Origin of the sequence: Oceanicoccus sp. KOV_DT_Chl (genome assembly GCF_900120175.1) — a bacterium.
In the GTDB taxonomy this organism is placed as follows: domain Bacteria; phylum Pseudomonadota; class Gammaproteobacteria; order Pseudomonadales; family Dasaniaceae; genus Oceanicoccus.
In genome coordinates, this window is record NZ_FQLF01000002.1 from 57672 (window position 1) to 115342 (window position 57671).

Genomic DNA, 57671 nt, shown 5'->3' on the forward strand with positions numbered 1-57671 from the left:
CATCAGTGCAAACTTATCCCGAGCAGACTTCGCGCGGGTAAAACTCGCCATAATATTCTCGCTGTCCTTAGTTTCGATCGCACTGCGCAATATCGACAACTGCGCTGAAAATAAATCTATCGTCTTTAAAATTGCATCACTATTAGCTAAAGCGATATCTTTCCACATGGTGGGGTCACTGGAAGCGATACGGGTAAAATCGCGAAAGCCTCCCGCCGCAAAGCGAAAAATATTTTGCTGCTCAGGACTCCCGGCAAGTGCATCTACCAAAGTGTAAGCTAACACATGAGGTAAGTGACTGGTGGCGGCCAGCACTTCATCATGCTCTGCCACTGGCATCTCCACCACTTCAGCGCCGGTTAATTCCCACATCGCCTTAATCGCCTGCAAGGCTCGAGGATTGGTTTCATCGGTGGGGGTAAGGATCACCCGATGATTCACATACAAATCGGCTTTTGCTGCTTCAACGCCACTTTTTTCAGAACCTGCAATCGGATGACCCAATACCAAATTAGCCGGGACTTTTCCGAACGCTTGCTTGGCTGCGGTGAGCAAATTGCCTTTAACACTAGCAACGTCAGTAATAATAACCTGGTCATTCACTAATGGAGCCAGCTGCTTAATCATATCGGCTGCAATCAGCGTAGGGGTTGCTACCACGATCACATCGGCACCCGCTATAGCCTCAGTTAAATCCAGGCTATAGCGATCAATTAACCCCAACTCTAAACCTTTAGCCAAGGACGCTTCACGACGCCCCCAAGCTACAATTTCGCCATCAAAGCCACGTGTTTTTAATGCTTTTGCTAGTGAGCCACCAATCAGGCCCAGCGCTAAAATTGTGATCCGTTGAATTTTCATCTATAACACTTTTTCCAAGGCGGAGAGAAACGCTGCATTTTCTTGCTGCAAACCAATCGAAACCCGCAAGTGATTAGGCATTTCATAAACACCCACCGGGCGAACAATCACCCCTTGTTTTAATAAATCCTGATAAAGCTTGCCAGTGTCTGTTTTAAATTCTACCGCCAGAAAATTGCCCGCCGATGGAATAAAGCGCAAACCCAATGCCTTCACACCCGAAGTCAGCTGTTGCATACCTTCGCGGTTAACCTGCCGACCCCGTTCCAGATAATCGCTATCGGCCAGCACTGCTGTTGCCGCAGCCAGTGCCAGCGAATTTACATTAAAAGGCGCTCTAACACGATTCAACACATCGGTAATTTCTGCAGATGCCACAGCGTATCCCACTCTTAACGCTGCCAAGCCATAGGCTTTGGAAAAAGTCCGTGTCACCACTAAATTGGGATAATACTTGAGCAGCGCAATACCATCGGTGCCATCGTCAGCACTATTGGTGTATTCAAAATAAGCTTCATCCAACACCACAATAACGTTAGTCGGTACCTTATCCAAAAAGTCTACTATGGCAGCTTCACTTAACAGGGTACCGGTCGGATTATTAGGATTGGCGATAAATACTACGCGGGTATCATCTGCAATGGCATCCACCATGGCATTTAAATCGTGGCCCCAGTCTTTGGCTTTAGTGACAATGGCACGAGCACCGCAGGCTTTTACTGCCAATGGATAAACGACAAAAGCATGCTGGGAGAAGACGGCTGATTTACCAGGTTCAAGATACGCGCGGGCAATTAAGTCCAGCACATCATTGGAACCATTGCCCAACGTAATTTGCTGACTGGCCACCGCCAGCCGATCTGCCAGCGCCGCTTTTAATTCAAAACCATTGCTATCGGGGTAACGCACAATATCAGCTGCTGCTTTTCCAATGGCAGCTAACACCTTGGCGCTGGGCCCCAGAGGATTTTCATTGCTGGCTAGTTTTACAATATGCTCAAGCCCCAGCTCGCGCTGCAACTCTTCGATAGGCTTACCCGCCTGATAGGCGCTTAAACCCTGTACCCCTTGATTGGCCAACGCGATGTAGTCGCAGCTCACTCAGCACTCTCCGTCTAATAACCCAGAACAAAAGCTGGGCATTGTAAACGAATCTCACGATAAGAACGAGAGCGACTAACAAGACAAGGAACGACCCTTCACACAACTCAGGTTCCAACTACCGTACTTCAAACTCCGCCAAATCTGGTTGCTGCGTCCAGCGCCAGAAATCCAATATTTTCCATGGCGACAGCAGTGTGGCATGTCCTTTCGAGTTCTGATAAAAACTGCGCTTAATGGATGGATGCTCCCACACCATGGTAGCGTGTATTTCTCGCAAGCGACGATTATAGTCATCGCACACCGACTGCTTGCATTCAATCGAGCTACTCCCCGACTCCAGCACCGCCTTCAAGCATCCCATGATATAGCGCATTTCGCACTCTGAGTTTTGGATCAAACTGCCACCGAAGGCCAAATTCGTGCCTGGCCCAAAGAGACAAAAGAAATTAGGGAAGTTAGGCACCGTGATACCGAGATACGCCTCAGCGTCTTCCCCCCACTGCTGCTGTAAAGAAACACCATTTTTGCCGGTAATCTCCATTGGCCACAAAAACTGATTACCTTTAAAACCCGAGGCGTAGATGATTACATCGACATCGTATTGATCACCGCTCTCGGTAATCAGGCCCTGTGCATTCACCGTAGCTACTGCCTCGTTAACCAGGTCTACATTGTCCCGCTTCAGAGCTGCCAGCCAACTGCCATTGTCCTGAAGCGTTCGCTTCCCCAGCGGGGCATAGTCGGGAATTACCTTGGCCAATAAGTCCTCATCATCACCAACCTGCGCGGCAATATATTGGGTAAACGTATCGCGGATAATATCGTTTATCTCATTGATAGAGCGGTCCTGATTAGGCCATTCAGGGTCAACGGTAATTGTTGGCCAGGCGCCATCACAAGCAGGCCAGAAAATTAAAAATCGAAACCAGCGTGCGTAATAGGGCAAATGCTTTAGACACCATTTTTTTCCTTCGCCTACTGCATCATGGTAACTGGGATTTTCAAACATCCAGGGCGGCGTTCGTTGAAACACAGTCAAATGCTCAACGTCTTTGGCTATCTCCGGCACCAACTGGAACGCACTGGCACCGCTCCCAAGCACTGCCACTTTCTTACCGCTTAAATCCACATCATGACGCCACTGCGCAGAATGAAATGACGGCCCCGCAAACGTATCCATGCCGGCAATATCAGGAAAATTGGGTCGATTAAGCTGCCCTACTGCACTAATCACCGCCGCCGCATCCAACATTTCAGTACTGCCATCCTGTAACCGGATGGTGATCGACCAGCGCTGACTACTGTCGCTATAACGCGCTGAAACTACCTCGGTATTAAATCGAAAATGCTTCAACACACCGTATTTTTCTGCGCAATTTTGAAAATAGGTCTGCAATTCCGGTTGTCGTGAAAAAAATTGACTCCACTCGTGCCCCGGTTCAAATGAGTAGCAATAAAAATGGTTACCGACATCGACCCGCGCACCGGGATACGTGTTTTCATACCAGGTACCGCCAACCGCCGGGTTTTTTTCAATAACCGTATAAGGGATACCCGCCTCCTCTAGCCGAATTGCAGCCAATACACCTGACATACCTCCACCAATAACCACTACCGGAAATTGCTGCTTACACTCGACTGTTGCATTGATGTTAACTTCACGCCGATCCTCGCCATCCAACTCCAACTCTTCCAACAACATCGGAACGTATTCTTCAGCAACGTCCTCTACCACCAAAAATTTCATCATTTCATGAATAGTGGCTTTACTCGGTGGTGGCGGTAGCTGACAGCCACCATCACGGTACGCTTTAATAACTTCTAATGCCTGGGCCCGAACAGCAGTTTGATCCTCTGGTGACATAAACCCCTGAAATTCATTTAAATACACACCGGCGGGCCTTAAACTTCCCTGCAAAATACTGGCATCGCCAGTCATATGAATCATGGTCAACAACAACGTCGGGACACTGGCTTCAGACAGTGCTGCCTCGATAGTGGCATCATCATCGGTGAATGGAATTCCGGCAGGGTTAACTTTTTGACTCATGGCTAATTTTCCTGTTAACAGCGCTTGTATAGTGTATTTTTAATGAGCGCTCATAGTAGCCAATCTACTCTCAGAAAGAGATTATATTTTCTTAATACAGCATTAAGGAAAATGGTAAGCCGATATAAATGGCAACATAAGAAATGAAAATACAACAATTGCACTCTTGGGATGTGACCCTAACCGAGGCTAAAGCCATCCAAAATGAACTGGCAGCCAAGATTAGTTTGCACGATGATGTGAATCAGCTGCGTTTTGTAGCCGGCACTGATATCGGTTTTGAAGATAATTTTGGCGTCACCCGGGCAGCAGTGGTGGTTTTAACTTTTCCGGAACTGGAAATAGTTGAATACCAGATAGCCAAACGGCCAACGATAATGCCTTATATTCCAGGATATTTATCTTTTCGTGAATGCCCCGCACTCCTTGATGCCATGGAAAAATTACAACAATCACCTAATATTATCCTCTGTGACGGTCAGGGCATTGCTCACCCTCGCCGACTGGGTATTGCCAGCCATTTAGGACTTATAACCGGCCTCCCGACTATTGGCGTTGGTAAAAGCCGGCTGATCGGAAAACATCATGCGGTAGGACGTAGCAAGGGAGATTGGCAACCGCTTATCGATAAAGGCCAAACCATTGGTGCGGCGCTGTGCAGTCGCGACAAAACGCTGCCCATCTATATTTCTGCAGGAAATAACATTTGTTTAGCGACCGCTATTGACGTAGTACTGGCGTGCTGTAAACAATATAAACTGCCAGAAACGACACGCTGGGCGGACGCTATAGCATCAAATAAAAAATGCTTCCGCGATTATTTAAAAAATAACTAACGGTACACATAGGGCGTAATAACGCAGATTTTAATTAGCAGAGGATAAATCTTTAGCTGCAGCAATAGCCCTTGTCAACTCTGCCTCCGACACGGGTGCAAATTTACCAAAACCGAACTGAGCCAAAAAATAACTAATTCCTGGTTCGGGATCATCCGTTAATAAACGGCGTTTCATTAACTCGAGCCGGGAGTCATTAACACACTCACCTGCATACAGGTAAAGACCTGAAGACGTACCCAATTTTCCTATCGACTTTAGTCGCTGTTGAAAAGAAATCTGTAATGAGTGGAACGCCGTGCTAGATATAAAAATGGCATCGTATCGGTTTTGAAACAAACCCACGAATAAGTCAATCGGACTTACTAACGAGGAATATTCAACATTAGTTAATATTCCTAGCTTCTTAAGCGCATTGGCACCCATCAACTGACCAGTAGAATCTAACACCGCAGCAACTTTTTTGTCCGTAAGCTGATCGATGCTTGCGAGCTTTGAATCCTTTTTAGTGTAAATCATCACATCGACACCCGGAATATTAGCAACAACTCTAAGCTTCGGGTTTTCCTGCGTACGCATGAGCATTGACTGGGGAATAAAACTCAAATCTGCGCGATTAGTTTTTAAGGCTTCGAGTGACGATGCCCAGCTATCGACAAATAACACCTCGCTACTTGAAGGCGCTGCTAAAACACTCACAAAAGGATCTAACACTAACAGATAGTCATCACTCCGTTTAATTGCAGAAGCAACAAAGCGCAGCCCACTCTCACACTCATTACTGAATGTGACCGAAGAAAATATCAGCAAGCAAGATAATACAATGGAAGGGACGAAAGCAGGTTTCAGCATTGAACAAAAAAACGGATATTAGTTATTAGATGACCCAAGTTTAAACACATATCCCCGGAAAAGGTAGAAAATACTAGTAATGAACCCGGAGGAAACTTGTAGAAAACACTAAGCACAGTTAACTAATTTTTTTAAAGCGCATTGTCCGGGTTGCCTATTACCGACAGCACTTTTATCAGTCGATGTCGACTTAACACACGAGGCATTAGCATCATCATTCTATTAACCCAGCCGGTAATGACGATCGACTTCTTGCGCTTATCCAAAGCGCTTAAAGCTTCCTGAACAACCTGTTCCGTGGTTTGTATTAGCATCTCAGGCAACGTTTGACCATCTGACTCGCCACCCGTCGCGCGTAAAATAAACGCCGTTTTCGTCACACCGGGGCATAAACCCATCACATAAACGCCTCTTCCCTTATGCTCATCCCATAAACATTCTGACAATGCAGAAATAAATGCCTTACTGGCGCTGTACATAGGCTGAGCCGGAGTCGGCAAATAAGAAACCACTGATGCTAAATTAATTAATGCATCACCAGTCTGCGCTTGCCTTAAAAATGTATGCGCCAAGGTCATTACCGCCGTACAATTAACATTGAGAATATCTTGCTGCACCGATAAATCCGATTGATAAAACGGCTCCAACACGCTGTAGCCCGCGTTATTGATCAACAGCTGAACATGCTGTGCCGCCATCAACTTAACAACAGCCTCAACACCTTCTGCTCGCCCTAAATCCGCCACACAATATTGATGACTGCTACCAGGCAATTCATCAACCACTGCTTGTAACTGCTGCTGCCTTCGCGCCACGGCAATAATGTTATAGCCTCGAGCTGCTAACTGTTTCGCAAACTCCAGGCCAATCCCGGAAGTCGCCCCAGTGACCAATGCATATTGATTCTTCACTTACTCACCACTTATTACTAATAAGATTAACCATTGCCATTTATTTCAGCGGCTGTTTCTGCTCGTACCCGTTGCACCAATAACCAAATACCACCTATCGCCGCAGCAGGGCTTAATACCGACCACTGTAAATTTAAGCCCACCCATTTCAGCCAAAAACCCCAGCTACCATCCGCTAAATTTCTAAAATCTACTAGAATTTCACCTAAATAAATCACTGAGGTATTGCCATAAAAAGCGCCCCAGTTGGCAAGAATAGCCATCCCCAACGCAGTTTTATAATGGCGACCTTTCGACAGCCAATACGCCGCGAGAATTTCGAAGAAGCCACTGTGCGCTAGTAATGCCTCATGCGCCAACTGTGCTTCATGCGGGCGCATATAACGAGTATCAGCAACGGAATATAACCACCAGGGCCATAACAATAACTCATCCGGTTTTAGCTCTGCTCCCAATGGATAAAGATACGCAGTTTTCATGTATACCGCTGGCAACTCCCAACCCAACTGGGCACCACCACTGGTAATTAACCACACGACTAAAAACTCATGCCACTTGGCGGTCCATGTGCGCTGTTCTCCTTTATTATCCACAAAGGCAAATAGTGCTGCCCAGTAGCCAATAAACAAACTGATAGAAACATATTTATCTGCAGGCATCGGATTAATGATGCCCAATAAAATTAAGCTCCAGGCGATACAAAAAGCACCAGGGATCATTATCCCGGAAGCAATATAAGCGCGACGACGAATATTAACGCCCTGCGAATTAACGGGAGCCCAATCCAATAACGAGGGCATGCTGGATAGTGTTGTTTGGCTATTCATTGGGAATAACTCCTTTAATTGTTGTCATACTGCAGCCTTGGCTATGCACAAGTTAATACTGAATTAAACCTTGCAATACCTTAATCAATGTTTAGATGGACATTTTTGACCGGCATGCTAATCTGACAGCTATGTCAGCTTATTGTCAAGTAATGAAAATGAATTATTGGTTAACAGAATCCACTGAAAACGCACAATAAAATCTAAGCTCATGATTTAACTATGAATAAACCAACAACAAATAGACGCTCACAACCCCCAGCTAAAGCTGCAAAAAAAATTCGTCCGGGGCTGGGTGAGCAACAAAACAACATTACCGGCGCTGCTATCGATTTATTCAGCGAGCGCGGAGTGAATGCAGTGTCTGTTTCCGATATCTGTAAGAAGGCAGGTATTTCCAGAGACACCTATTACCGCTGCTTTACCGATAAAGAAACACTTATCAACAAGCTCTATCAAACAGCGGTTAACGATCATATTGAACATGTACTTAATGGTTGGGATCTGGATTACAGTAATGAAGCATGGCTGGCACAAGCCTGTGACACTACTATTGATGCGATTTTGCAACAGCACAAAGTAGCACAATTTTTATTTGTTGAATCAGCGCTACCTAATTCCTACGCGCAACAGGTTATTCAACATGCTTATAATAAAACGGCAAAACGAATGCAGCGGTGGTGCACCGAAAAACACGGGGAAACATTATCTAAAGAATTATTGATTGCCTTATTAGTTGCGGCGCAATGGCTGGTACACGATGCCATCAACAAAGGGATGAGTAAACGGCAAGTCAATCAGGCGAAAGCAGCCACTAAACAACTTTTCTTTGCCACCTTTGCCAGTTTGGAACACGACAAGGAAGGTAACTAACTCAGGACTCACCCCAGTCCGATAAGGTTTTATAATTCTGCCGCCATCAATGCATCGCCGATTATCGTGTTGCCATCCAAACTTTTTACTTTGCGCCCGGTTTGGTGAACAATATTTCGGCTATAAACCACTTGCCCTATATGCGCTCCGGTACACAGAGCCAAAGCCGCTTCTGCCATCATTTCCAGCGGCTCCACCATGTCCGGCCGACGCTCGGCAATATCACGAATATATGCTGCTCCCGGCGTCATCACAATATTATTAGGCGCCATCGCATTAATAAAAATATTATCGTTGGCTAATTCATGTGCCAAGGCTTCGGTATAGCGATTCAGCGCGGCTTTAGTAGCGCCATAGGCACCAATAGCATGAGCGGCCATGGGAGAATCAGGATAGGGAGGCTCCGGCTGCTCGGCCGTGCGGCTGCTAATATTCAAGATCCAACCTTGTCCTTGTTGCTTCATGCCTGCCAGCGCTTGCTGACTTAACTCAATAGGGACATTGACATTTAAATCAAACATAAAATTACGCTGCTTGGTGGTCACCATACTCGGCGGCAACATTTTTGAACCGGCCGCATTGTTAACCAAAATAGTCACAGGCCCAAATAAGTCATTCGCCCGCGCCAGCAAATCGGAGCGCGCTTGGGTATCGGTTAAATCGCAAACCATTGCTGCAGACTTTCCTCCCGCCGCAACAATAGCAGCCACCGTTTGCTCTAACGTACCTTCCAAGTCACCATGCTGATCTAAACACGAAGCGACTGCAATAACAGCAGCACCCTCAGCGGCAAATCGATAGGCTATAGCGCGCCCTATACCTCGACTGGCGCCAGTAATTAACGCCACCTTGCCGGTTAACTCACCCATATCCTCTCCTTCTCGTTAGTTGATATAACATAATTATTGGTTAACTATTTGCCGCAACCACTTCGCTAATTAATGTGCGGATTTGCTGGCGCGGATAATCCAGTACCGACTGGGTGTTATCGTCTATTTCATAACTCACTGTTACGCCGGCCCCGGCAAACATAATGGCATTGGGCAGCATAGGATGATCATCATCTTTCACCTCAAGTTCACAGGGGTTACCTGCCGCCGCACACCACATTTCCAGATACTCTTTCCAGCTAATGTTTTCATCGCCAATCAAATACGCCTTACCGGATTCGCCGCGTTTCAAGGCATTCAGTACCGCAACAGCAATAGCTTTTGAACTGATATGATTGGTGCCACCGCGCGGTGAAAACAACGGTAGCTCCGGGATATTACCTTTCACATACTGCACCATGGCGGCCAGATGCGGCACCTCTAACCCCTCAATATAACCAAGCACAAACGGGGCATTCAAACTGCACACCCTAAAGCTATCCGTGGATAAAGCTCTAACGCGCTCATCAGTATGATGCCTAGAGGTTACATAGGGACACTCGCCAATTTTTTCCGGCGCCACCTGCGGGTAAAATGTTCCAATGTAAACTGCTGACTGAATACCCGCATCGCGCGACCACTTAAAAAATCGTGGCACCGCCTCATCATTAGCCGCTCGATAAAAATCCTCAGCAGTGACTGAGCCATCGTAGGGTAAGTTGCGAATATCTGCCGCTGCTGAAAACACCAGCCAATCAAAACCCTGTAACTGCCCCTGACTGAAGTCATCATGGATATAATCTCCCGCTAAAAAATCAAGTGCGGCAAGGGATGGCGCTACCGGTTTTTTTCGCGCCATAATAGTCACGTTATGCCCCTGACTGTGTAGATACAAGGCCGCGTCACCACCAATTAATCCTGAACCACCGACTACTAATACTTTCATAATTCTTTCCTGTTATTTGTTTCAATTAGTATCAACCGACTTAATACTGACGATAACGTCTCTGCACATGCTTGTGACGCATTAACATCGTTGCGGCCCGCTGTTCAGCAGCGACTTTTCCGGCATGGGGAAAGTGCTCTGTGATTTCATCGAAGCTGATTTTTTTCACCGTTAAACTGGGCCATAACTCTTTTACGGGTTGTTCAGTATAGGTCCAGCGCATGCTCATATAGCCGTGAGGTAAGCCAGTAGTATCTATCCAATTAGCCACACCAGGGTCACGATGTGCCACGACCCAACGGTAAACATCATCGCCAGTTGATTCCATTAAAAAACTATTCAGGTTGGACTGATAGCTTTCAAAATCCAAAGACTCTCCCCATAAATTTGCCAGATGAAACCCCATAAAAGCGGGCTCAATCGGCACTTTAGATTCCAGCACCAGGGCTTCATCGTCTGCTAACAAATACACACCACCAGCATATATATTGGTACTTTGACCGCCGCCAGTCGCTATACCCAAGGCGTTAGGCGGGTTCATATCATTAGTGGGCATAAATGGCTTGGCATCGGGATCACCGCTATTAATTCCTCCCGCGACTTTGCCGTAAGTTTCCAGCGTAATGGTATTAAACGCATTCCAAAAATGCACATGGTTGCGCGCTACCTTACCGACCTTATCCATCATTGCCATCGCGCCTTTAGTATCCAATGGCGGCCGCGGTTCACGCTCAGCACCAATGCGCAGTATTTCCAAATCCAGCAAGTCTTCATTTTCCCAATCATGAAACAATTCACGGCAAGTCAAAAAGCAACCGACAAACTCCTTGCCGCGGCTTTCCTTTTTGCTCAACATAAAATTACCGTGGTAGTCCTCCGGCTTTTCCGGGGCAATCAAAATTTCAAAACAACCCTCTTCATCCACTGCTATTGCGGAACTATCCAGAGTACTGGTATTAATTCTTGTGCCGGGTTTCATTTCTGATAACTGGCCACTATCGCCGGCATATCCACTGGACAATTCAAAGATGACATATTGCGGCGCTTTTCTACCCGCTACCGCAGGTTCCCCACGCCAGTGACGACTATCTGCGGCTTTACCCCGCAGCCAATAACGGTGATTGCCGTCTATCTCTGCGGTTAAATACACCGCATCGGCATTATCAATAGTAGAGCGATTCATCGGCTGAATCGCGCGCCGAAAACGCGGGTATAACGGATCCCCTAAAGCGCGCTCAATGCCATTTAAAATAAACCCCAAGACATAACGATAGCCTTCAGCCAAATTTCTATCATTGGCTGGCACCGGGAACAATTCCGGCTGGTCGATGGCGTCGCGCGCCTGCTGAAACATGGCAATCATATTATCGAAAGACGCTTTGAGTTCAGCTTTGCTTTGTTCTATTGATCCAGTCTCTATTGATGCAGTCATAATCTATTATTCCTCGTCAACGGTTTCGTGTTCGCGGGGCCACTGATAAATCGGGTAGAACTCCGCCAATTCCTGCTCTATTAATTGTTCATCCAAATCGTATTCACCCAGACTGTATTCAAATTTGGAGTGGTGGGATTTTTCTTTTTCTGCCTGCGCTGTTAAATAGCGATCAAAACTTGCAGACAGTTCAATATTGAGCGCGGCATAGACCGATTCAACACAGCTCTTCGGGTCACTGGTTAGCTGTCGGTAATCCACCACACACTGTGGTGTTTGCGGATGATCTGCCAATACTTTACGTGGCAACTTAAAGGTGTCAAAGGAGATCGCTTGCAAAGCATCCAGTGATAACTGGTATTGCGCTTTGCTCCAACGCTTGCCCTTCCAGGTACTTTCAACCAATTTTAATACTGAGGGTATACACTGTTTAGGGTCACGCATCATGACCACAATACGGGCATCGGGAAAGGTTTCGATAATAGACTCCACCCAACCGCTCATTACCGGGTTTTTACTCAAATGGATCTTATCACCGCCATTTAATAACAGCTGACGTTTAACGAGTTCTTTATAGTGCCGCAACCAGCGCTGGCGTTTATGTAGCATTTGATCGACATGAAAAATATCCAACTTGTCCATTAGCGGAATATCCAGCGACCACTGCTGGGTCACAAAAGCGGCTTGCATGGCAAACTGGTCTTCCTCAGAATTCCATAAACTCATGTGATGCATATGTCGGTAAGGCCCGAAAGTTTTATTATCCCAACGCACTAGCGCGCGCTTAATCGGCCCGCCCAGTAACTGCTGATCTATCCACCCCAGACCACGAATAATTTTCTTTTGTAGCAGTGACGGGAAAAACATTTCCCAGTACAAAAAGTAACTAAACTTATCGCCATCGGCCGTCATCAAGCGGTGCATCAATGTCGTGCCACTGCGCGCATGCCCCACAATAAATACCGGCTGCCGAACTTGCTGCCGCCACAGCGCGGGAAAGAGTACATAGTCCAATAAAAAACACAGACTATTAATCACCAACAGCACGGGCGTAATCACCAGTAAACGCAGCAGCATGTTATTTCTGCCACGCCATCCTTTTAAACCCCAAACATGGCGCACTACTTGCCAGTAATAATCAAAATCAAAATACATCTAACGCTTTTCACCTTTTTTGGGTCGGGGCTGATAACATAACCACTGTATCAAGCTACCACAACTGGCATTTATATGTTTACTTATAAATATAACCAATTGATTTAAAAGAACTTTTACAATAACCCCAAGCAACATTCCATAATACTTATATTTTTGCATCATGAGCCTGAATAACAACAAAACCACCCCCCCAAACCACGCAAAACACCCAAACAATCTCGCTCGCAATTGTTGGTAGATGCCATCCATGAAGCGTGCTTAAAAATATTGCATGAAGAAGGGCACGCGACATTAACCACCCAGCGTATCGCCGATGTCGCTGGCATCAACATCGCCTCACTCTATCAATACTTCCCTAATAAAGAAGCAGTGCTAGCTAGCATCTACGAGCAGGAAGTTAGCCAGAGCGCCGAGCAAACACGGCGCCGCTTTACTGAATTGGCACAACTATCCCAGGACTCTTTAGAAAAAACCCTTGCTGCCATTATTGATATTGAAACCACACAACTCAGTAAACTCTACCAAATGAGCCCTGCTTTTTATCTCGCCTATAAAGAAAGTTTTGATATCCACCAACGACTGGATGACTTGACCCAATCATTAGCCAACCCCTCCTGGTCGGAATGGTTTCCGCAGTTTTTGAAGAGCCATAGTCAACGCCTACGGGACGGAGATTTGGAAACCATCAGCTTTATTGCCCGTGCCAGCTTGGCAGGAAATTTACAACAGGCCATAAAGGAACAACCGGAGCGACTCAACGACGAGACTTTTAAGCAGGAATTACTAACCCTACTGCTCAGCTATTTACTCAAGCCTGCAAACTAACTTCCCTTACCCGAAAAACCTGGCACTACGCTGCGACATCATGTCGCATCCCCTCATCAATTCCCGCTCTATATAATGCGACCACTTTTCATCAGGGCCTGGCCCTATAACGTTTACCTCAAGGGGCAGCATGCGTCATTACCTACTTCCAACCTTGCTATTCACATCTATTGCTATTCCAAGCGCTTTAGCTGAGTCAAAATCTGCAAACATTTCAAAACTGGAAACAGTTGTTGTGACGGCTACCCGGGAAGCGCGTCGTAAAATGGATATCCCCGAATCCATCCAATCCTTTGATCGCGAAACGATTGATGCCGTTTCCCCCTCACACCCCAGTGAGATCTTAAATCGCGCTGCCGGTGTGCACGTGAACAACCTCGGTGGCGAAGGCCATATGACCTCTATTCGTCAACCGATTACCACTCGTGGCGTTTATCTTTACCTGGAAGACGGTGTACCGATTCGCCCTACCGGTTTTTTCAACCACAACTCATTATATGAAGTGAATATCCCCCAAAGCGGGCAGCTGGAAGTCACCAAGGGCCCAGGACCAGCACTCTACGGCAGCGATGCCATTGGCGGCATCATTAACTCTATTAGCCGCATACCACCGTCAGAAACTGAAGTTATGCTTAACCTTGAAGCTGGGTCAGACGATTGGAAACGCGCCCTGCTATCAGCCGGCACTACACAGGGCAAACACGGTTTTGTCATTAATTTGAATGTTACTGATAACAAAGGCTATAGCGACGAAGCCGATTACAGCCGCGAATCCATTACCGGCCGCTGGGATGTTGCTGTTAATGAAAAACTCGCCATTAAAACCCTGTTTTCCTACACCGAAGTAGATCAAAGCGGCGTATCCAGCCTTGAGGAATTTGACTACAAAAATGATGACGCCAAAAACACATTCCACGGCGATACCGCTTTCCGTGAAGTAGAAGCCCTACGAGTGTCTTCTGAGTTTTCCTGGGAATTAAATGACAAAGAACTGCTCACGTTAACTCCTTACCTGCGTGATAACACTATGACAATGTCGCCCTCATGGATGGTGACCTATGATCCCAACGAAAGAGAAAGCAGCTTTCAATCCTACGGTTTACTGACCAAGTACCGTATTAACACCAGCGATAAAACCCTGTGGATTTTAGGCCTGGATGTTGATTACACACCGTCCGAGTATCAAGAAGGTGCCATCGACCACACTCAAGTCGGCGATATTTATACGGGCTATAGCCCGCTAGGTAATAGCAACTACGACTATGATGCCGAGCAAACCTCAATCTCACCCTATGTTCACCTTGAAGTTCAGCTAACCGAAAAACTAGTGGCTTCACTGGGTGTTCGCTACGATAACTTCGACATTAATTACGAAGACAATCTGGACAACACCACCCCTAGCAGAGTCTTTATCCCGCAACTTGGCCGACCCGTTAGCCATTTGCGCCCCGAAGACCAAAAGACGACCTTTGAAGAATTTAGCCCCAAGTTAGGCCTTGTGTATCAAGCCAATGATAACCACGCTGCCTACATTAACTACCGTCAGGCATTTTCTATTCCTTCTGTCGGCACACTATTCCGTTCGGGCAGCACCTTGAATACTGACGAGCTTGAACCGATAACTTCCGACAGCTACGAAATTGGCGTACGCGGTGAAGCTACTTCCTGGTTATTTTATGAAGTTGCGGTTTATCTGATGCAAATTGAAGACGATATTGTCAGTGTAGTAAACGGTTTTGAACGCAATGTTTATAACGCTGGAGAAACTGAACACAAGGGAATTGAAATCAGTTTAAGCGGCGCGATTACCGAAGAGTTCAGCTACGCTCTGGCACTGACTATAACCGAGCAGCAATATGAAAAATTCTCCTACACCTGCTGTTTTCCATCTACAAACGTTGACGTGAGTGGCAACGATATAGCTTTGGCACCAGAGACCATTGGTAACTTTACTCTGGCCTATGTTCCTTCAGCCCTACCTGCACTGCGTATAGAAATTGAATGGGAGCATTTAGGTGAGTACTACACCGACAACAGCAATACAGAAAAATACGACGGTCATGACTTGTATAACCTGCGCGCCAATTATCAAATCACCGACGCTTTTGAATTGTATGCTCGCGTTCAAAATATCAGTGATGAATTGTACTCAACCTATACCTCCAATCAGGTCGGCGACCCGGACATCAGTTATCGTCCTGGCCAGCCTCGATCAATCTACGGCGGTTTCAGGTACACGTTTTAACTCAATCATAGCTCCCAATGATGGCTCTCGATCATAACTACAGGTACGCGCAATGCTAAATGGTGTTAAGGCCCAAACGATTCGTATTTCTAGAAACTTGCATATAAGTCTGGCTTGGCTGGCCATTGTTGCGCTGAGCCTGTTTATTATCTCAGCGCTGACTCATCCAATTATGGTATGGACCGGACCGCAATCAAGCAAACACTTTCCACCCAGCACTACTATTTCAAATCAAAATATTGCCACCATCGTTAAGCTCACCCAACACCTCAGCCAGCAATCATCTAACAAGCAACCGCTGGGTATTGGTAAAATTGTCCCTACCGAACTAGGTCCTTTGCTGCAAATCACCCGTAACAATCTGCAACCAAGAGACTACTACCCCATTGACGCAACAGCAGAGAAAATTACCGACTTTGATTACCGACAAGCGGTTTGGTTAGCCCAGTATTACACCGGACAAACTGCAGATATCACCGCCGTCACTTTTATCGATACGTTTTCCATGCAATACCCTTCCGTTAACCGCTTATTACCGGTCTACAAAGTGGAATACGATACCGCCGATCATCTAACCGTATTTGTGCACACTGAAACCAATGCCTTGGCAGCCATCAATAATGATTGGAAAAATGCGCTGCAAACTACATTTCAATTGCTGCACACCTGGTCATGGTTAAACGACTACCCGATACTGCGTATCACTATTGTCGCCACGCTATTGATTAGCCTGCTAACGGTTAGCCTTGGTGGCAGTGTCATGTTGCTGCTTATCAAACGCCGCCAGTTTAAACAGCGCTCACAGTCCATACATAGGAAATTGGCATGGATACTAGCATTACCGTTTATTGGCTTAATCATCAGCGCGCTTTATCACTTATTGCAAAGCGAATACGGTGAAGCGCGGATTGGTATGCATTTAGTCGATACAATGCCGCCGGCAACGCTGGCTAACATTAACCCTGCGCCGCAATTTGATCTCGACGAGGTTATGCTTAACAGCCTGACTTTAATCCCTCATCAGGGCAATTTATTATTACGCGCCAGCGTAGCTAACCAGCAAGGCAGTGTCACTTTTGCGCCACATCAACATCATAATAATGATGCTGATACTGACAACAGCATCAGAAATCAACGCTTTGCAGGCAAAGCGGTCGAACGTAATGCCATCATTCTCGATCTGACCAAAGGGACACATACCGCCATCAATGACGAGCAACTCATCACCGAAAAAGCCATGAGCTATATCGGTGTCAGCAACGCTGACGATCTTGAATTGAAGCTACTCACCCATTTCGGACCGAGCTATGATTTCCGTAACAAGCGGCTACCTGTCTGGCAAATTACTGTCAATAACGCCAACGGCGATCGCTTCTTTATTGATCCAGCCACGGGGATGCTGATCGAACACATGCAGAACCCGCAGCGGTATGAGCAGCTGTCATTCTCGATGATGCATAAATGGAATTTCCTGATCCCCTTAATTGGCCGTGAAGCCAAGGACGGCTTAGTGATTGCATTCCTACTCTCGCTGGCGGCACTGGCTTACTTAGGCATAAAACTCAAAACCAAACGCTAGCGATACAATAGCCACACAAATAATAGTACCTATTCAGCGCCGCTTGCTGTAAGCTGCGCGCCTGCCAGTTCGGCACCTCTCATTTTTTCCAAACACCAGCAAGAGACACTCTATGAGTTTTGACTCACTCGGCCTATCGGCCCCCATCCTTAAAGCCATTAAAGAACAGGGTTATACAACCCCTCCCCCATTCAAGCGCAGGCAATACCCGCCGTCTTGGCTGGCAACGATGTAATGGCAGCCGCGCAAACCGGCACCGGCAAAACTGCCGGCTTCACTTTACCCATTCTTGAAATGCTTCTAAAAGGTGAACCCGCCAAAGCCAACCAAGCCCGCGTCTTAGTATTAACACCTACCCGTGAATTAGCAGCGCAAGTAGCTGAAAGCGTCGAAACCTACGGTAAGTATTTACCCTTGCGCTCAGCGGTAGTATTTGGCGGGGTAAAAATTAATCCTCAAATGATCAAACTGCGCAGAGGGGTTGATGTTCTTGTCGCCACTCCGGGTCGTCTGTTAGATCTGTACAATCAAAACGCGGTTAATTTCAAACAACTGGAAATGTTAGTTCTGGATGAAGCCGACCGTATGCTGGATATGGGCTTTATCCGCGACATCAAAAAAATATTAGCGGTACTACCCAAGCAACGCCAAAACCTATTATTTTCTGCCACCTTTTCTGACGATATCCGCGACCTGGCCAAAGGGCTGGTCAACAATCCGATAGAAATTTCTGTTACCCCGCCTAACTCAACCGTTAAAAGCGTGGTGCAACTTATTCATCCGGTAGACAAAAATCAAAAAGCCAAACTGCTGATTCATTTAATCAAAGAACAACAGTGGTCACAGGTTTTAGTTTTCAGCCGCACCAAGCACGGCGCCAATAAACTTACCAAGCAATTGGAAGAGCGCGGTATTTCAGCAGCAGCGATACACGGTAATAAAAGTCAGGGAGCACGCACCCGCGCGCTGGCTGAATTTAAAAGCAATGAAATTCAGGTATTGGTAGCTACCGATATTGCAGCCCGCGGCCTGGATATCGACCAGCTTCCACAGGTGGTTAATTTCGACTTGCCTAATATTCCTGAAGATTATGTCCACCGTATTGGCCGCACCGGCCGTGCAGGTGCTACTGGTCATGCGATATCACTAGTGACTAATGATGAATTCCAACATTTGTCAGACATTGAACAGCTCACTCAGGAAATCATTGAACGGGAAATTGTCAGCGGTTTTGAGCCGGTCAATGCTTTACCTGTGTCGCGACTGCGGCCACCAAAAACCAAACGCCCGAAAAAATCTAAAACCGGACACAGTGATGGCCAGCGCTCAGCAGACAATGCCCGCGGCCACAAACCTACCGGCAAAAACAAAAGACACTTCGGTGCTAACAGCAACACCGCTAACAGCGACGGCAAACCGGCACAACAACGCAGACGCCCCAATAAAAGCACGGCCAACACTGCAAATGCCAATCGGGGGAACAACCCCAAAGCCGGCGGTGGCCAACGCCAGGTTAATGGCAACCGTTAGTAGATAAAGCCCTATGAAAAAAATTGCCGTGTTTGTTGATGTACAAAATATTTACTACACCACCCGGCAAGCCTATCAGCGGCAATTTAATTATCGCGCTTTCTGGCAAAAGATCAGCCAGCAAGGCGTGATTGTTACCGCCAACGCTTACGCCATTCATCGTGGCGACGACCAGCAACTTAAATTTCAAAATGCGCTGAAACAGATTGGCTTTACCGTCAAACTCAAGCCCTATATACAGCGTAGCGATGGTTCTGCCAAGGGTGATTGGGATGTAGGTATCGCCATTGATGTGCTGGATGTAGCCAAAAAAGTTGATACTGTGATTTTACTTTCTGGCGATGGTGACTTTGATTTATTGCTGGAAAAAATTAAACGGGATGATAACGTCACTACGGAGGTTTATGGCGTACCGCAGCTGACCGCCAATACTTTAATTGATTCTGCTAATGTCTATCACCCGATTGATGAAAAGTTTTTGCTATAACGACTGACCATACACTTAGGTGTAAGAAAATTTATCTGTAGTCTGCACATAAAGTTTCCTGTATTGCTAGCCACAACCAAGAGTAAAAGCAAAACATAAATCTAGCTACAGATACTCAGCCAACCTTTGAATCAACACAATTAGCAGCGCCCTTAATTATTTTTTTGCAGTATCGAGTTTAGCGTTTCTATCAAATCTTTGTTGCTCAACGCCGTTACATGACCATCATTAAAACCATAAATACGTTGAGCTTCGCGCTGCAATGAATAAGATAATTGACTATCCAACGGCACCACCCCATCTGACCCATCACCGCCACCATACGAAAATATCAGCTGGTAGGGGATATTGGCCGGCCATTTCCAAACGTGTAAATCTTTAACAAAAGCACTGTCGGCTGCGACATCAATCCAGGAGGGAACAATTATGGGAGAGGTTTTTACGCCCATCGCTGCACTTTCCATCCCGTGTAACGGACTATTGATAGTAACCACCAAACTCAACTGGGCCGGACGTTTTTTGCTCGCATATTTTTTAACAAAAGAGCGAGTCACTAAACCGCCCATACTATGAGCAACAACGTGAAATTCTTTAAAATGATAATCAGCCTCCAGCCTAGCGACAGCATTAATAAGATAATCGCTAACAATATCCAGCCTCAGACCGCTAGGGTAATAAAGTACCCACGGCTGAAATTTATTTCTATCCAAACCCGCGACAATATCGGTAAAGTTAGTCGGCGCTCCATTAATACCGTGCACGAATATAATCGGTGTTTTGGTTTTACTGTAAGGTTCAAGAAAAAACAATCCACCACCAACCTGCTCAAGAAAGTCGAGAGGCTTCCACATGCCCATACTAAGATTGGCTTCAGCAAAAACAGGGTCGTTCAGTGAGATTGGCTTGCCGATATTGGCATAGGGCGCGCCGGTGATATCAACTACGTCGCGACCGTAGGCTTTATTTAGTCGTGAGGAGACAACCAAAGTTGGTACACTGTGCTGCGACTGCTCAGTGATGTCATAGCGCAGGGGAAGACCATTATCATCCTGCACGATGGCTGCTGGCTCATCTTGCTGATATTTGCCATCACTATTCGCATCAATAAAGGCGCCGACATAGAATTTACCTGTTAGGGTACTAAGGGCGTATCGACCTTCCTGATCCGTCAGGACTTCTTCTCTCCATCCGATCTGCAAGTCTAATTCCTCCAGCAGCACTGCGTACACAGGGCCACTGACGCCGGACTTGTTTACAATTTCACCAGTAAGCTGGCTAAGCGTTTTTTGTATCGAGTCGAGCTGTACTTTGGTGTCGTAGAGTGAACACCCCGAGGTAAAAATCAGCACGGCAGCAGTTAACCATATAAGCAAAAGCCGCTGAGGTGATAGGGCTGATTGAGAATGATTGGTTGGTATAAAGCTCGGCTGATTAGTCATACATTATTTCTCTTAAAATTATCGCTTAATACGATTGCAATCAGACAAACTAGCATCGTGATTGCTATATATTGGGACGATTCGTTGTGTAAACGCACTTGAACTACTCATCATGAAAACAGCTCAACCCAATAACGTGATGACTTCAAACATGAATACGCACCCGAAAATTGTAGTTATATCACTGTTGGATACTACCACCACCAAACACCTCCCGCCAAGACGCCAACCAAAACAGCGGCTTATCTTTTGCTTACGATAGATCGTTTAGCACCGGATTCTCACTATTATAGCGAGCACTATGCCGCAATGAGTTCGAGGCTACCGACCAAAGCGCCGAACAAACAACGACACATCGAGCAGATCTAACACCCTGGCAGCTGCTCATACAAGAAACGGTATTTATGAGTGTTTTCGAAAAGGGAAAAGGTGTTATCAGGCATCTATACTCAACAACACTTAAAGTTTAGTAGCGTTCGACGCGTGGAACATTCTGGTAAAATTAGGACCGCCGGGTTGGTCGTTCTTCTGCTAGCTATTAAAGCAAGTATAACGTGGTTGATTGTACGACATATCGCAATAGCTACCTCGCGCCAGCTCAACACACTATAACTATAAATCCAATATGTGAGCAGTACCTTCAAGGTCTTCTACACTGGCTTGTAATAATTGAAATTTATTCCAGGCCACACGTACCACATCCTTATCTGCCAAGCGCACCTTGCCTTTAACCGGTTGATCGTTGATAAAGCAACCATTGGTACTACCAAGGTCCTGTAAAAAAATATCTACGGCTCCATCCAGATACTGACTTTTTTCCACCGTAATTACAGCATGTTCACCGCTCACCGCGGTGTCATTGATTTGAATACTACTTTCGGGTCTGCGCCCGATAGTGGTTTTGGGTCTATCCAAAGGAAATTTACTAACCACTACATCATCAATCACTTGCGCTAAATAGGCCATAATCTATTACTCCTAACACTTATTACTGGTACCCAATTTAAAAATCTTTTTTAATCGCTGTGTGTAACGCCTGTGCCATCAATGCCGCTGACTGATACCGTTTTTTTGGATCACGCGCCATCGCCTTATTAACAATGCGTACGGCGCTGGCCGGTAATTCAGACCTGATATCACGCACGGATTGATAACGCTTATTCAAAATGTGATAAGCCAGGTTAGCTATACTATCGCCAGTGAAAGGCACTTCGCCGGTTAATAGTTGATAGAGAGTCACGCCCAAACTATAGATATCTGACACCCCTTCCACTTTTATTCCTTTCAGTTGCTCGGGCGACATATACACCGGGCTACCTAAAATATCGCCCGTCTTAGTTCTTGAGTCATCGATAATTCGTGCAATACCAAAATCGGCAACCTTAACGATTTTTTCCTGGCGGTTATACAGTAAGTTACCGGGTTTGATATCACGATGGACAATGTTTTGGCGATGCGCATAATCCAGCGCTTCAGCGACTTGAGCAATAATGCGATACACATCTGCTACCGGTAATAACGTGTCAGGTTTATTAAAACAATCCAAAGACTGGCCGCTGACAAAGTCCATCGCGATAAAGGACAAATCAGGCTCTTCGCCTACGTCGTGTATCGCCACAATATTGGGGTGAGATAAACGCCCTGCTGCTTCAGCCTCGCGAAAAAATCGCGCTTTGATATCGTGCAGGTCTGCCTCTGGAAACAAACTATAACTCAGCGTTTTTACCGCAACCTGGCGGGAGATTTTAGGATCTCTACCTAGATAAACGATACCCATCGCGCCACGACCTAACTCGCGCTCTATTTCATAACGGCCCAAGGTCGTTGCAATCGATAGATCGGGAGTTGTGGCTAAAGACTGAGTGGCCGCATACGGGTCAACTGCTTGCACATTCGGCTGAGTAATAGCTCGCGCGCGCTTGGCAACATCTTTATATTTTTTCGCAAAGCCCATTAACCATTGATAGGTCGTTGACGCTTCATCATACAAGCGACGCTGCTCCTGTAGCTGAGCCAACTTATAGCCGACTTCTGCTAAATCACCAGAGGGCTTACAGCGCTGTAAATATTCAAACGCTGCCCCTAACTGCCCCTGATGCATACTTTGCCGGGACAATTCAATCAATGCCATATCGCGTTCAGCGGTTAACCGCCCCCAGCAATGCTGCCGCCAAAAAATCAAAATCAATAGCGGTGCCATCACCAACAAAAATTGTAAGGGGACACCGAAGGGAAACCAAAGGTTTTCCTTCATCAACACCAACACCTGGATAACCGTAATGAGTAATGCAAGTAAGAATGTAAGTAATATAGAGGGAATAACCTGAAGGCGGGGTAACACCAACACCATGAAAATTATGACGACGGTCCACACCAACTGTTCAACCGCCGGATACCACGTAATTTGTAGCGAGAGCTGGGTTGAGGTTTGGGCAGCATGCGCACCGCCAGCAAAGCTTTGCAATACCAAATCCAGCCAGGCGATATCGGCAGGCAGTGCGGGAATATACATCAGCAATAAACCCAACAGCAGCACTAACACTGGCAAGCTGAGCAATTGTGAATGGAAGGCTTTAAGCGTAGTCATCAAGAGGTACAGTAAAACTCTTTTAGTAACATCACTACACTATAAGGCATGGGCTAGGCATTGAGCGTAAAACGCGCTAGAACTGTGAGCTGCTACGCAATTATTTTGGCAGTCTGACCCTTGTCCCGGAAACAGTTCACAACAAGCCCTGCTGACAGACCTAACCCTGTCCCAATCAACCCCGGTAATCAGAATAAGTATTGCCGACACCCGGCTTTTCATAGAAGATTGCGCGGCAGAAACACACTAACAGCAACCACCCAACAAATACCCGGAGATTAATTTTCGATGTCAGCTCCATCGGCCCAATTACCAGACCACATGCCTGACCCACATTCAAATTCAGCCGCCTCACTACTGCAAAAGATAGAACGTAGTCAGCTGTTTCAATCCAGCGTTATTTTTATTATCGTCTTGTCCGCTATTGCCATAGGCGCTAAAACCTATGACTTGCCGCCGCTATTTAGCCAATTGCTTTCTGCGCTGGATTTCGCCATTACCTTATTCTTTCTAGCTGAAATTCTATTGCGGTTCAGTGCCCATCCAAACCGCAAACGCTTTCTGGCAGATGGTTGGAATCTATTCGATACCTTAATTGTTATCGGCAGCCTACTACCCATCGGCAATTCAGAGGCTATTTTAATTGGTCGTTTACTGCGGGTGTTCCGGGTTCTCAGGTTGGTTTCGGCAATACCGGAGCTACGCTCGCTCATTAACGCACTACTTAAAGCCATTCCACAAATGGGCTATATCGCCCTACTGATGTTTATTATTTTTTATATTTACGCCGCCATCGGTTCGCTGTTTTTTACTGATATAAATCAGGACCTATGGGGTGATGTCTCTATCTCCATGCTGACCTTATTTCGAATAGCTACCTTCGAAGACTGGACCGACGTCATGTATGAAACCATGACGGTATACCCCTTGAGCTGGGTTTTCTATCTCAGCTTTATTTTCCTTACTGCCTTTGTATTTTTGAACATGATGGTAGGTGCCATCCTTGATGTGATGACGGCAGAACATAACAGCGAAACAGAAGCGCAAGCACATCTGGAGCGGGAAAATATGGCACTGAAAATTGACCAGATACAAAGCCAAATTAGCGACATCCAGCAGCTATTACGCGAACAAACTAAAAAGCCTTAAGCAGTCACTCTAAACGCCGGTATAATTCATATTTCAGCAGCGGAGCTTAATCATTTTAGAAGGTTTATTCCTAAATAGTTTGATAAAACGGAGTGTAAATATCAGTGAACAACTGTTTGGGACGAAGCTGGAAACTGCGTTCATTAATACGAGCATTCATAATTCGGTCTATACGGAATACCCGGGATGACAACCGAAGGTGATCCCAGGCTATGATGTACCATATAGGCCAATTCAGCAGTATATACTGTGCTTCAATCACACGAAGGGTTCGCTCCCCTGCCTCGGATTGATATTCGATCTCCAGGCAATTCCGCTGTAAAAATGATTGCGCTATGCTTTCGGAAATGCGCGGTGCGGGTGCCGTGTAATGAGACATTAGATTTGCATTTGCATTGTCGCCAATCATTATCCGTTTACGGATATTACTGACAGCGCTCCGCTGTTTTTGAGGGAAGGCCTGGAAAAGCTTCTGCTTAATAGCTTTCAGATTGCTAGTGAGCAATGGTGATTGCAGGGACTCCATAATCGCTATTGAGAGTATCAATTCAACAACCTCCTGATGGTTTAAATTCAGGCGTTCAATTCCCCATCTACCACTTAGACGAACACCTCCCCCGCGCCCCCTGTCCGACTCAATGGGATAACCGGCACGCCTAAGCTCCGCCAGTTCACGCATCAAGGTACGTTGGCTGATGCCAAGGTTCTCGCGTAAGTCCGAGGTCTTCCAGTGCTCCTCAGATCGAAGCAGGCCAATGAGGCGGTTACGCCGCTCAGTACGTTGTTCAAAACTGGTATCTATCATCAATTTAATATGCCATATAACGGCATAAATAACTATATGCTTCATATCCATGGAGAATATTCCACACTAATTGGAAGTTACCCATAGCGATCAATACATCTTTCTACTTCGCCATAGGGCTACGAGGAACTATAAACATGAAGCATTATTTCAATCCAATAAGCAGAGGCATTACCACTGACTGGATGCTCAAAGAACTCGGGGCTCAGCACCAACAAATCATCATCGACTTTACCGTTGACGATAATAATCTGTCGGCCCTTCGAAAAATCAACCCTATGGAAAAATTACCTGTGCTTGTGGATGGCGGAGTAGTGGTCACGGAAGTGGCTGCTATCTGTGCATACCTCGCTGACAAGTTTCCGGAAAAGGGGCTTGCACCTGAAATAGGCTCTATTGAACGTGCGGCCTATTATCGTTATCTGTTTATCGCAGGTAACACAATTGAGCCGGCACTCTCACTCGCAGCTGCAGGAATAGAGCACCCCGATCCCAAGTCGGCAGGATGGGGAGACTTGCCTCGCGTATTGTCAACGGTAGAAGCCATGACTCCCGAAACTGGCTGGGCGCTTGGCGAAAAATTTACCGCTGCCGACGTTGTTTTTGGCGGTTTGTTGGACTTCTCAATGGTTTCGAATTTGATCGATGCATCGCCTAAGGTTGCCGCCTATGTAGCGCGCATCCGGGAACGGCCGTTTTATCGGGAGACGCATGGAGCACTCATCAAAGTAATTGGAGAAGAGTAGTAACTATTATCAGATAACATGACACATACATTGCTGCGGCTGAATAGATGTAACCATAACCAAGCAGCTCAGTGGTGGGATAAATACAGTTGTAGGGGTAAGCGTTACAAAATCAGATATCCACGTTTGGCGCATATCAACAGCTTTAGATTTTAAATCTTATAGGTGAACGGTCTGCTTTCAGATTGAGAGCGAATCTTTTATTTAGGTGAAGCTGAAATTTACTATTGACGAAATGTGCCAATTAGAGACGTTGGTACGAGGTCGGATAGAAATAATACTTGCCATGGCACAGTGCGGGGTCGGACCCACTTTTGTGCTGTTTACAAAAGTGGCTCTGACCCCTGACAGAAACCGTTGGCACAATTTCCCTAAATGAAACCTTTTTCAGGTCACTCCGATTTATCAACGTGCCATTCTGGCAGATACTTCGAAACAACATCGTGCCAACGGTTTCTAACGGGGGAGCAAAATTTTACAAACAACGTAAAATTATTGGTCCGACCCCGGATCGTGCCGCGATGAGATAGTCCGATATTAGCTATGTGCCGCCATGTCAGTAGCGGGTCACCTAGCGACCAGAAGCCCAAGAAACCACATTCTTCGCTAACGTGCAAAGCGGACTAAAAAGCGATTCAATGATTGAAGAAAGCAGACATGTTTTAACACACGTCCACCTTGTAATTAATATTGCTCTATAAATTTGTGTCGGAGAGATTTAATTTTTAAATCCCTCCGACACAAATGGCATCCTGAAATTAAAAAAACCTGTTCGCTTTTTCGTTAACCGAAACCAGAATGTTAATCTAGGCATTATTGACCTAAAAACAGCTGTTGCAACATGATCTGATCAGAAATAGTCAGCAGGCCATCGGGGTGGACATCTGCTCTATCAAATGTGTCCTGATCAGTTATCACCGGCATTCCTAAAAAATGTTTTTGCAAGATGAGTAAATCGCTAATGGTGATCTCGCCGTCGTTATTGATGTCACCTAATAACAGTACCATTTCAAATTCATTAGGGTTAGTGCCCACTAATATTTCTTCTAGGTTAGTATTTCCATCATTATCATTGTCAAAGTTTGCATCGATGGCATCTAAGGGGTCTAAACCATAGAACGTTTCAATGTTATTACCCATTCCATCGTTATCAGAGTCTTGTTGTTCAGCGTAATCATCTGGGAAATCATCACAAACATCGCCCGTATCATCTCCATCGCTATCTTGCTGATTAAGGTTAGCAACAAGAGGACAGTTATCGACGGTGTCGCCAACGCCGTCTGAGTCACTGTCGAGTGCTTCAAATGGGTCGCTAATAAAAGCGTCACAAGCATCACCAACCCCATCTCCATCTGTGTCATCCTGGCTTAAATTATCAACTGTAGGGCAGTTATCAAGGCTATACAGGATGTTGTCACCATCTGGGTCTAAATCTAGTTTCCATAACTCTGTGCCATAGCGATTTTCGCTAGCTAAGAAATAGAGTATATTACCAATGGCTGTAATATTTGAAATGGAGGCACTACCATTTGGTACTAGATCGGTTACCTTCTCGGTAGTTTCGCTGGAACCTCGTGAAGCCCATAATTCACTTGAATTGCTACCATCTCCAGCCGAGAAAAATAGGTGGCTGCCAACACTTGCAAAATTATCTGGGTTGCCGCTACTTGATCCAGGAAAAATATCAACGGCCAACTCGGTACCGGCATCGGTGCCGTCACTTTTCCAAAGCTCGTAACCCCTGGTACCATCATAGGCATTGAAATAAACGGTGCCACCGACCTCTATAAAATCAGAAGGGCTAGAGCTAGAATTTGGATTTATATCTTTAATCATCATTGTGCCGGCCACAGTACCATCGGTTTTCCAGGGTTCGGTACTATGAGTGCCATCGGAAGCACTAAACCATAATTCTCCATTAATTTCAGTAAACCACGCAGGAAAGCTACCACCGGAACCAGGATTCAAGTCAGTTAGCACATTAGTACCCGGTTCTGTGCCATCACTTACCCATAGCTCGTAACCATTACTACCATCATTTGCATAAAAATATAGATTGCCATTATATGCTGTAAGATTTCGTGCGTAGGCGTCGGCGGAGCCTAGTCGAATATCTTTAACCAGCACTGTCGATGCGTCAGACCCATTGGATTTCCACAATTCAAACCCGGTGCTTGGTTGTCGTGCCACAAAAAATAGCGTGCCATTTACATTGGTAAAGCTTTCTGGGTAGGACGATGAAGGGTGGATATCTTTAACTTTATAGGTTCCCGTTGTCGTGCCGTCTGTTGCCCAAAGTTCAAAATCTGTATTGCTGCTGCGCGCTTGAAAATAAACGCGGTTGTCAGAATAGGTTAGATCGGCATCTGAGTTCATTCCGCTGTTGCCGCCAGGATAAATATCTTTGACCATGACAGTCCCAGCATCGGTGCCGTCTGTCTTCCAAAGTTCGCGGTTATTAACCGGATCGACGGCGGTAAACAGTAGCTCACCATTTAGTACAGCGAAGTCATCAGGCGAGGAACCATCGGAACCTGGAAAAATATCGGAAACTTGACTTGTTACTCCTGTGAGTAAATCGGTTTTCCACAGTTCACTGCCGTCATCATCAGCAGCGGTAAAAAATAAATTATTACCAACAAGCATCAAATTCGACGGTGAGCTTGAGGCGGTTGATGTATTGATATTGGCTATTAACTCCGTACCGCCTGCGGTGCCATCACTGCGCCATAGTTCAGAACCAATACCAGTATCATCATCAGCAGCAAACTGTAGTTCATTACCTACTACAGATAAATGCGTTAGATACGATGCATCATCGCCCGTAAAAGTAATGATTTTCTGGATGTTTGTGAGAGTACCGTCGCTGCTCCAAAGTTCCTTTCCTGTGTTTTCGTTATCAGAGAAAAAATATATCTTTCCATTGAAGGCAACCATTTCTCTGATATAGGCATGAGTGGAACCCGCGTTTATCTCAAGCATACTTGTGGTGCCGGTACTTGGATTGTGCACCCAAAGCTCTTCGCCATTGAGATTATTATTGGCGGTAAAAAAAAGAAGATTATCGACTTTAGTGAATAGTTTTGGGAATGATGAACTACTGCCACTGTTGATATTTCTGACAATGCTAGTACCCGATTCAGTGCCATCGCTTTTCCAAAGCTCTACACCTTGTAGTCCATCACTCGCACTGAAATAAATAGCATCGCCTACCACCGTTAAATAACTCGGTGAACTGTACCCCGTACCTTGTCTTATATTTTTAACTAATGCTGTTCCGGCTTCTGTGCCGTCCGAGCTCCATAGCTCAGCACCACTCGAGGCTTCCACAGCATAAAAATAAAGTTTGCCATTAAATGAAATCATATAGTTAGGGTTAGAGGATACGGCCCCAGTATTAATGTCACTCACCATGACAGTACCTGCCGGGGTACCATCAGTTTTCCAGAGCTCTCTTCCGTTGGTTCCATCATCAGCACTGAAATAGACCTCACTACCCATCACAGCTAAATTGCTGGGTGAACTGGATGATGGACCGGGGTTGATATCCTTAAGCATGTACGTTTCTGCTCCTGTACCGTCAGATACCCAAAGTTCATAGCCTTCGTCGGTCGTTTGTCTTCTATGGATTACCTTATCCCCAAGCACCGTCAAGTTGTAGCCGTAGGTGGAACCATGATCATCGATTTCTTTGACCATGCGTGTTCCAGCAGCTGTGCCATTAGTTATCCAAAGTTCAGCACCAACTTCGTCTGTATATGCTCTAAAAAAGACCAGATTACCAACAACCGTTAAATGACTTGGCCCAGAGCTCTGGCTGCCCGGGCGAATATCTTTAATTAAAACCGTGCCTTCATCAGTACCATCAGTACGCCAAAGTTCGTTGCCGCGGTGATCCTCTGCCGCGAAGATGGTATATCCATTAAGAGGCACCATGTAATAAGGGGCAGACCCAAACTCTTCTGTATTAATATCGCTAATAATTTTCGGTTCAGGCCAACCAGCGATAGAGGGAGAAGACATTACGAGTGAAATGAATAATGCCAAATAGGGCGCGCAAATCCTAAGCGATCGCATATAAAACCTCGGAGGTAGAAGATTGGAACGAGGGCCGAGCTGAAAAAATGCGACATATCTCAGATTGAGTGCCACCTTGGCCCATTTGCTCCATTACTATTGTTATTCACATTTTAATTTTAGCTTTTTATAGTAGGTTATGGGTGTTATAAAAATGTGAAAATTAACGAGTGTAGGCGAAACAAACGCCTTATTCGTGGCCACTCTACCCTATCCATCCGGAGTAGGACGAAATCACGGAGACAAATCACGGGACAGGCACTCAAAATCGAAATCACGGGACAGGCACTCAAAATTGACAACACAATAACACTGCTTTAACGTCAGTGCACTTCTCTCGTAAAAGGAATTACGATGACTTTACCTCGACGAACACTAGTCTGTGTCGATGACACGCCCTTCTATCACATTACTTCCCGCTGTGTGCGCCGCTCGTTTCTGTGTGGTGTTGATCATGCCACCGGCACGGATTACTCCCATCGCAGGCTTTTTATCGAGCAGCGTATTCATTTACTCAGTTCGATTTTTGCCATTGATATCGCCGCCTATGCAGTGATGTCCAATCACTTGCACTTGGTCCTTAAGCTTTCGCCTGAAGTCATTGATAAATGGACTGATCGGGAAGTTGTCGACCGCTGGACCAGTTTGTTCAAAGGCCCTTTGCTGATTCAAAAGTACGGCAAGGGCGGGCTGCTCGATACCGCGGAGCAGCAGGCGGTGAATGACATCATCGACACCTACCGCCGGCGACTGGCAGATCTCGGCTGGTTTATGAAATGCCTCAATGAGCCGATTGCCCGCATGGCTAACCGGGAAGATGGTTGTACCGGGCACTTCTGGGAAGCCCGTTACCGTTCGCAAGCCTTATTAACGGAAGAAGCCCTGCTGAGTTGTATGGCCTATGTGGATCTCAATCCAGTACGCGCAGCAACGGCTACGTCCCCGGAACAATCTGAACACACCAGTATTAAAGAACGTATCAGGCCGTCATTGCATTTGGCCGACGCCATCACGACGCTGGTCCAAACCCACCAACTCAACCATTTTAATGTCACGCTCAAACCCTTATTGGCATTTGAGGGGAATGTCACTCTCAATGAACAGCAGGGAATTCACTTCAGTCTTTATGATTATCTGGAATTAGTCGATTTCACTGGCAGGGTAGTTCACGATGACAAACGGGGGGCTATTGCGCCACAGCTCCCGCTTATTCTCCAACGATTAGGTATTAATCGTAACACCTGGCTGAATAATGCAACGGCCTTCGAGCAGATTCATCACAAACGCTTCGCTAAAAAACGGCAGTGCGTTAAACACGCCGCTTAATTATTCAACGAACCGCCTCCAATGTTGATGAGCGATTAACGTTCTGGGTTAGCTGAGCTTAAAAAACGGGATTACCGTTTGTTTCTGGGATTTTTTAGACGTACCCGATATTTACTACAATGATCAGAAAAATAAATTACGGCCTAAGAAAATTAACTTCGTGTTTTCTTAGCAGTGCCTGTCCAGACTAAGTGTTCAGTCCAGACTAAGTGCTATTGGAGAAGAGTAGTAACTATTATCAGATAACATGACACATACATTGCTGCGGCTGAATAGATGTAACCATAACCAAGCAGCTCAGTGGTGGGATAAATACAGTTGTAGGGGTAAGCGTTACAAAATCAGATATCCACGTTTGGCGCATATCAACAGCTTTAGATTTTAAATCTTATAGGTGAACGGTCTGCTTTCAGATTGAGAGCGAATCTTTTATTTAGGTGAAACTAAAATTTAAGTTTGACGAAATGTGCCAATTAGAGACGTTGGTACGAGGTCGGATAGAAATAATACTTGCCATGGCACAGTGCGGGGTCGGACCCACTTTTGTGCTGTTTACAAAAGTGGGTCCGACCCCTGACAGAAACCGTTGGCACGATTTCCCTAAATGAAACCTTTTTCAGGTCACTCCGATTTATCAACGTGCCATTCTGGCAGATACTTCGAAACAACATCGTGCCAACGGTTTCTAACGGGGGTCAGAGCAAAATTTTACAAACAACGTAAAATTATTGGTCCGACCCCACATCATGCCGCGATAAGATCGACCCTATCCAATTTCCTGCCAGCTGGAATGCGCACGTAATTACTCGGGCCTGCAATGGGTCACAAACGCGCAAAGCGTTTGGACCGAGCCGAAGGCGAAGCCCGCAGGGCCTTAACAGCCCTCAGGCTGTTAAGGGTCAAAAGCCAGCAATTGGCCCATGCCTCTTCCGCCTTTGATATCGGACATTATTTATCTTACTTGTAACCCAACTTGGAGGAAGACAGTTGCTGATGACCTGCCAGATCAAATCTGATCCATTACAATTTAGTGCACTTAATAACTAAGCAGCCACCGTCCTTCCATTAAATGTCATATCAAACCCGCCTTAATATAATCGGCCAATACCTGCACCGCCGTATTTTTTTCCTGTTCGCGATATTGCAAGCTGATCCCCACCTCCCCCAATTTGGGTAGCTGCGGAGAATCGATAATCGACAAATCCGCCGGTACTGTCGAACGCGCTAGCACGGTAATCCCCAGACCTTCATCAATGACTGCCTGAATCCCTGTTAAGTCAGGAATGGTATAAATAATGCGACAACTACGCTTTAGCTGTCCTAATTTATGTAGTGCCCGCTGCCGATATATACAGCCGCTGGGTGCAGCTACCAACGGCAGAGTCTCTTGCAAGTGGGCGCGCGAGCCAACACCGCTCACCCACACCAATTCATCCGTTTTAATAAAATGCCGAATCGAGCGCTGCTGCTGCGCAGTCACTTTATCGTGCAGCGCCAATACTAAATCGTAGTCATGGCGCTGCTCCTCTGATAATAAATTACGGCTCAAATCGCAGGTCACTTCCAGGCTAACATCCGGGTAAGCCTTGGCAAAACGACTAACAATTTTCGGTAATAGCGTCACCGCAAATTCGCTGGGAATACCAAACCGAATGCGACCACTGACAGGGGGGGTGGCAAAAAAACCAACAGCCTCATCATTTAGAGATAAAATTTGCCGGGCGTAACTCAGCAGTGAATCACCCGCGGGTGTTAATGCCAGCTTGCTGCTGGCACGATCCAACAGCGGCCGGTCCAGCAACAACTCCAGTTTTTTTATCTGCTGACTGATAGCTGGCTGGGTACGGCCCAGCTTTTCCGCCGCCGCAGTAAAGCCGCCCTCTTCATTAATCACCACAAACGATCGCAACATTTCAATGGGTAAATTCTTCATTCCTACTTATCCCCTCGCATCCCGCATCTCGCATCCCGCATCTCGCATCTCTCGCATTGAAAAAACCATAACAAATTCTAATAGCTTGATAATAAATATTAATTTCTGTTATGCCAACCCCGGCGCTATCATAGCGTCCACTTTAGCCACCAGCAACGGAGTCACCATGTCCGACCAACGCCTGTTAACCACCCCGCTGAATGACCTGCACCTCAAGCTGGGTGCCAAAATGGTCCCATTTGCTGGCTACAATATGCCCGTTCAATACCCCCTCGGTGTACTTAAAGAGCATCTGCATACCCGTGAACAGGCCGGGTTGTTTGACGTATCGCATATGGGCCAACTCACCATCAAAGGTGCGGGTATCGCACAGGCTCTGGAAACGCTGATCCCTGTCGATATTGCAGCCCTTGGCCAGTTCAAGCAGACCTACGGCGTACTCACTAATGAACAAGGCGGGATTCTCGACGACCTGATCATTACCCGCTGGGCCGAGGATGAATTCTTTTTGGTGGTTAACGCCGGCTGCAAACAACAGGACATTGCCCATTTGCAGCAGCATCTACCTGGCTTTGAATTCAATATCATGGACCAACACGCACTGCTGGCACTGCAAGGCCCCCAGGCCCGTGCGGTGATGGATCAATTAGCCCCCGCCGCCAGCGAACTGCGCTTTATGAATGGCTGCTTTGCCAATATCAACCTCAATGGCGAGGCCATTAACTGCTTTATTACCTGCTCCGGATATACCGGTGAAGACGGTTACGAAATTTCTGTGCCAGCAGCACACGCAACCACTCTGGCTGAAAAATTATTGGCCTTTGATGCTGTGGAAGCGATTGGACTGGGTGCCAGAGATTCGTTACGACTGGAAGTGGGCCTGTGTTTATACGGCCACGACATGAATGAAACGATCAGCCCTATTGAAGCTGGCCTGCTTTGGTCAATCAGTAAATCCCGCCGCAGCGGCGGCGAAAAAGCCGGCGGTTTTCTTGGTGCAGACGCTATCTTCACGCAAATCAGCAAAGGCACCAGTCGCAAACGTGTTGGCTTAAAAATCGATGGCCGCGCGCCGGTACGTGAAGGTGCAGAACTGGTCAACGCAGAGGGTGAAGTCATTGGTAAAGTCTGCAGCGGCGGTTTCGGTCCTACCTTGGGCGGCCCTGTGGCCATGGGTTATGTACCCACTGAATTAAGTGCGGTCGGCAGCAAAATGTTTGCCCTACTGCGCAACAAACAAATACCGGTAGAAGTGGTGAAGATGCCCTTTGTACCGCAAAACTACGTCAGGTAATTAACGAGTACAGCATTCACTAACCTGATTAACACCAAATTTATTTGCCGCTCAAGCAATATTGAGCCGATAGCCCGGAGACCACCATGCTAAACAACCAAGCATCACTGACCGAACTCGAAGCCAACGACCAGTTTATTCAACGGCACATCGGCCCCGATCAACAGCAACAACAGCAGATGCTCCATTTGCTCGGCGTTAACTCACTCGATGAATTAATTGACTCTACCGTCCCCGCTAAAATTTTGCGCCAGCAGCCGATGGATTTACCCGCACCGCAAACCGAAGCAGCAGCACTGGCACAACTCAAAGCCATAGTCCAGCAAAACAAAGTGATGACAAACTATATCGGCCAGGGTTATTACAACACCCTGATCCCTAACGTCATTCTGCGCAACGTGCTGGAAAATCCCGGCTGGTACACCGCCTACACCCCTTACCAACCGGAAATTGCTCAAGGTCGTCTGGAAGGCCTACTGAATTATCAACAAATGGTGATGGATTTAACCGGCATGGAACTAGCCAATGCCTCCATGCTGGATGAAGGTACCGCTGCTGCCGAAGCCATGGCGTTACTAAAACGCGTCAACAAAAAAAATCGCAGCAATGTTTTTTTTATCGCCGACGACACCCATCCGCAAACCATCGCCGTAGTAAAAACCCGCGCGGTGACTTATGGCTTTGAGGTTATTGTCGGCAAAGCTGCAGAGCTGACTGCGCAACCGGTGTTTGGCGCGTTACTGCAATACCCTGGCAGCCATGGCGACATCACTGACATTGAAGAATTAATTAATCAGGCCCACCAGCAGGACACATTAGTAGTCATCGCCGCTGACTTGATGAGTTTGGTATTACTGAAAACCCCGGGTGAATGTGGTGCTGATGCGGTGGTCGGCAACAGCCAGCGTTTCGGTGTACCCATGGGATTTGGTGGGCCACACGCGGCTTTCTTTGCCACTCAGGATAAATACAAACGCTCCACTCCTGGCCGTATCATTGGTGTGTCTATCGACCGTCACGGCAATCAAGCCTTACGTATGGCGATGCAAACCCGCGAGCAACATATCCGCCGTGAAAAAGCCACTTCCAACATCTGCACCTCACAAGCACTGTTAGCGATCATGGCGAGTTTTTACGCGGTTTATCACGGCCCTGATGGTTTAAAGACCATCGCCAATCGTATTCACCGTCAAACCAATATTCTCGCTAACGGTTTAGCCAAGCTTGGCTTCAACCCGGCCAATACCAGCTGGTTTGATACCCTGACTTACACCGTCAATGAAAAACAAGCCGCCATTATCGAACGCGCCATCGCTGCCGGTATCAATTTGCGCATTATTGGCAACCAGCAAATCGGTATCAGTATTGATGAAACCACCACCCGCGATGATATCGAGACTTTGTGGGCAATAATCTCCGGCGGCAATATCGATTTCAGCATTGATACTATCGATGTTGAGTGCGCTAACTATTCAACCATTCCTGAGCGCTACCGTCGCAGCAGCGAATTTTTAAGCCACCCTATTTTTAACCAGCATCATTCAGAAACTGAAATGCTGCGCTATATGAAGCGACTGGAAAGTAAAGACATCGCGCTTAACCACTCGATGATAGCGTTAGGCTCGTGCACCATGAAGCTCAATGCCACCGCCGAAATGATTCCTGTAACCTGGCCTGAGTTTGGTCAAATGCATCCCTTTGCGCCACAAGATCAAGCGCAAGGCTATCTGACCATGTTCAAGCAGCTAGAAAAAATGTTAATCGAAGCCACCGGCTACGATGCTATTTCACTGCAACCCAACTCCGGTGCACAGGGTGAATACGCAGGCCTACTCGCCATCATGAAATACCACCAAAGTCGTGGCGACCATGAACGCAACGTGTGCTTAATTCCCAGCTCGGCCCACGGCACCAACCCCGCCAGCGCCGCTGTTGCCGGTATGAAAGTCGTTATCACAGAATGCGATGAAAACGGCAACGTCGACTTGGCGGACTTAACAGAAAAAGCCGAACGCCACAGCCACGAACTCGCAGCACTAATGGTGACCTACCCTTCTACGCACGGCGTATTCGAAGAAAGTATTACCGATATTTGTGAATTGATTCACTCACATGGCGGTCAAGTTTACGTTGATGGCGCCAACTTGAATGCACTGGTCGGCATCGCCGCCCCGGTAAATTCGGCGCCGATGTTTCGCACATCAATTTACATAAAACCTTTTGTATTCCGCACGGCGGCGGTGGCCCTGGTATGGGTCCGATTGGTGTTGGCAAACATCTGGCACCGTTTCTGCCTAACAACCCCGCTCAGCCGATTGAAGGCTTGGATATCAACAACGATACCGTCTCCTCTGCCAGTTGGGGCAGCGCCGGCATTTTACCGATCTCATGGATGTACATCGCCATGATGGGCGAGCAAGGTTTAAAGAAATCCACACAAGTTGCCATCCTTAATGCCAACTACCTCGCCAAACAATTAAGCGCGCACTACCCCGTGCTATACACCGGCAGAAACGATCGCGTCGCTCATGAATGCATCATCGATATGCGTCCTTTAAAGGAAGCCAGCGGTATCAGCGAAGAGGATGTCGCCAAGCGTTTAATGGATTTTGGTTTCCACGCCCCCACCATGTCATTTCCCGTGCCTGGCACGTTAATGATCGAACCAACCGAGTCAGAACCCAAAGAAGAACTCGATCGCTTTATCGAAGCCATGCTCACCATCCGCGCAGAAATTGCCGCAGTAGAAAAAGGTGAATTGGATGAGCTGGATAACCCGCTAAAAAATGCTCCGCATACCTCAATGGAAGCTACGGCCTCTGAATGGACACATAAATATTCACGGGAACAGGCAGTATTTCCAGTTGGCAGCGATGGCAAGTATTGGCCGCCGGTTGCACGGATTGATAATGTGTTTGGGGATCGGAATTTGGTGTGCTCTTGTCCGAGTATTGATAGCTATCGGGAGGAGTAATTGCTGTTGGCGAAAAGTGTCGTAGTTCTGTCTTAGAAGGTCATATTTATCAATAATGATGAGACTATAATACGCTGCCAAATAGTCCAGTGCGGGAGTGCGCCTGACTGCCACTCTGATTAGCCAGAATAAGAGAGGTATATTTCGGGGGCAGAGTAAAAATTACGTCAATTTTTAATCTACCCCAGAATTATATTAACGACCAACGTGCTCAACGGCTTGGTTTGCTGATAGGCCTCGAGTTCAAGAAACTGCTTAAGTAATCCCTCCCCCATCGATTAGCAGACCAAACCCCAGGACTGGAAATAATTAACTTTCACTTCATTTAGTTTGATCCATAACTACCATCCTCACGTACAAATTAGCTAGAAATCATCCCAAATAAGGGCATCAACCCTGAATTTGGGTGTTGACAGTTATGAATTTACGGCTACACCTGAGTACCTAACCCAAAACCCCATTGGATTATTAATAATTTTTTAGTTGGTGAGTAAAAAATGTGCACATGTTCTATTAGTAACAACAACATGCGAATAAAAATGCCAGAAAAAGTGTGCTTTAATCATATCATTTGTTTTAGAGATGCCTACTCCCAACCCCAGTCACAGATTAAATCAGTGGTGATTGACTTCAGTGGCACAAAAGAATTTTCTTCAGCTATTTTTGGAATGCTTGCTCATTTAGGAAGATATTTTCAGGGCAAAAATACTCCTATAAAACTGGAGGGCCTTAGCCCTAAACTTGATCTACTCTTTCACATTGCCAAAATTCAAACACTAATAACTCATTAATCGGTTATTCAGTCTACTCAAAAATTCTTATCAAAACTTGGATAGGTACGGCTAAGAAAACACGGAGTTATTTATTCTTAGGTTTAAAATTACTCTCTCGTCATTAAGCTAAACTTCGGACATATATTTCGGGGTCAGAGTAAAAATACGTCAATTTTTACTCTGACCCCTAATTTTCAGAACCCATTAACTTTTATCTAAACCTGCGCCTAGCGATGCCGATTAATGAAAGCAAGCCTGATGCAAATAACCACGCCGAAGCGGGTACCGGTACTGCTGCTGCCGCGAAACTAAAGTTATCAATTGCGAAGCGAATGTCTGGCCCATCAATTCTTGAAACAAAAGGGTTATCAAAATCAGCACTGTCGAGATAAGAGGGTAATGCGGAATTATCCATTGCTCCTGCAGTACTATCATTGAATCTAACGAAAACTTGAGTGACTGAACTAGCGCCGATCGAATCCCCGAAATAAGTTCCGTCTGCCCCCCTGCTATCAAACTGGTCGCCAACCGATAGTGAAAAGTCATCAGCTACAAAGATATGGTTACCTGATGTATAGCCGCTGTAGCCACTAACAGAGAAATAGGAATTGTGGTTAGTCACAAAACTATTGGAGTCCGCATCCGGGTTGTAGACAAAGTCAGTGTCTGTGGTTGCATCGTCATAGCTGTAATAGCCTGTAATGGTATCACCAATGTCTACTAAGCCAGCTACACCTGTTGATGTCACTGTACCAGACCAGCTTACTGTTATCATTGCCGCAGATACGCTCGTTGATATTGCCGCGAGAACAAAGGATATGAAGCCGGCCCTAATGAGATAAGAGGTCTTGTTCTTGAATATATGCATTATTATCTCCTTTTATTTTCTATCTTTTTTTATCTGCAAAAATCATTCCGCTACAAATAACCCCATTATTATCAGCAGGTTACTTATAATGAACACTGGGCACTGTCAAAAGTGTAAATTTTACTGACAGCTAAGCGTGAAGACCAGGGCCTAATAATTAAGTAGGGCGAGATATAAAGGCTTGCAAAGTGCAAGTGAATACAACTTCCGTCAATCTAATAGGGAGCAATGTGATTAACTTTAAGGGATAGGTGTTTTAGTCGCGGGAAAGAAAATTGTCTGGATTCCTGAACGTATAGCGTTTAAAGGCTTAGTTTGCGGAACTTCCATCTTTAAACCACACTACTGCATTAATACTAAATTTAATGACAAATAACCTTTTGAAACACCATCGATTAGAATTGGGAAAAGTCAGATAATGCCAGCTTATATCGCACTTTTGCTAGTAACCATTATCTTCACACCACAAACCTGGGCCGCACCCTGTGAAAAAACATTGCGTATCGCTTGGGAGCCCTTTTCACCTTATTTGGTTAACAACGCTGACGGTTCCATGACTGGTGTCGACGCTGCAGTTGTTGAGCAGGTGCTCAAAGAAATGCAATGCTCGATAAGCTGGCACTACATGCCATGGCAAAGAACCTTAATAGAAATAGCAAAAGGATCAATTGACATTGCTGCGGCAGCTTCAAAAACCGCCGCACGACAAGAATGGATGTATTATTCTGACGTCTATCGCAATGAAAATATCGCTCTGTTTGTGCGCAAAAATGAAACTGCCAACATTGAAATTAATCAACTCATTGATATCAAAGACATACCTTTTCGATTAGGTTTAGTGTCAGGCTCTTATTTTGGAAAAACACTTGAGACAGCATTAAAAAATCAGGATTTCCAGTCTAAAATAACCTGGGTTGTAAATACCGACCAACTGCCAAAAATGCTGCATGCCCAGTGGATTGATGGCTTTATAACCCATAAAGCAGTTGGTTATGACTTGAACAATAAACACAACTCATCCAGTGAAATCGACGTCTATCCAATCGAAATAAGCAATGATCCGCTCTACTATATATTCAGTAAAAAAAGTATAAGCCCGCAATTTGTTGATGAATTTAATCGAACCCTGCAAGCCATGAAAACAGATGCTAGTTATCAACAACTATTAGCTGAGTAATTCAGCATAAAACCCCTCTAACCGCCAGTTAACCTATCTGGTAGCTGGCATAAGCCGGTTGCGAAGCGTTACCGCTGAGGGGCTTGCTGGTAGTCGCCGCAAATACCGTTCAATCTGTGGATTATTGGAGACACCGGCAGCACTCATAATAATTAGCGCTGCTTCGGTATGACCATAAACGATTGCGATATCCAGCGGAGTGTTTTGTTGCTGATTGACTGCCGCTAACAACGCGTTAAAAGCTTCTTTATCCGGATCATCACTAATCAATAGGAATGAGAGCAACTCTACTCGATTCATCTTAGCTGCATGGTGTAAGCAATTATTATTATCCGCATCGGCCAACAGCAAACCAGCTAGTTTTTTAATCCGTTGATAGAACACAATATCGCCACGCCAACAGGCTCCACTCAAAAGCATGGAGTCTTCGACATTAGCCCCTGCTGCTATCAGCACATCGATGCTTTCAAGTGCGCGTTCATTCTCTGAAAAAGCGAGCATATCCAATGGACTTGGGTTCTCCACTGACTTGTTTCGCGATTTTGCGCGACTATTGGGATTTGCCCCCGCAGCCAATAACGCCTTGATACTGTCGGGATCGGCCCAGAGCGCGGCGATAATTATTAGTGGCGTTTTTTGCTCTTGATCAATCCAGCCGTTAGGGTCTGCGCCTTCAGCCAGCGCCGCTTTCACTTTTTCAATATTGGGGATGGGCCGCTATTCATCGCATCGCGTAATTTTGTTTGTGCTGGATACAGCGTTTCAATACGATAGCGTTCGTAATCGCCAATCCATTTATCAAAAAATCCGGCATCAACAGCAAGCAGCAGGTGGACAACGAGACTTACTGCCACATACGTTATTACCCAATTACTGCTCGCCAATGCTGTTCGCCGCGTGCGAACAATAGCGTTAGCGAAAACAATAAAAAATAGTGGCACAGATACGAATAAAAAACCGGCTAAAAATACAGCGCCTAAGGCTATACTCCTATCGCCGGACGAAGATTTTCCGACTAACCAAACGATACTCAATACAATAAGAACAATCGCATCGGCGGCGACGATATTCCAAAAGTGATTCTTCGGCACAGCTAGATTCATTCAGTTTTTCTCTTCATCAATTACTGTGCCGTCAGCCAATTATTAAAACGGTGTTAAGTTTGGCTGAAAGAGTCTAGTGGCAGCATAATTTCAACGGTATATAGTAGCAAAAAAGGGTATTTTGTACGGCCAGCCTGGTAAATTGGTTATCTGCAATTATTTATCGGTCAATTTGAACGAATGTTACAAAACAGTCATTTGGCATTATCAGCCAACAACTTCGATAATAGCCCTCCTCTTATTTTTATACTTGGCCGCAAGCGCGGGAGTAAACATATTAATACTGACCCACGTTATATTATTTGGCTACTGGATTTTTTATCCAGCTTGGGGATGGATATCAATACTATCGCCGCCAACCATGGCGTTAATCTAAACGCCCTGCAAGATCCAAATGCCGTGGTCAGCGCCGAACAACATCGCGGCCTACTCAGTGACGCCCGCCAATGCTATCAGGGCACTGACCTTGGCCTGGCGTTGGGGCTACACCGCTCTATTGCCACCCTCGACCAACTCGCCTATTTAATGATAAGCAGCGCCACATTTCGTGAAGCCAGCAGCGTCGGGCTCAAATACCAAAATTATTCAGGCAGATTCTCTGGTCATTTGGTAGTTACTTCGTTCAGTGAAATTCAAGCGCAGGGTTGCTATCAAATTGATGCTAAAACAGAACTAGGCGAACTGCGATTACTTGCCATAGAAGACATCCTCGCCAATATCGTAACGACTTGTCGCTGGGTACTCGGTCAAGCACTACCGGTCACGAAACTGCGTTGTAATTATCCTGCACCGGCTCACGCCGCACGCTATCAAACTATTTTTCAATGCCCGGTAGAGTTTGACGCACCGGTGACGCAATTATTTTTTAATGCTGCCATTCTCGATCAACCCATTACCTCAGTCCAGCCCGCAAAGTGCCGCGCTGTATAAAAAACTCTGCGAGGAGAAAAGTATTGCCCGCAATCAGGGCGACATCGCATGGCGGCTTTGGCAAATAATTGTCGAAGACCCTGCCGCCCCCTTCGCTCCATAACGCCGCGCAACGGTTGCTGCAGTAGCCGCACCCTGAGTCGCAAACTATTAGCTCAGGGCTGGCAATACCAACAGTTAATCGATCAAGTAAGGGAAATCCACGCTCGACGCCATTTAAGCGACCCCACCCTGTCGATTACTCACATCGGCCAGCAATTGGGTTATGCCGATAGCTCTGGCTTTCATCGCGCGTTCAAAAAATGGACCGGCCTATCACCACGCGCATTTCGCGAAACGTTGTTCGCCGTCAGATAATGACTGACAGCTGGCCAGATCAGACAACTATTTGGCTGAATTGGCCAAGCTTTTTTTACTCCGTTTATTTATCATTTAAAATACGGGTTCCAAACAGGCATCGCAATCACGCTGTCGCCTTTAAAGGGCCTAAGCCGGGGATAAATCATGAAAAAATTGATGGTCTAAATCAAGCTATGGTCGAACGTTTTGCCCCCGACCCGGGCGTCGACCATTACTGCCTGAGCTCAGCGAAAAAGCCCAGGTGGCGCTGATGTGTCGTATGCTCACGCGAGAAGGATGGAACGAACATATCGCAGGTCATATCACTTATCGCCTGGAAAACGGTAATATTCTTACCAACCCCTGGGAGCTGCCTGGAAGAACTGACCGCCAGTGATATTGTGACTCTCGACCCAGCGGCCAGATCATCGACAGTGACTGGAATGTCACTCCCGCCATCGGCCTGCACTTACAATTGCATGCCCAGCGACCGGACATCCATGTGGTGATCCATAACCACGCACATTGGAGCGGTATTTGGGCCAGCATGCAACGGGTACCACCAGTGTACGATCAGGCCGGTGCCTATTGTGGGGTCCCCCCTCTACAATGAATATGAAGGCACTTTTGAAAACGAAGCCACCAGCTTATCGGCGGTAGAGGCACTCGGCGATGCCAAATGGGCGTTGCTGGCAAACCACGGTTCCTTAGTGGTAGGCAAAGATCTTCGGCAAGCCCACCTTAGAGCAATCACGTTGGAATGGCGTAGCAAACGCGCCTACGAAGTGGAATTAGCCGGGGGCGGCAAGCCATTAAATGATGATGAAAGTGACCAAAGTATCTATCGCCGATGACAATGGCTTTCCCTTTTGCTGGGAAGCGATGGCACGCAGAGAGTTGCGTCTCGACCCCGGTCTGGTTGAATAACCCCGTTCGCACTTATTTGCTATAAAACAAGGAAACAATGATGGCACTTACCGTAACTCCACTTAATAACGTCGGTGTAGAAGTTTCAGGGTTTGATATCAATAAACCGCTCACAGAAGACATTAAAGCTGAACTCAAATCGCTTTGGTACGAGCATGCAATATTGTTATTTCGCGATCAGGATATATCAGCCCTGAAAAACAATTGAATTCAGCCGGATTTTTGGCCCTTTGGAAATACACCCGCTTAAGGTCAACACCAGTGACCAGTACCCGGAGTTATTTGTATTGGAAAATGGCGGTGACAAAGATAAGTTCAATACCGCTTTCTATCAGGGCGAAGAAATTGTTGGCCGGCTGGATTGGCATATGGATCTACACTACACCGCGCGCCCGAATCATGGTGCGTTGCTGCGCGCTGTGATCGTAGCAGCGGAAGATGGCCTCACCGGTTTTGGCGATCTCGCCAAGGCCTATGATGCATTGGATGACGATACCAAAACCCTAATTGAAAAATTGGAAGTGGCCTATAGCTTTAGTATGCAACGTCATCATATGCGCTATGTGAATTAGAGGGCTACCAAGCTGGCTCCTATAGCCCGAAAAAACCCAGTGATATCGGTTTTCCGGATTTCTCAGACGCGGTATATCCCGCTGTGGTTACTCACCCAATCAGTGGTCGTAAAGTCCTTGAAGTCGTAGAGCAGTTTCTTGACCGCGTTATCACCCCGCAGCAGTTTGGCCTGTCTAACGACGAATCCATTGAGCTGCTTGAGCGTTTAGTGGCACATACCAAAAAACCTGAATTCACTTACTTTCATCAATGGCGGGAAGGCGACATGGTGTTATGGGATAACTGGCGGGCGATGCATTGCACTACTGGCACCAAGCCCGGTATTAAACGGCTGATAAACCGCACCACCATTGAAGGGGATATTACTTTAGGGCGGGTACTAACAGCAGAATAAAAAGGTGTTATTGTTGTTAAGCTATTCATAAAAGAGAAGCGTTGATGTGAGTGGCACAGTATCGCAACTGCATTCCCGCCTTCGCGGGAATGACAAAAAATGTTAAGCGTGCCACTGATGAACATATTGCCAATCGCCGCAAGCAACATTTAACCTCAACTGACAATAATCACTTCCGAGGCAACCATGAATAAACTCGATCTTTCCAATAGCGCTGACAGAACATTCCCGCGCATCCTCAGGCAACAGGCCGAGCAAAATGGTGACACAGCGTTTCTGATCACCGATAACAGCAGTATTAACTTTGCCCAGGCCGACTCGATCACTGACCGCCTGGCGGCAGGCTTGCAGGAACTCGGCATAGGTAGTGGCGATATTGTTTCCCTGTTTCTCGGTAACCGCCCGGAGATGGTGTTACTTGCGTTGGCTGTTAACAAACTCGGAGCGATCTGGACACCAATTAATGGTGACTACAAAGGCGCATGGCTGTTAGATAACGTGCAAATGTCACGCGCCAAAATACTCATCACCGATGATCAGTTTCAACAGCGCATCGCCGAAATAGAAGATCAACTTGAAATTGACACTATCGTACTTGTGGGTGATATAGCAGCCAGTGAATTAAAGTCCCCGGTCGACTACCAGCAATTACTTAATCACCCGCCGGTGGTATTCGATTATAGCGACCTGCACTATGGTGATAACTGTGCCATCCTCTGGACATCAGGCACTACTGGTAAATCCAAAGGCGTATTACAAAGCTATAACTGTTGGATACGCGCCATTGTAGACGGCTGTAGTCGACAATATGATTCACAACCTGGCGACAGTATTTATTGCGTGCTGCCCTTGTTCCATACCGCCGCCTGGATTACCTCCATCTATCGCGCACTGATCGAAGGTATTCCTTGCATCATCGAACCGCGTTTTTCCGTCACCACTTTTTGGCAGCGGATTAAAAATTTTGGTGCCACCCAAACATTTTTACTAGGCGCCATGGGCGCATTTTTACTCAACGCACCAGAGCGCGATGATGATAGCGAGACGCCGTTGCGAATTGCCCAGATTGTGCCACTGGCGCCTAATCAATGGCCGATTTTCGAACAACGATTTAACCTGCATTTACTCCGCACAGGCCTCGGTCAAAGTGAATGCCAAATGGTGATGTCACAACTTGAAAATCGCGACGATGTTCCCGTCTATGCCCTGGGCTTTCCGGCTGCCGACACGATTATTCATTTACTCGATGATGAGGGCAAAGAAGTAGCCAGCGGAGAAGTCGGCGAAATTTGTATCAAACCCTTGCAACCTTACGTACTGTTTAATGGTTATTTTGACAACCCCAAAGCCACTGCGGAAGCCTACTTCGGGGACTATTACCGCACCGGTGACTTAGCCCGACAAGACCCCAACACCGGCGCTTACTTTTATGCCGATCGCAAAAAAGATGCGCTGCGTTTTGCCGGTCGAAACATTTCAACGCTTGAGGTCGAAAGCATTGTGCGCAGACACCCGGCGATAAAGGATGTCGCGGCCTTCGGCATTCCTTCAGCAGAAGTAGAAAGTGAGCAGGAACTCAAGCTCAACATTATCCTGAAAGAAGGCAACACTTGCAGCGCGGAAGAACTGTGCGGTTTTATTAACGACAATGCTCCTCATTACTTTGTGCCACGCTATATGAATTTCGTCGACGCACTTCCCTACACCCCAACTAACAAAGTACAGAAATTTAAATTACGCGAGGAAGGCATTGATGAACAGACTTGGGACCTGAAAAAATCGCAATATGTAGTCAGGAAATAATACACCTAGCCAAAAGATAATTATCTATTCCAGGAAAGTAACGCCCTAATAGTATCCATACGATTTCGGCCGCTTTGTAGCTGCCATGAACGTCATGGGTCCTACTTGATACTAGCCATTTGGATGACTTTATAAATGAGTGACAGCCCTGTTAAAAGCAATGATCAAACAGCGCTGCATCAGCGCTAGCCTGGCACTGAAGCCCGGTTATTATAGATAGTGCCTGAAAAGAAAATAGCAGTTTCAGTGTTAGTTGAGCCAATACATATTCGGGTGTCCGGTTTAGAACAATACCGACGATTTACTTTACATGTAAACTGATCTTCAATACTGGCAGCTATACCTTTAGCAACAGGTACTCTTCAATCTAACGATTTTTCTTAGCTTCTTTCGGTAGCTATATATTCACCTTCAGACACAAAAATCCCCGAGATTAGTCGAGGCTTGGGGCCTCAAACGTGCCATTAGCGTACAGCGTGCATGGCGTCATTCCCGAAGAGCCTGCCCTCGAATGATTGAATCGAGGGCGGGAACCCAGTTGCAAAAAACCATACTAACGTAGTGCAATATGCCTAGACTGGATTCATTGGAAATTTACGAGCTTAGAACTAAAATTTTTACTAAGCACTCTGTAGCAATGGATTTCCGCCTGCGCGCATGACGGGATAAGATTCGTCCGCTAAGGGCACGTAGCGACTACACCATAAAAAGTATCAATAGCTACTGCTGCCATAAGCAGACTTTCAGTGCCAACGTCTAGCAAAAAAATAGCCATTAACTATGGAGGCAGAAATAAACTTTTCTAAATAGCGATCGATAAATTTTATCTCAACCCCCCGAGCATTCAGCTATATCCTTGAGGCCAAAGATGAGCTCAATCGCATCAATATCACTTTCAGTAAGCAGCTGGTATTTAACCTCGAGGCCCAGTGGGTTTGGTATACTGGTTAAGGCCTTATGAAAAGCCTTCAACAAATCAGGGTCCGTCCCTTGTTTCGCAAGCAACACACCAGCCGGTATCGCCTCATAAGCCAAGCTGACAATGGATAACTTTGAGCGAATGCGTTCGGAAACTCTGCTCATAGATAAGGTAGAGTTAAACATAGCATCTGTTCGTCCAGCCAATAGGTCGACCAATAATTTACTGTGACCAGCTTCAACGAATGTGATTGAGTCTGCCAATCCCTCAACATTGTTGATTTGGCTGTTGACTAACGCTGCCGGTTCATAGTCCTTGCGTGGCCTACCGACCCTCTTGTTTGTCAGTGCAGGAATAGTGATGATGGGGTCTTCGTTGCGCGAAACTAGTAACAACGAGAGCCGGGCTTGTGTTTGCAGAAATACCTTGTAGTGATGCTTACTAATGAGTGTGGAAGCCCAACCGGGAGGTATGGCTATGATATCCAGCTCATTGGCCAAGCTCGCATTTATTAGATCGCAGTCGTGATAGTAGTGTGCGAAACGAACAGGATGCCCCATATGATCTGCCATTCTGCGGGTATACACCTCATTGGTAGCCCTTGTCATTTGGCCGCTGACTAATATTGGGAAACCAATAATTAACGGCTCCTCTGACCTTGTGAGGCCAGACATGAGGCTTAACAGTATCAAGACAAGAATTGGCATATTTATATTCCTTCGAAAGCTAAGCCTTTCCAATATAATTGGCACCAATAAGTTGGGCTTCCTGACATAAGTATGATTCAGATAAGCTTATATCACCAAGGGTTTAATTAATGTCGCTGGTGCCCACCGTGGAGAGTAAACTGATGACCACAATTAAGGGAACCCAATAAATGAGGTGGTCGTCTTCGGGCCAGCTTCGGTAGTAAGTTTATACACCTAACCAATGCCTCTTCCACCCTTGATACCGGAGATTATTTATCTTACATATAACCCAGTTTGGTGTAAGACAGCAGCTGGCGCCCGTCAGATTTTTGCTTATGCGCCCTGTTGACCCAAACCGGTCATTAATTTAACGATAACGATCTAATATCTGTTCTATCGTTCCATCCTGATGCAGCTCAACAATACGGTTTTCAATAAGAGTCTGGATGTCGTTCGGCATTCGAGGGTCGCGCGCGAAATAGATATCGTAACCAGGACTAATAGCGGAGAGATCGTATCGATAAAAATCTTCCGGCATAATTCGCCCCCCCGGTTTCTCGACTTGCATTAATTGATAATCCAATCGAGTATTGAGCTCTAGATACCCTGTAAAGCGATCTCGAAACAGCAGCTCCATAAAAATCTTTTTGTATTGCGTCATTCGCACAGCGTTAATTTCCCCCCGCGCAATGTATTCATCAATACCAGGGTAATCAAACCCCACTATTAATATTAATGTCTTACCTAAAAGACTCTCTATTCCAGAAAACTGAAACCCAAATTTTTTCGGCACCAACAGCTCTTGCCTGATATTAAATATCGGATTTTCAGTAAGATTGATATTGCCCGGTGCTGACCAATCCGTAGCACCATAGGTTAACCAATTATTGACCTCACCCGCTTCCACCATACGCTGCAGATTTTTATAAGGCTGGGAGATAATGTTAATCTGATGATCAGAGCCTTTAAATATCTCTCTGGTAATGTCGGTAATGATACCGCTATGCGCCCCCTTTCCATCCTGGATCTGAAAAGGTTCCGCTTGCCGCTCTATAACCAAGTAGTTAATAATATCGGCCTGCGCTGGTATTACATGGCCAAAAAAATAAAAGACTATGGTAATAATTAATTTTTTCATCAATTAGCTTATTAACTGTATCTATATAGACTAATAACAAAACCTTCCTGACACTATCACCGTATTAGGTTGCAAGGTCAACCACAGCCGCCTTTAAGGTAGCTGGCTCATAGTCTTTATAGTCTAGCATTCACTTTTTGCACGTTTGCAGCGAGTAGGGTTTCTTGTACTCCTGGTCGCAAGGCGCACCAAATGAGTCAAAAAGGGGTCAGTCAAAAAGGGGTCAGTCAAAAAGGGGGCAAGTCTGTTTTATAATACAAGCAAAAAATGAAAAAGGGGTCAAGTCTGTTTTATAATAGCCAAACCCTTTTCCACCGCCGACAACTCCCTTTTCAACTCACCTCGCGCCACCCTTCTCTTAATGTCCGCCACTGCCGGTGACACGCTACCAGAATGGGACAATCCGAAATACACCGCGATAACATTTAATGGCATAGCCCCATAGTGCTGACAACAATAGATGGCCAGCTTACGCGGAAGATTCGCCGCTTGCCTTCCTGATTGTCGAGTAACAAGGCTGGTTCCCTTGACCTTACAGACCTTGGCCACAACCGAAATAATACGATCTGCATCGGGACGCTCTATAAGCATTTGCAGTTTATCCGTATCCAATTGCTGTTGTTGCATGAGCTGAGCCAGTGACTCTTTGAATTCACTCCCACCTAACAGGCTCGCCAAATTGCCTTTATTGTAAAACTGCAACAACCCTTCATCGTTACCTGCTTCGATATAGGCCTGATACCCTTTATAACGCTGTCGCTGCCCCAGCATTTGATAGGTTTTTTCCCGTATTAACCACCTAGGTAAGGGTGCTCGATTAATATAAGCCAAATAGCTCGACCAAGGGTAGGTGGATAGCACATCAGAAACGGCGCCTTTGACTTCGGCCGGATTGCGATGAATGTAGCGACTGAGCTGCAAAAGGTAATTATCTTCATCCACAATAATAGCTTTGTAACGCCCTCGAAACAGGGCGCCATCGGTGTGTTTGAGACGGTTATAGCGCTGGGTGTATACGCCGTTGATATGGCGCATGATGCGATCTAAATTGGCGCGCGGTGTTTCAATGAGCAAATGATAGTGATTACCCATCAAACAATAAGCATGTATCTGCGCATCGAAACGTTGATGCGCTTCCGCCAATGTCTGCAAAAAAGCCTGGTAATAAGCTTCACTGTGAAAGATTGCTTGGCGTCCCCGACCACGATTCATTACATGGTAAAAGGCGTGCTCATATTGAAGGCGCTGAGGTCTTGGCATTAACGGAGTATAACAAGGGCTTGATCATTATAAAACAGACTTGACCCCTATTCCTGACCCCTATTCCCTGACCCTATTCCCTTCCTTTAACGGAGTATAACAAGGGTTTGATCACTATAAAACAGACTTGACCCCTATTCCCTTCTGGCTTGGACCCCATGGCTTGTTACAAAAAAGCCTGGTAATAAGCTTCACTGTGAAAGATTGCTTGGCGTCCCCGACCACGATTCATTACATGGTAAAAGGCGTGCTCATATTGAAGGCGCTGAGGTCTTGGCATTAACGGAGTATAACAAGGGCTTTATCATTATAAAACAGACTTGACCCCTATTTTACTCCTATTCTTACTTTTTATAAAACAGACTTGACCCCTATTCTTACTTAGCAGTGTCTGTCCCGACTAATGTTCACTATTGATTTTCACCACTTCCTTTAACAGTAATGACATTTCGTATCAAGGCAGTTGCTGACAAAGAACCAAAAACCAACCCTAAATATAAAAACACATAATAAGCATCTTTATACCTTTCAGGACTATCATTAAAAATAAGGCAGCCTGATTTAGTTGGAAGGCAACCAAAGATAAAATCAAACAAAATAAATGAATAACTAAAAATCATCATAAAAAACAAAACCGCAGGAGTTGACCATTTGACACTATTTAATGTCGGCTGGTTAAATAGAAACATGATTCGCTTAATGTTCATTTTTCATTCCTAGTCACTAGTTACAGGGACTACTAATTTCGCCATAGTATTTTACTCCTGCATATGCAAGTGCAGCATTGAGAGCAAGTGTTCTTAATAAACTAAATAGCATCAGCCCCACCCCGATCGGAGCCAAAGCAAATAAGAGCATACCAACCACCACTGTAATTTGCGCTAACAAATCACTAGCGAAAAAACTATTAGAACAAGTAATAAAGAAGTTATACATTGATACTAAAGAAGAAAGTATTCCTATAAATGCTTGCTTTGGCAACACCCCAATGACTGTCAAAGCATTCTCCATACTTTCCGGAATAGCTGAAAGAGCGCCCCCATCACTCCCCCACTAATCTTATACCCCCAGCCCCAGTCTCCGGATCCACAATCGTATACCCAGCCCAGTCCAACCCGCATAACTAATCGGATTCTGATGCACCGTAGCCACCATTCCATTCTCCACCTGCGCGCGAATTTCATCAACCGTCCCTTGATCAACCGTTAAATCACTTAGGTACTGTAGGTTATCCTGCGTAAAGGTATAAATCCTTTGGCCTTGTTGACTGGCAATCGCCAACGCCTTCACTGCACTAATCCCTTCAACCGGTTCTTCATCCGTAGAAAACAATTGCTCCGGCACCAAATGCTCATACGCCGAATAGGTACTGCCCATCTGCTGATTAAAGTCCCGCCAGTTACCCCAACAATTACTTTTACATTCAGTGCTGAATTTCATGGAATCCATATCCATCAGTAATCCAGTCATTTCTACATTGGTAACCGTACCCAACAAACCGTTTGTTTTGGCATTGGTTTGAAAGGTACCGTAACTGGGTTCGCGGTAGTAAACAATATCCGAGCTTTGTGCGGCAAGTCGCGATTGCACGTCGGTAATGGCCATATAGCTCATCACACCGGATTGCATTAAATCCCCCACCACTTCGTGTTTGGTGAGGCCGGTAAATTCTTCTGCTTCCAGTTTGGCTTTGGTGGCTTCAAGGCGGGTTTGCAATGCTTGTAACTGCGCAGGTGATATACCGTGGTAATCCAAGCCAATGGCTTGATACTCGCCGGTGATGATGGGATTAATGGTCGTACTCCAACCACGGCCTGGCACAAAATAGCCTTTTTCTGTTTGCAGTACCTGCCCAAAACTCATGGCAGCGCTGCTGGCGACGACTTGGCCACTGGCAGTTAACTCACCGACTACATTCATTAAACCTGCGGGGATGATATTGGGTAAATCCTCTGCACTTTGTGGGTTGTCGGGTAAGTAATCCAATAAGGCTTGTTCATCTGCGGCTGTGGCGGGATTGAATGAGATTGCCAAGGGCTGGCCTGCCAGTTCAACGGTAGTCGCAGTATGACTGAATAACTCACCCCCAAATTGATCCTGTAGTTTGAAGGTGAATTTATAGCGTAAGTGATCAGGAATTTCGGTCAGCGCCTGACTGACAACGATTTGATTGTAGGGCAGCTGCGTGGGTAATGATTCGCTGGCAGTTTCTATAATCGTTTTACTGCCGATGACATCGCCTACTGTCGCCTCGGGTTGTTGATTCGTTAAATAATTTTCCAGCGCTTGCCGATAATCCTCCAGTTCTGTTTCGATAAAGGCCTGATTCACATTTTGCACCCAACCTTCGGTTTCATTAACGGTAGCTGTGCTTTGCAAGGTATTGGCAAACGCTTCAGCATCAAAACTAACTTCGCTTTGTAAATCCATGCCCTCGGTGTATTGGTACTGTTTAAAGCTCGGGTCCACTTCTAGCCACTGGCTACCATCCCACAGCTGCACCCAGACGTGCTCCATGGTCATGAATTTATTTGTTCCATTAACTGATAATAGTGCGCTGGGAATCCCCCCTTGGCCAAGTAGGTTTTGTGCCGCCTCGTACACACGAACACCGCCTAACGGCCATAAAAATCGGTGCCGATAAACTAGGTCACAAAACTTTATAAATTTTGGCTAACGATAGATAAAAGCCGCTATTGAGAGTGCGGAAATACCAGAAAACAAATCAAGCGAAGCTCGACAAAACTGCTCAAAAAAACAGACTGTTCCCGAGCAAAAATGAAAATTTGTGGGATAAACCTGAATTTGTGGGATAAACCACTAAGCAGAAGTGTTAGCGGGTGTTACAAACCATTGATTACAAAGCAAAAATGGTGGGCCGTGCTGGATTCGAACCAGCGACCAATTGGTTAAAAGCTTCCATTTAGAAATCTAACTTATTGTTATTATTAACTTTTTAGCGGTGACGCCCGTTGCGATCATCAGCAAAAAGCACTACTCGGCATAACTGTGTCAGGCAAAAGTCCGGCACAATATTTTGCACCTTTGGTCTAGTATGCAGCTAGAAGTGCCCGCTTTCTAACGCTCGGTGCAAATAGCATCATAAGGGGCGCTATGGGCTTCCCAGCTGTTTATCATAAACGCTCAAGGCCTCGACTAAGCGTCTACGAATCTCACTATATTTATTACCGAGTCGAAAATGACAATCTAATAATCGTCAGGATTTTAGGGCAACAAGACCAAATTCACGCCTTTTAGCAAGAGCGTTTTTTTAGCTCAACCTTTTAATTTTCCTGTATTTTGTGGAATAAGCTTGCAACAGAACAGTAACATTTTCTCGCTTCTTACAATCAACCTGTTGTATTAATAAGTAGCCTCTCACTAAGGTCGAGAGACTCCTCTTCGCTGCATGTCTAATAGCTCAGGAACTTGTGATGGGTGTAAACCAGCTTCAAGCCCCCAAGTTTGAGCTAATAAATCAACGGATAAAGCCTGTGATTTATCTCCTTTGAAAAAGGATACTTTTGACCTCTTCCCGTCATTGCTCAATTCACCCCTACGCTCTAGCAACAGCTTCACTGAGCTCAACTCGCTCCTAAGCTGAGCTTTTCGGGATTTCTCAACATCCAAAAACCTCGTTAAAAAATCAACCAAGTAACCTACCCGCCGTAAACTCAAAGCGTCATCTGAATACTCTTTGAAGTTGGGCTCATAAGCTCCATCACAAAAATGACGAGCGAAAACCAAAACACTTTCATAAGCATCTTTTTTGGATCTATAGCTCTCATGAACCAAGTGATTTAAAGCCTGGTGCGCAGAGTTTTGTTTGCTATCGTTTTCATTCATCTTCATATTTTTCTAAATCATTTAAAGCAAGCTGTAAACTTCCTCTTGCGCTATCGACGTTACCCACGTAATACTTGAATGCATCTTCTGCACGCACCCTCAGGGACGATGAGTTAATTCTCCCTCGCTTTGCCAACGCCTTTATATCATTTCTATCGTGCTCTGCAAATCTGCCTAACTTGGAAACAGCCAAGTCATCCGCTGAAGCAATATAAACCCAAAGAATATCCTCATCATCCTGTGTTAGTAGGATGGCATCCTCTGCATAATCCTCATGTAGAGGGCCCAAAGTAGGATTATAGTTACTATCCCACACTAATAACTGCGGTTCGCCATCTTCGTCTTCATAATCAACGACTAGATCCTGAGGCCTCAGCTTATCAGCCCCCTGAATTTCAGCGTCTACATCACGAGAGCCCCTAGCCTTCGTATAAATATGGACGGCTGCTCCACCAAAGATATAAGCACGAACAGAACCAGGCTCAGCGTCTGGATACAATAGCGCAGCCGTTTCATTCAGCGTCGAAAACATCCTCAGTACGGCGGCCCCCATCGGGGTTGTTGTATAGAGTTCTTCTTGGCTCACATGATTCATCCTATTCTTCAGCCAAATATACAACAAAACTACTGAGAGTACTCATGTATGAGGCAACGGAATCAATTTGATAAATATCAGATCACCTTCTAGCCTTAGCAACCATGTCATATACCCTTCAGCTATTCTTCTACCTACTGAGCGCTTTTCTAAAGCTATGCCAGCCTAATGGTATAAAAGCTCTAGTGGCTGAGAACCTATTACTAAAGCACCAGCTAATGATACAAAAACGAAGTGGCAGAACCCGCCCTACTCTGACTCCGGTTGACCGAGGAGTATTAGGTTTGCTTAGTTCTTTCATCAATCCCCGTCGATTAGCCAGAGCTGCAATTATTGTTAAACCCGCCACGCTACTCAAGTTTCACCAAGCGCTAATCAAAAAGAAATACCAGCTCCTTTACTCCTCGAAAGCAAGAAAAAAAACCGGACCCAAGGGCCCATCAAAAGAATTGATCAATGCCATTATTGAAATGAAACAGCGCAACCCTCGCTATGGATGCCCTCGAATCGCTCAGCAAATTAATGTGGCTTTTGGACTAAACATTAATAAAGATATCGTCCGACGAATTTTAGAAAAATACTATAAACCCGACCCAACGAATCAAGGACCGTCATGGCTGACAATGCTCGGCCACACCAAGGACAGCTTATGGAGTGTTGATCTATTTCGTTGCGAATCAATATTACTGAAAAGCCATTGGGTGCTGGTTGTAATGGATCAATGCACACGACGTATTATAGGCTTTGGTGTTCATGCGGGGCCGGTAGACGGCGCGACCATATGCCGTTTATTTAACGAAGTTATGTCCAAAAATAACCGTCCCACTTACCTCAGTTCAGACAACGACCCACTGTTTCAATATCAGCGATGGCAAGCCAATTTACGCATATTGGATATTCAAGAAGTAAAGTCCGTACCCTACACCCCAATATCGCATCCTTTTGTCGAACGACTGATTGGCAGTGTTAGGCGAGAACTTCTGGACCAAGCTTTTTTCTGGAATACGAATGATCTTGAGAGAAAGCTTAGTGAGTACCAGCACTATTACAACCAATGTCGAGTTCACACTTCTCAAGATGGCCAAGCTCCAGTGAAAGATCGTGAGATAAAACCCATTGAATTGAAAAACCATGGCTGGCAATCATTTTGTCGTGGGCTTTTTCAACTCCCAAGTGCCGCTTAACTGATTAAATTAGTAATTCGCCATAGACAGGCGGCAGCCTGCCGGATGGGAAACTTAAAGCAGAAATCTGGGGCGACTGTATACCCCTAGGGATTCACAATCACAGCTTTGCTCAGGCCTGTATCGCACGTTCCACTTACGGTGGCGGTATTGAGTTCACCAGTTTTATCATTCCTAGAATTGCCGAAACAATCTCCCATAACCCTCGTTCACCAACCCCTAGTAGCGATTAAAAAAATGGCAGATAGTCACTCTGAGAGTATTCGTTAACGACTAAGGCTAATAATATCCACTACGCCACGGTTCCTTATGCTGGTAGCTAGCCAGTCGCTCCTGCATCACTGGTATTTCCCACTTCAGCTTCTCAGCCTTATCTATTGCCTTGTCTTGTAGTTTCACTGCCCGCTTGAAGTCACCAACTTCCGCCATTGCAGCGGCCTTTGTTTCTAAGATTCGAACGTCATCATAATAATTCTCAGGCTCTTCATCCAATAGCTCAAGGGCTTCTTGTCCATCACGGATTGCTGTAACTGGTGACGTCGAAAGCTCCCAGGCCAAAAGAATTTTCGACGAATACAGGCCATCTAAGGATGAGTTTCTTAACCAGCTAATAGCTGAGCGAGCCTTCAGCTCTTCAGGGTTACCCAATAGTCTACGGGCCAAAAACTGCTGAGCAGGTGAGTATCCTCCTACAGCTGCTACGTTAATCCATTTTAAACCATTGTCTTGGTCCGCTTTACAACCACGACCTTCTATCATGTTGACGCCAATATGGTACTGGGCCTCAACCAAGCCGCTTTTAGCTGCCTTTGCGTACCAGGCATTAGCAGTTTTATATTGCAGATCTACGCCATCCAAGTATTCTTGGAAATAGCGAAATACATTCAAACGTGTGGCATAAATATATTGAGCCGCAGGGTTCCCTTGATCTGCCATCACCTTAAGATCATCAAGTTCTTCCTTAAGCTGCTTCTTTCTGAGAACGCCTGCACCGAAACCTTCGATTTGATAGGTAAAATTATTACGGACACCATATGTGGGGATTGCAACGCCATCGGCAACCGCCGGTTTATATCGAAATTTCTTGGCAGCACGCACTGAAACTTTTGAAAACCCCTTACCTGAAGAACGATTGACAATGACGTCACGAACATACCCCTCGGGGGATACTGTGTATTCGGTTTCGACGAGCCCCATCTTTCCTTGACGTAACTCTTTCTTCGGGTATATGGGTGCAACTTTCAGAATAGGTAAATAATCTTGCTCGCAATCCTCATCAGACAGGGGCTCTGGAAAAATTGAGGTTTGAATCTTTTCGTTATCATAGTTAAGCAATAATCGATTAAATTCAGTAATTGCTCGTTCCTGAGTCTCTTCATCGAGGGTCGAGAAAATCTTGTCGGCCGTACTGGTCAAACCTGACTTATTTTTACCCTTG

General features: G+C 45.9%; 48 protein-coding genes and 3 pseudogenes (2 of these 51 cut by a window edge). 23 read left to right on the forward strand and 28 right to left on the reverse strand.

Translation table 11 applies throughout. The features are described 5' to 3' along the window. The 3 genes from UNITIG_RS03885 to UNITIG_RS03895 form a co-directional block, all read right to left on the reverse strand. Positions 1-861 carry the 5' portion of a prephenate dehydrogenase/arogenate dehydrogenase family protein gene (locus UNITIG_RS03885; protein WP_101757208.1) on the reverse strand. Its footprint begins 33 nt before the window's first position, so 861 of the gene's 894 nt are visible here — the first part of the coding sequence; its start codon is at positions 859-861; its stop codon lies off the left edge, out of view. After that, positions 862-1962, reverse strand: coding sequence for a histidinol-phosphate transaminase (hisC, locus tag UNITIG_RS03890; RefSeq protein ID WP_101757209.1), 1101 nt, complete (start codon positions 1960-1962; stop codon positions 862-864). It abuts the gene before it with no gap. 118 nt (positions 1963-2080) lie between these two features. Beyond that, positions 2081-4015, reverse strand: a complete 1935-nt coding sequence (locus tag UNITIG_RS03895) for an NAD(P)/FAD-dependent oxidoreductase (RefSeq protein ID WP_101757210.1) — start codon at positions 4013-4015, stop codon at positions 2081-2083. A gap of 143 nt (positions 4016-4158) precedes the next feature. On the opposite strand from UNITIG_RS03895, the gene nfi reads away from it, so the two are divergent. Beyond that, on the forward strand, positions 4159-4851 hold the full coding sequence (gene nfi, locus UNITIG_RS03900; RefSeq protein WP_101757211.1) for a deoxyribonuclease V: 693 nt from the start codon (positions 4159-4161) through the stop codon (positions 4849-4851). A 30-nt stretch (positions 4852-4881) separates the two neighbouring features. Here nfi and UNITIG_RS03905 read toward each other — a convergent pair whose 3' ends face one another. The 3 genes from UNITIG_RS03905 to UNITIG_RS03915 form a co-directional block, all read right to left on the reverse strand. Beyond that, entirely contained in the window at positions 4882-5517 is a 636-nt protein-coding gene (locus UNITIG_RS03905) for a PhnD/SsuA/transferrin family substrate-binding protein (protein WP_159931077.1), read from the reverse strand. A gap of 317 nt (positions 5518-5834) precedes the next feature. Then, complete coding sequence (locus UNITIG_RS03910) at positions 5835-6614, reverse strand: SDR family oxidoreductase (RefSeq protein WP_101757213.1); 780 nt, start codon at positions 6612-6614, stop codon at positions 5835-5837. 26 nt (positions 6615-6640) lie between these two features. Further along, complete coding sequence (locus UNITIG_RS03915; RefSeq protein WP_101757214.1) at positions 6641-7441, reverse strand: hypothetical protein; 801 nt, start codon at positions 7439-7441, stop codon at positions 6641-6643. A gap of 222 nt (positions 7442-7663) precedes the next feature. On the opposite strand from UNITIG_RS03915, the gene UNITIG_RS03920 reads away from it, so the two are divergent. Then, positions 7664-8314: a TetR/AcrR family transcriptional regulator gene (locus UNITIG_RS03920; RefSeq protein ID WP_101757215.1), complete on the forward strand. Its 651-nt coding sequence runs from the start codon at positions 7664-7666 to the stop codon at positions 8312-8314. A gap of 29 nt (positions 8315-8343) precedes the next feature. On the opposite strand, the gene UNITIG_RS03925 is transcribed toward UNITIG_RS03920, so the two are convergent. The 4 genes from UNITIG_RS03925 to UNITIG_RS03940 are packed head-to-tail and all read right to left on the reverse strand — an operon-like array spanning position 8344 to position 12716. After that, complete coding sequence (locus UNITIG_RS03925; protein ID WP_101757216.1) at positions 8344-9183, reverse strand: SDR family NAD(P)-dependent oxidoreductase; 840 nt, start codon at positions 9181-9183, stop codon at positions 8344-8346. A gap of 40 nt (positions 9184-9223) precedes the next feature. Beyond that, entirely contained in the window at positions 9224-10129 is a 906-nt protein-coding gene (locus UNITIG_RS03930; RefSeq protein ID WP_101757217.1) for an NAD(P)-dependent oxidoreductase, read from the reverse strand. A gap of 40 nt (positions 10130-10169) precedes the next feature. Next, a complete protein-coding gene (locus tag UNITIG_RS03935; RefSeq protein WP_101757218.1) occupies positions 10170-11561 on the reverse strand; it encodes a hypothetical protein in 1392 nt (463 codons plus the stop codon). Between the two features lie 6 nt (positions 11562-11567). Beyond that, on the reverse strand, positions 11568-12716 hold the full coding sequence (locus tag UNITIG_RS03940; protein WP_101757219.1) for a sulfotransferase: 1149 nt from the start codon (positions 12714-12716) through the stop codon (positions 11568-11570). Between the two features lie 231 nt (positions 12717-12947). Between UNITIG_RS03940 and UNITIG_RS03945 the strand changes: the two genes are divergently transcribed. The 5 genes and pseudogenes from UNITIG_RS03945 to UNITIG_RS03965 all read left to right on the forward strand — a co-directional run bounded on the left by UNITIG_RS03945 (position 12948) and on the right by UNITIG_RS03965 (position 19385). After that, a complete protein-coding gene (locus UNITIG_RS03945) occupies positions 12948-13544 on the forward strand; it encodes a TetR/AcrR family transcriptional regulator (RefSeq protein ID WP_101757220.1) in 597 nt (198 codons plus the stop codon). A 130-nt stretch (positions 13545-13674) separates the two neighbouring features. After that, complete coding sequence (locus UNITIG_RS03950) at positions 13675-15789, forward strand: TonB-dependent receptor (protein ID WP_101757221.1); 2115 nt, start codon at positions 13675-13677, stop codon at positions 15787-15789. A gap of 52 nt (positions 15790-15841) precedes the next feature. Beyond that, positions 15842-17368: a hypothetical protein gene (locus UNITIG_RS03955; RefSeq protein ID WP_101757222.1), complete on the forward strand. Its 1527-nt coding sequence runs from the start codon at positions 15842-15844 to the stop codon at positions 17366-17368. 112 nt (positions 17369-17480) lie between these two features. Then, a pseudogene (locus UNITIG_RS03960) lies at positions 17481-18898 on the forward strand (DEAD/DEAH box helicase). 13 nt (positions 18899-18911) lie between these two features. Continuing rightward, positions 18912-19385, forward strand: a complete 474-nt coding sequence (locus UNITIG_RS03965; protein ID WP_101757223.1) for an NYN domain-containing protein — start codon at positions 18912-18914, stop codon at positions 19383-19385. Between the two features lie 152 nt (positions 19386-19537). On the opposite strand, the gene UNITIG_RS03970 is transcribed toward UNITIG_RS03965, so the two are convergent. The 3 genes from UNITIG_RS03970 to UNITIG_RS03980 all read right to left on the reverse strand — a co-directional run bounded on the left by UNITIG_RS03970 (position 19538) and on the right by UNITIG_RS03980 (position 23411). Further along, positions 19538-20824, reverse strand: a complete 1287-nt coding sequence (locus tag UNITIG_RS03970) for a triacylglycerol lipase (protein ID WP_101757224.1) — start codon at positions 20822-20824, stop codon at positions 19538-19540. A gap of 612 nt (positions 20825-21436) precedes the next feature. Then, entirely contained in the window at positions 21437-21790 is a 354-nt protein-coding gene (locus tag UNITIG_RS03975; protein ID WP_101757225.1) for an FHA domain-containing protein, read from the reverse strand. A gap of 37 nt (positions 21791-21827) precedes the next feature. Beyond that, on the reverse strand, positions 21828-23411 hold the full coding sequence (locus tag UNITIG_RS03980) for a serine/threonine-protein kinase (protein WP_101757226.1): 1584 nt from the start codon (positions 23409-23411) through the stop codon (positions 21828-21830). A gap of 288 nt (positions 23412-23699) precedes the next feature. Here UNITIG_RS03980 and UNITIG_RS03985 point away from each other — a divergent pair, with 288 nt between their 5' ends. After that, complete coding sequence (locus UNITIG_RS03985) at positions 23700-24560, forward strand: ion transporter (protein ID WP_235015257.1); 861 nt, start codon at positions 23700-23702, stop codon at positions 24558-24560. A gap of 70 nt (positions 24561-24630) precedes the next feature. Here the strand turns inward: UNITIG_RS03985 and UNITIG_RS03990 are convergent, their stop codons facing one another. After that, positions 24631-25416 carry a YafY family protein gene (locus tag UNITIG_RS03990; protein ID WP_200821183.1) on the reverse strand — a complete coding sequence of 262 codons (786 nt, stop codon included), beginning with the start codon at positions 25414-25416 and terminating at the stop codon, positions 24631-24633. A gap of 86 nt (positions 25417-25502) precedes the next feature. Here UNITIG_RS03990 and UNITIG_RS03995 point away from each other — a divergent pair, with 86 nt between their 5' ends. After that, a complete protein-coding gene (locus UNITIG_RS03995; protein WP_101757227.1) occupies positions 25503-26111 on the forward strand; it encodes a glutathione S-transferase family protein in 609 nt (202 codons plus the stop codon). A gap of 813 nt (positions 26112-26924) precedes the next feature. On the opposite strand, the gene UNITIG_RS04000 is transcribed toward UNITIG_RS03995, so the two are convergent. Further along, positions 26925-30158, reverse strand: coding sequence for an ELWxxDGT repeat protein (locus tag UNITIG_RS04000; RefSeq protein ID WP_159931078.1), 3234 nt, complete (start codon positions 30156-30158; stop codon positions 26925-26927). Between the two features lie 384 nt (positions 30159-30542). Here UNITIG_RS04000 and UNITIG_RS04005 point away from each other — a divergent pair, with 384 nt between their 5' ends. Continuing rightward, on the forward strand, positions 30543-31514 hold the full coding sequence (locus UNITIG_RS04005; RefSeq protein WP_101757229.1) for a transposase: 972 nt from the start codon (positions 30543-30545) through the stop codon (positions 31512-31514). 1072 nt (positions 31515-32586) lie between these two features. On the opposite strand, the gene UNITIG_RS04010 is transcribed toward UNITIG_RS04005, so the two are convergent. Continuing rightward, positions 32587-33447 (reverse strand): LysR substrate-binding domain-containing protein, encoded by an 861-nt coding sequence (locus UNITIG_RS04010; RefSeq protein ID WP_101757230.1) that lies wholly within the window; start codon positions 33445-33447, stop codon positions 32587-32589. A gap of 166 nt (positions 33448-33613) precedes the next feature. Here UNITIG_RS04010 and gcvT point away from each other — a divergent pair, with 166 nt between their 5' ends. From gcvT to UNITIG_RS04025, 3 genes and pseudogenes are all read left to right on the forward strand, one after another. Further along, positions 33614-34741: a glycine cleavage system aminomethyltransferase GcvT gene (gene gcvT, locus UNITIG_RS04015; protein WP_101759185.1), complete on the forward strand. Its 1128-nt coding sequence runs from the start codon at positions 33614-33616 to the stop codon at positions 34739-34741. Positions 34742-34827: 86 nt separating this feature from the next. Beyond that, positions 34828-37715, forward strand: a pseudogene (gcvP, locus tag UNITIG_RS04020) (aminomethyl-transferring glycine dehydrogenase). Positions 37716-38254: 539 nt separating this feature from the next. Further along, entirely contained in the window at positions 38255-38506 is a 252-nt protein-coding gene (locus tag UNITIG_RS04025; RefSeq protein ID WP_101757231.1) for an STAS domain-containing protein, read from the forward strand. 193 nt (positions 38507-38699) lie between these two features. On the opposite strand, the gene UNITIG_RS23375 is transcribed toward UNITIG_RS04025, so the two are convergent. Then, complete coding sequence (locus UNITIG_RS23375; protein ID WP_200821184.1) at positions 38700-39356, reverse strand: hypothetical protein; 657 nt, start codon at positions 39354-39356, stop codon at positions 38700-38702. A gap of 418 nt (positions 39357-39774) precedes the next feature. On the opposite strand from UNITIG_RS23375, the gene UNITIG_RS04035 reads away from it, so the two are divergent. Further along, positions 39775-40533 (forward strand): ABC transporter substrate-binding protein, encoded by a 759-nt coding sequence (locus UNITIG_RS04035; protein ID WP_101757232.1) that lies wholly within the window; start codon positions 39775-39777, stop codon positions 40531-40533. A 33-nt stretch (positions 40534-40566) separates the two neighbouring features. On the opposite strand, the gene UNITIG_RS04040 is transcribed toward UNITIG_RS04035, so the two are convergent. Both UNITIG_RS04040 and UNITIG_RS04045 read right to left on the reverse strand, forming a co-directional pair. Then, positions 40567-41226: an ankyrin repeat domain-containing protein gene (locus UNITIG_RS04040; protein WP_101757233.1), complete on the reverse strand. Its 660-nt coding sequence runs from the start codon at positions 41224-41226 to the stop codon at positions 40567-40569. Further along, a complete protein-coding gene (locus tag UNITIG_RS04045; RefSeq protein WP_101757234.1) occupies positions 41223-41636 on the reverse strand; it encodes a hypothetical protein in 414 nt (137 codons plus the stop codon). The genes UNITIG_RS04040 and UNITIG_RS04045 overlap by 4 nt, the downstream gene beginning before the upstream one ends. A 180-nt stretch (positions 41637-41816) precedes the next feature. Here UNITIG_RS04045 and UNITIG_RS23380 point away from each other — a divergent pair, with 180 nt between their 5' ends. The 8 genes and pseudogenes from UNITIG_RS23380 to UNITIG_RS04065 all read left to right on the forward strand — a co-directional run bounded on the left by UNITIG_RS23380 (position 41817) and on the right by UNITIG_RS04065 (position 46602). Beyond that, positions 41817-42566, forward strand: coding sequence for an AraC family transcriptional regulator (locus tag UNITIG_RS23380; RefSeq protein ID WP_200821185.1), 750 nt, complete (start codon positions 41817-41819; stop codon positions 42564-42566). Between the two features lie 48 nt (positions 42567-42614). Beyond that, positions 42615-42923, forward strand: a complete 309-nt coding sequence (locus UNITIG_RS23385) for a helix-turn-helix transcriptional regulator (protein ID WP_200821186.1) — start codon at positions 42615-42617, stop codon at positions 42921-42923. Positions 42924-43185: 262 nt separating this feature from the next. Further along, positions 43186-43518, forward strand: a pseudogene (locus UNITIG_RS25450) (class II aldolase/adducin family protein). Then, positions 43496-43759, forward strand: coding sequence for a class II aldolase/adducin family protein (locus UNITIG_RS24030; protein WP_235015258.1), 264 nt, complete (start codon positions 43496-43498; stop codon positions 43757-43759). Before UNITIG_RS25450 ends, UNITIG_RS24030 begins: the two are co-directional and overlap by 23 nt. Positions 43760-43872: 113 nt before the next feature. Continuing rightward, on the forward strand, positions 43873-44040 hold the full coding sequence (locus UNITIG_RS24935) for a TauD/TfdA family dioxygenase (protein ID WP_200821187.1): 168 nt from the start codon (positions 43873-43875) through the stop codon (positions 44038-44040). 22 nt (positions 44041-44062) lie between these two features. Further along, positions 44063-44404: a TauD/TfdA family dioxygenase gene (locus tag UNITIG_RS24940; RefSeq protein WP_200821188.1), complete on the forward strand. Its 342-nt coding sequence runs from the start codon at positions 44063-44065 to the stop codon at positions 44402-44404. Positions 44405-44448: 44 nt separating this feature from the next. Next, a complete protein-coding gene (locus UNITIG_RS24945; protein ID WP_255399585.1) occupies positions 44449-44799 on the forward strand; it encodes a TauD/TfdA family dioxygenase in 351 nt (116 codons plus the stop codon). A gap of 186 nt (positions 44800-44985) precedes the next feature. Beyond that, positions 44986-46602, forward strand: a complete 1617-nt coding sequence (locus UNITIG_RS04065) for an AMP-binding protein (protein ID WP_101757235.1) — start codon at positions 44986-44988, stop codon at positions 46600-46602. 828 nt (positions 46603-47430) lie between these two features. Here the strand turns inward: UNITIG_RS04065 and UNITIG_RS04070 are convergent. From UNITIG_RS04070 to UNITIG_RS04105, 8 genes are all read right to left on the reverse strand, one after another. Then, positions 47431-48228 carry a PhnD/SsuA/transferrin family substrate-binding protein gene (locus tag UNITIG_RS04070; RefSeq protein ID WP_101757236.1) on the reverse strand — a complete coding sequence of 266 codons (798 nt, stop codon included), beginning with the start codon at positions 48226-48228 and terminating at the stop codon, positions 47431-47433. Positions 48229-48577: 349 nt separating this feature from the next. After that, on the reverse strand, positions 48578-49348 hold the full coding sequence (locus tag UNITIG_RS04075; RefSeq protein ID WP_101757237.1) for an ABC transporter substrate-binding protein: 771 nt from the start codon (positions 49346-49348) through the stop codon (positions 48578-48580). Positions 49349-49627: 279 nt separating this feature from the next. Further along, positions 49628-50608 carry a transposase gene (locus UNITIG_RS04080; protein WP_101757238.1) on the reverse strand — a complete coding sequence of 327 codons (981 nt, stop codon included), beginning with the start codon at positions 50606-50608 and terminating at the stop codon, positions 49628-49630. A gap of 410 nt (positions 50609-51018) precedes the next feature. Beyond that, positions 51019-51315 (reverse strand): hypothetical protein, encoded by a 297-nt coding sequence (locus tag UNITIG_RS04085; protein WP_101757239.1) that lies wholly within the window; start codon positions 51313-51315, stop codon positions 51019-51021. Positions 51316-51331: 16 nt separating this feature from the next. After that, positions 51332-51619: a hypothetical protein gene (locus tag UNITIG_RS04090; protein ID WP_145999076.1), complete on the reverse strand. Its 288-nt coding sequence runs from the start codon at positions 51617-51619 to the stop codon at positions 51332-51334. Positions 51620-51667: 48 nt separating this feature from the next. Next, positions 51668-53131 carry a hypothetical protein gene (locus UNITIG_RS04095; protein ID WP_145999077.1) on the reverse strand — a complete coding sequence of 488 codons (1464 nt, stop codon included), beginning with the start codon at positions 53129-53131 and terminating at the stop codon, positions 51668-51670. An 858-nt stretch (positions 53132-53989) separates the two neighbouring features. Then, positions 53990-54454, reverse strand: coding sequence for a hypothetical protein (locus UNITIG_RS04100; RefSeq protein ID WP_145999078.1), 465 nt, complete (start codon positions 54452-54454; stop codon positions 53990-53992). Continuing rightward, positions 54447-55049, reverse strand: coding sequence for a DUF6036 family nucleotidyltransferase (locus UNITIG_RS04105; RefSeq protein ID WP_145999079.1), 603 nt, complete (start codon positions 55047-55049; stop codon positions 54447-54449). The genes UNITIG_RS04100 and UNITIG_RS04105 overlap by 8 nt, the downstream gene beginning before the upstream one ends. A gap of 284 nt (positions 55050-55333) precedes the next feature. Between UNITIG_RS04105 and UNITIG_RS04110 the strand changes: the two genes are divergently transcribed. Then, positions 55334-56233: an integrase core domain-containing protein gene (locus UNITIG_RS04110; protein ID WP_200821190.1), complete on the forward strand. Its 900-nt coding sequence runs from the start codon at positions 55334-55336 to the stop codon at positions 56231-56233. A 279-nt stretch (positions 56234-56512) separates the two neighbouring features. On the opposite strand, the gene UNITIG_RS04115 is transcribed toward UNITIG_RS04110, so the two are convergent. Next, a protein-coding gene (locus UNITIG_RS04115; protein ID WP_101757245.1) for a TonB family protein crosses the window boundary here: on the reverse strand, positions 56513-57671 show its 3' portion. 248 nt of this gene lie beyond the right edge of the window; only the last 1159 of its 1407 coding nucleotides appear in the window; the start codon falls outside the window, past its right edge; its stop codon occupies positions 56513-56515.

Excerpts from the sequence above, each read along its gene's own strand:
- UNITIG_RS04045 (WP_101757234.1), bottom strand. The coding sequence starts at position 41,636 with ATGAATCTAGCTGTGCCGAAGAATCACTTTTGGAATATCGTCGCCGCC.
- UNITIG_RS03975 (WP_101757225.1), bottom strand. The coding sequence starts at position 21,790 with ATGGCCTATTTAGCGCAAGTGATTGATGATGTAGTGGTTAGTAAATTT.
- UNITIG_RS03915 (WP_101757214.1), bottom strand. The coding sequence starts at position 7,441 with ATGAATAGCCAAACAACACTATCCAGCATGCCCTCGTTATTGGATTGG.
- UNITIG_RS04085 (WP_101757239.1), bottom strand. The coding sequence starts at position 51,315 with ATGAACATTAAGCGAATCATGTTTCTATTTAACCAGCCGACATTAAAT.
- UNITIG_RS03980 (WP_101757226.1), bottom strand. The coding sequence starts at position 23,411 with ATGACTACGCTTAAAGCCTTCCATTCACAATTGCTCAGCTTGCCAGTG.
- UNITIG_RS03940 (WP_101757219.1), bottom strand. The coding sequence starts at position 12,716 with ATGTATTTTGATTTTGATTATTACTGGCAAGTAGTGCGCCATGTTTGG.
- gcvT (WP_101759185.1), top strand. The coding sequence starts at position 33,614 with ATGTCCGACCAACGCCTGTTAACCACCCCGCTGAATGACCTGCACCTC.
- UNITIG_RS23385 (WP_200821186.1), top strand. The coding sequence starts at position 42,615 with ATGGCGGCTTTGGCAAATAATTGTCGAAGACCCTGCCGCCCCCTTCGC.
- UNITIG_RS04105 (WP_145999079.1), bottom strand. The coding sequence starts at position 55,049 with ATGAATCATGTGAGCCAAGAAGAACTCTATACAACAACCCCGATGGGG.
- UNITIG_RS24935 (WP_200821187.1), top strand. The coding sequence starts at position 43,873 with ATGGCACTTACCGTAACTCCACTTAATAACGTCGGTGTAGAAGTTTCA.
- UNITIG_RS03965 (WP_101757223.1), top strand. The coding sequence starts at position 18,912 with ATGAAAAAAATTGCCGTGTTTGTTGATGTACAAAATATTTACTACACC.
- UNITIG_RS04035 (WP_101757232.1), top strand. The coding sequence starts at position 39,775 with ATGCCAGCTTATATCGCACTTTTGCTAGTAACCATTATCTTCACACCA.
- UNITIG_RS03995 (WP_101757227.1), top strand. The coding sequence starts at position 25,503 with ATGAAGCATTATTTCAATCCAATAAGCAGAGGCATTACCACTGACTGG.
- UNITIG_RS04100 (WP_145999078.1), bottom strand. The coding sequence starts at position 54,454 with ATGAATGAAAACGATAGCAAACAAAACTCTGCGCACCAGGCTTTAAAT.
- UNITIG_RS03970 (WP_101757224.1), bottom strand. The coding sequence starts at position 20,824 with ATGACTAATCAGCCGAGCTTTATACCAACCAATCATTCTCAATCAGCC.
- UNITIG_RS03955 (WP_101757222.1), top strand. The coding sequence starts at position 15,842 with ATGCTAAATGGTGTTAAGGCCCAAACGATTCGTATTTCTAGAAACTTG.
- UNITIG_RS03895 (WP_101757210.1), bottom strand. The coding sequence starts at position 4,015 with ATGAGTCAAAAAGTTAACCCTGCCGGAATTCCATTCACCGATGATGAT.
- UNITIG_RS04005 (WP_101757229.1), top strand. The coding sequence starts at position 30,543 with ATGACTTTACCTCGACGAACACTAGTCTGTGTCGATGACACGCCCTTC.
- UNITIG_RS04090 (WP_145999076.1), bottom strand. The coding sequence starts at position 51,619 with ATGGAGAATGCTTTGACAGTCATTGGGGTGTTGCCAAAGCAAGCATTT.
- UNITIG_RS04025 (WP_101757231.1), top strand. The coding sequence starts at position 38,255 with ATGCCAGAAAAAGTGTGCTTTAATCATATCATTTGTTTTAGAGATGCC.
- UNITIG_RS03920 (WP_101757215.1), top strand. The coding sequence starts at position 7,664 with ATGAATAAACCAACAACAAATAGACGCTCACAACCCCCAGCTAAAGCT.
- UNITIG_RS04075 (WP_101757237.1), bottom strand. The coding sequence starts at position 49,348 with ATGAAAAAATTAATTATTACCATAGTCTTTTATTTTTTTGGCCATGTA.
- UNITIG_RS03990 (WP_200821183.1), bottom strand. The coding sequence starts at position 25,416 with ATGGATATGAAGCATATAGTTATTTATGCCGTTATATGGCATATTAAA.
- UNITIG_RS23375 (WP_200821184.1), bottom strand. The coding sequence starts at position 39,356 with ATGCATATATTCAAGAACAAGACCTCTTATCTCATTAGGGCCGGCTTC.
- UNITIG_RS04095 (WP_145999077.1), bottom strand. The coding sequence starts at position 53,131 with ATGACCATGGAGCACGTCTGGGTGCAGCTGTGGGATGGTAGCCAGTGG.
- UNITIG_RS03925 (WP_101757216.1), bottom strand. The coding sequence starts at position 9,183 with ATGGGTGAGTTAACCGGCAAGGTGGCGTTAATTACTGGCGCCAGTCGA.
- nfi (WP_101757211.1), top strand. The coding sequence starts at position 4,159 with ATGAAAATACAACAATTGCACTCTTGGGATGTGACCCTAACCGAGGCT.
- UNITIG_RS03935 (WP_101757218.1), bottom strand. The coding sequence starts at position 11,561 with ATGACTGCATCAATAGAGACTGGATCAATAGAACAAAGCAAAGCTGAA.
- UNITIG_RS03950 (WP_101757221.1), top strand. The coding sequence starts at position 13,675 with ATGCGTCATTACCTACTTCCAACCTTGCTATTCACATCTATTGCTATT.
- UNITIG_RS04080 (WP_101757238.1), bottom strand. The coding sequence starts at position 50,608 with ATGCCAAGACCTCAGCGCCTTCAATATGAGCACGCCTTTTACCATGTA.
- UNITIG_RS23380 (WP_200821185.1), top strand. The coding sequence starts at position 41,817 with ATGTTACAAAACAGTCATTTGGCATTATCAGCCAACAACTTCGATAAT.
- UNITIG_RS03930 (WP_101757217.1), bottom strand. The coding sequence starts at position 10,129 with ATGAAAGTATTAGTAGTCGGTGGTTCAGGATTAATTGGTGGTGACGCG.
- UNITIG_RS04010 (WP_101757230.1), bottom strand. The coding sequence starts at position 33,447 with ATGAAGAATTTACCCATTGAAATGTTGCGATCGTTTGTGGTGATTAAT.
- UNITIG_RS04070 (WP_101757236.1), bottom strand. The coding sequence starts at position 48,228 with ATGCCAATTCTTGTCTTGATACTGTTAAGCCTCATGTCTGGCCTCACA.
- UNITIG_RS04065 (WP_101757235.1), top strand. The coding sequence starts at position 44,986 with ATGAATAAACTCGATCTTTCCAATAGCGCTGACAGAACATTCCCGCGC.
- UNITIG_RS03985 (WP_235015257.1), top strand. The coding sequence starts at position 23,700 with ATGTCAGCTCCATCGGCCCAATTACCAGACCACATGCCTGACCCACAT.